Below are 55477 nucleotides of genomic sequence, written 5' to 3' on the forward strand. Positions count from 1 at the left end.
GCCGGCTCCGCCGGCAGATCACGATCTGCCGGCCCAACAAGGGCTACCACACCGCACCCCAAGTCAAGCCCCAATCGCGTTCCGTACGTGCCCACCAGACGCGCCCCACTCTGGGTGCGTGGTCGCCTCTTTGGCTGCCGGTGCCGTGCGTGGTTGCTTGGTTGGCTGCCGGGTTCCGTGCGTGGTCGCCAGCCTGGCTGCCGGGTTCCGTGCGTGGTCGCCTTCGGCTCGGTCGCCGGACCCGCAGATGCCCAAATCGGCTCGCGCTCCGCGCATCGCCCGGACCCGGCCCATCCGACCCGCGCGAGTCGTACGTTCCCGGCCCCCGAGTCGTACGCTCCCGCCCCAGAACCGCTGGCCCCGGAACTGTCGGTCCCCCTCACTAGCCTGAGATACGGGGGCAGCCCACACCCACGGCGCGCCGACATACCCCCAGCCGACCGTAGCGCCGAGGTCCGACAATCCCGGCCCACGCCAACCGCGAACCTGCCGCAGCTCAGAGCAGCACGGGCTCCACCACCGCAGTCCCATACCGCGTCCGATACGAGTGCGCGCGGACGCGAGCAGGAATGAACGTCGATCAACCCCAGTCCTGGGGCCAGGCCAGTCAGCTCACGGGCTCCACTAGCTGGGATCGGGCTTCCGGGGCGGCCGAGCGGACGGCGTCGGCCGCCTGGTCGTCGGGTTTCGTCTGCGACGCCCGCTCGGCGTCCACACGGGCGTTGTAGACCTCGACCTCGCGCTTGATCGCGTCGTCGTCCCAGCCGAGGATCGGCGCGACGAGACGTGCCACGGCCTCCGCCGAGTCGGCGCCTCGGTGCGGGTACTCGATCGAGATGCGGGTGCGCCGCGTCAGGACGTCCTCCAGGTGCATCGCGCCCTCGTGCGACGCCGCGTAGACGGCCTCGACCTGGAGGTAGTCCGGGGCGCCTGGGATCGGCTTCAGCAGGTCCGGAGTGCCCAGCGCCAGGACCTCGTGCACCAGCGAGCCGTAGCGGTCCAGCAGGTGCCGGACGCGGTACGGGTGCAGGCCGTGCCGGGCCGCCAGCTGGTCGGCCTGGTTGACCAGGGCGTGATAGCCGTCGGCACCTACCAGCGGCACCTTGTCGGTGATGGAGGGCTGGATGCGGCCCGGTACGTCGACCGATGCCGCGTCCACGGCATCGGCGCCCATGACGCGGTACGTCGTGTACTTGCCGCCCGCGATGGCGACCAGACCCGGTGCGACGCGCGCTACGGCGTGCTCGCGCGAGAGCTTCGACGTCGACTCCGACTCGCCGGCGAGCAGGGGCCGCAGGCCGGCGTAGACGCCCTCGATGTCGTCGTGCTTCAACGGCGTGGCCAGCACGGAGTTCACGTGCTCGAGCAGGTAGTCGATGTCCTTCTTCGTCGCGGCGGGGTGCGCCAGGTCGAGGTTCCAGTCCGTGTCCGTGGTGCCGACGATCCAGTGGTTGCGCCACGGGATCACGAACAGCACGGACTTCTCGGTGCGCAGGATCATCCCGGACTCGGCGACGATCCGGTCGCGCGGCACGACGATGTGCACGCCCTTCGACGCCCGCACGCGGAAGCGGCCGCGCGACCCGGAAAGCCGCTGCAGTTCGTCGGTCCACACGCCGGTCGCGTTGATCACCGCGTGCGCGCGCACCTCGGTCTCGCGGCCGTCCTCGACGTCGCGCACGCGGACGCCGGACACGCGGTCCGCCTCGCGCAGGAACTCGACGACCTGGGTCGAGGTCCGCACGACGGCGCCGTAGTGCGCGGCGGTGCGGCCGACCATCATCGTGTGCCGTGCGTCATCGGCTTGTGCGTCGTAGTAACGGATTCCGCCGATGAGCACGTCGGGTTTCAACGCGGGCACCAGCCGTAGCGCGCCCGCACGCGTGAGGTGCTTCTGCCCCGGAACGGAGCGCGCGCCACCCATCGTGTCGTACAGGAACAGGCCGGCCGCCGTGTACGGCCGCTCCCACACGCGGTGGCTCAGCGGGTACAGGAACGGCACCGGCTTCACGAGGTGCGGCGCGATGCGGTTGAGCATGAGTTCCCGCTCCCGCAACGCTTCTCGCACCAGACCGAACTCCAGCTGCTCCAGATAGCGCAGTCCACCGTGGAACAGCTTGCTGGACCGGCTGGACGTCCCGGACGCGAGGTCGCGCGCCTCGACGAGCGCCACCCGCAGGCCGCGGGTCGCCGCGTCGAGGGCGGCGCCCACACCGACCACACCACCGCCGACCACGACCAGGTCGAACGTCTCGGAACCGAGACGGGTCCACGACTCCTCGCGTTCGGCCGGACCCAGTCGACCGGTGACCGGGGGGCTCGCGGGGGTTTGCGGTGCTGCAGCTGCGTTCTTGCGCGTGGCCACGACAGACGCCTCCCTGTGCCGACTCGCGGCTCACGTTACCTGCAGCAACACGGGTTCGCCCACGGGTGAGGGCGCCAGGTCCCAATGGCCCAAAAACGACCCCTCCTCAGGTGGTTGGCATGGACAACTGATCAGCGGGAGAAGTAGCGTCCGAGCACATTGTGGGGTGGGCAGCGCGGCCGGACCCGGACAGTGCGCTCCTGCCTGACCAGGCAACAGGAGGTCGGCGAATGAGTTTGGGCGCGATCTTCGTTTGGGAGACGCTCGGTACGGCGTTCCTCATCCTGCTCGGCGCCGGCGTGGTGGCGAACGTGGTCCTCAAGGACACGCTCGGCAGCGCCGGAGGATGGCTCCTCATCAACTTCGGCTGGGGTTTCGCGGTCTTCGCGGGCGCCAGCGTGGCCGCCCCCAGTGGGGCACACATCAACCCCGCGGTGACGTTCAGCCTGGCGATCGCGGACAAGCTCGAGTGGAACAAGGTTCCCGTCTACTGGGCCGGACAGATGCTCGGCGCGTTCATCGGCGCGGTGCTCGCGTGGCTGGCCTACAAGGCGCAGTTCGACGCGCACGACGAGCCGCAGAACACCAGAGGCATCTTCTGCACCGGGCCCACGATCCCCAGCGTGCCGTGGAACCTCGTCACGGAGATCCTGGGCACCTTCGTGCTCATGCTGTGGATCCTCGTCAGCCCCGGCACGAAGATGGGCCCGGAAGGCATCCCGCAGTTCGGCAACTCGGCGCTGGGCTACGCGGCCGTGGCGTTCGTCGTCATCGGCATCGGCAACTCGCTCGGTGGTCCGACGGGTTATGCGATCAACCCGGCGCGTGACCTCGGTCCTCGCATCGCGTACGCGGTGCTTCCCATCAACGGCAAGGGTTCCGCTGAGTGGGGCTACTCCTGGATTCCGGTGGTGGGCCCGCTCATCGGTGGCGCTCTCGCCGCGTTGCTGTACCTGATTCTCCCGGTCTGAAAGGAAGTCGGTAATGCCCCAGTACGTGGCCGCCATCGACCAGGGCACGACGTCGACGCGCTGCATGATCTTCGACCACTCCGGCCGGGTGGTGTCGGTCGACCAGAAGGAACACGAGCAGATCTTCCCGAAAGCGGGCTGGGTCGAGCACGACCCGATGGAGGTCTGGACGAACACCCGCCAGGTCGCCGCGGGCGCGCTCGCCAAGGCCGACCTGTCGACCGGCGACATCGTGGCCGTCGGCATCACCAACCAGCGCGAGACGTCGGTGGTGTGGGACAAGAACACCGGCGAGCCCGTCTACAACGCGATCGTCTGGCAGGACACGCGCACCGACAAGATCGTGCAGGAGCTCGGTGCGCTCGGCGGCGGGCAGGAGCGCTACCGCTCGAAGGTCGGTCTGCCGCTCGCGACCTACTTCTCCGGCCCCAAGATCCGGTGGATCCTCGACAACGTCGAGGGCGCACGGGAGAAGGCCGAAGCGGGCGACCTGTTGTTCGGCAACATGGACACGTGGGTCCTGTGGAACATGACCGGCGGGACGGACGGTGGCGTGCACGTCACGGACCCGACCAACGCGTCGCGCACCATGTTGATGGACCTCGACACGTTGCAGTGGGACTCCGGCATCGCCGCGGACATGGGCATCCCGATGTCCATGCTCCCGGAGATCCGTTCGTCGTCGGAGATCTACGGCAACGTCCGGGAGAAGGGCGCCCTCGCGGGCGTGCCGATCTCGGGCATCCTCGGCGACCAGCAGGCCGCGACGTTCGGCCAGGCCTGCCTGTCGCCCGGTGAGGCCAAGAACACTTATGGCACCGGCAACTTCGTGCTGCTGAACACCGGCACCGAGAAGGTCATGTCGCAGAACGGTTTGCTCACCACGGTCTGCTACAAGATCGGCTCCGATGCCGCCGTGTACGCGCTGGAGGGTTCCATCGCGGTCACGGGTTCGTTGGTGCAGTGGCTGCGCGACAACCTCGGCATGATCACGACGGCGTCGGAGATCGAGGAGCACGCGCGGTCCGTCGAGGACAACGGCGGCGCGTACTTCGTGCCGGCGTTCTCCGGCCTTTTCGCGCCGTACTGGCGATCCGACGCGCGCGGCGCGATCGTCGGCCTGACCCGGTACGTCAACAAGGGCCACCTGGCGCGGGCCGTGCTGGAGGCGACTGCCTTCCAGACGCGCGAGGTGATCGACGCGATGAACGCGGACTCGGGTGTCGCGCTGACGTCGTTGAAGGTCGACGGCGGCATGGTCGTCAACGAGCTGCTCATGCAGTTCCAGGCGGACATCCTCGGCGTGCCCGTGATCCGTCCCGTCGTCGCGGAGACGACCGCTCTCGGTGCCGCCTATGCGGCCGGGCTCGCGGTCGACTTCTGGAAGGGCGAGGACGACATCCGCAACAACTGGGCCCAGGACAAGGAATGGGACCCGCAGATGGACGAGTCCACCCGCGAGTCCCAGTACGCCAACTGGAAGAAGGCTGTCACGAAGACCTTCGACTGGGTCGAGGACTGAGGTTCTAGGCCGTTCCGCCGCCACCGGTCTGGGGCGGGCCCACGGGCCTGACCTTGACCTGTGGCTGCGGTTTCGGCTGTGGCTTTGGTTGCGGTGTAGGGGGTTTCTTGGGCAGGACGGTGATCGAGCTCTTGATCTCGTTCGCTCTCGCGCACCTGCTCACGACTTCGTAGGTGCCGGGTGTGTCCACGATCGTCGCGGTGAACGTCCTGAACTCGATCTTCGCGTACCCGCCCACGAACGCGTCCGACCGCATCATGACGAGTGGCAGTTCGTTCTGGCCGCAGGCGATCGTGCCCGAGTAGGTGTCGCCCGCGTAGACCTCGTTTTGTGCGTAGGCGGTGCCGGACATCGCGAGCGAACCCGCGACGGCCAGTGCCAATGCCAGTTTCATCTCTTCCCCCTCAGCTGAGCGTCGCGTAGATGATGACGTTGTCGCGGTAGCTGCGCGCGGCGCGGTCGAAGCTCCCGCCGCAGGTGATCAACCGCAGTTCCGGCTCCGCGGTGTCCCCGTACACCGCGTCCGTCGGGAACTGGTCCTTCGGCACCTGGTTCACCTGCCGCACCAGGAATCTCTTGGTCTGTCCGTCTGTTGTGGACACTTCGATGACGTCTTGCGGCTTCAGCTCGCGCAGGCGGAAGAACACGCCGGCCTGCTGGTTGCCGTCGACGTGACCGAGCACGACGGCCGGGCCTGTCTCGCCCGGTTTGGGCCCGTTGCGGTACCAGCCCGCCTGCATGGGCGTCTCCACCGGCGGCACCTCCACCGTGCCGTCGGCGTTGAGTCCCAGCGGGACGAGCGACGAGCGCACGTCGATCTTCGGAATCCGGAGCTCGGCCGGTTCCGATTGCGCTTGTGGTTGCGGTTGTTGTTTGTCGGCACAGCCGCCGAAGAACAGCACGACGCTCAGTGCCGCGTGTAATGCGCGGCGCATGTGGACACCCCAAGACAGTGCAATACTGGACTAGTCCAGTATTGCACCTGGGGTCGATACTGGTCTAGTCCAGATCGTCGTGGCGCATGAGCTGGCGGCCGGCCTCGGTGATCGAGCCGGAGAGCGAGGGGTAGACCGAGAAGGTCGTGGCCAGGTGCTCGACCGTGAGCTGGTTCTGCACCGCGAGAGCGATCGGCAGGATCAGCTCGCTGGCGGTCGGCGCGACGACGACGCCACCGATGACCACGCCGGTCGCCGGGCGGCAGAACAGCTTTACGAAGCCGCGGCGCAGGCCCTCCATCTTGGCGCGCGGGTTCGTGGCCAGCGGCAGCATGATCGTGCGGGCCGGGACCTCGCCGGCGTCGATCGCCTGCTGGCTGATGCCGACGGTCGCGATCTCGGGGTTGGTGAAGACGTTCGCGGCGACGGTCTTGAGCTTGATCGGGCTGACGCCCTCGCCCAGGGCGTGCCACATGGCGATGCGGCCCTGCATCGCGGCTACCGATGCGAGGAGGAGCACGCCGGTGCAGTCACCTGCGGCGTAGACGCCGCTGACGTTGGTCCTGGACACCCGGTCGACCGGGATGTAGCCGCCACGCCCGAGCTCGATACCGATCTTGTCGAGGCCGATGTCGTTCGTGTTCGGGACGGAACCGACCGTCATGAGGGCGTGGCTGGCCTCGATGGTGCGGCCGTCCTCGAGGTGGATCAGGACGCCGTCGCCGGTGTTCTCGACGCGGTCGGCGCGGGCGTGCTTGACGACGGCCGTGCCGCGTTCGGCGAAGACGTCCTCGAGGACCGCGGCGGCGTCGGCGTCCTCGTGCGGCAGGACGCGGTCGCGGCTGGAGACCATCGTGACCTTGACGCCCATCTCGGTGTAGGCGCTGGCGAACTCCACACCGGTCACACCGGAGCCGATCACGGCGAGGTGCTCGGGGAGTTCGGGCAGGTCGTAGATCTGGCGCCAGGTGAGGATGCGCTTGCCGTCCGGCTCGGCGCCGTTGAGGACACGCGGGGTGGCGCCGGTGGCGACGAGGACGACGTCTGCGTTGAGGATCTCCTCGGTGCCGTCGTTCTTGATCGCCGTGACGCTGTGCTGGGCGAGGCCCTTGCTCGTGTCGCAGAACTTGGCGCGGCCGTTGATCAGGCGGACGCCTTCACGCTGGAGGCGCGCCCGGACGTCGGCCGACTGGGCGAGCGCGAGGCCCTTGACCCGTCCGTGGACGACCGGCAGGTTGACGGTCGCCGTGTCGTTGTTCGTCTGAATGCCCAGCTCACCGGCGTTGCGGAAGGCGGATCGCGCCCCCGCCGACGCGATGAAGGTCTTGCTCGGGACGCAGTCGTAGAGGACGCACGCGCCGCCGGCGCCGTCGTTCTCGACGACCGTCACGTCCGCGCCGTGTTGCGCGGCGACCAGAGCTGCCTCGTAACCTGCGGGTCCGCCGCCCATGATGACGATGCGGGTCACGATCAGTCCCCTCGTTAGGTGCCTTTTTCGCCGCGCTCACCGTACGCGGTCCGTGTCGCCCGGTCTTCCGGTACCCGATGCTGATCGTTGGGTCGCTACGCTGTCGGACGTGCCGCTCTATGCCGCGTACGGGTCGAACATGGATCCGAACCAGATGATGGAGCGAGCCCCGTACTCCCCCATGGCGGGGACCGGCTGGCTCGTCGGTTGGCGTCTGACGTTCGGTGGCGAGGACCTCGGCTGGGAGGGCGCGCTCGCCACCATCGTCGAGGACCCCGACGCGCAGACGTTCTGCGTGCTCTACGACGTCTCGCCGCGCGACGAGTCGCGCCTGGACCGCTGGGAGGGCGCGCTCGGTCTGTACCGCAAGATCCGCCTGCGAGTCCAAACGCTGGAGGGCTCGGTAGTCGCCTGGCTCTACGTCCTGGACGCCTACGAGGGCGGACTCCCCAGCGCCCGCTACATCGGAGTGGTAGCGGACGCCGCCGAATCCGCCGGCGCCCCAGACGATTACGTAGCCGACCTCCGAACCCGCCCCTGCCGAGGCATCGGCCCCTGAGTCCCACTTTCAGACAGGGCGAGTCCTACGTTCCGACACCCTGAGTTCTACCTTCAGGCGGCCAATGAGTCTGGTCGGGTCACGGAGGTCCGACACATCTGCGCGGATGACCTTCCAACCGCGCCTGCGCAGATCCTCATCGCGAGCGGCATCGTCGCGCCGCTTGTTCACGTGCGCTTCGTAGCCGTCGTATTCGAGCGCGACCCGTGCTTCGGGCCAGGCGAAGTCGAGGCGCCAGATTTCGCGACCGTTGAGATCGCGGATTGGGTGTTGGGGTTCGGGCAGGGGCAGGCCCGCATCTGCGAGTTTGAGCAACAACCAGCTCTCCGCCGGTGACTCTGGGAGTCCGGTGACCAGGTCGAGCAGGTAGTGCCCTTGGCGGCTGCCCCGTGGATCGTCCCGATGGTCGATCCGGTAGCCGATGCTCGCCTTGATCTCCGGGCGGTCGGCGATCGGTGCGAGGGCCATTGCCTGGTCCGCACACGCCAGTGCGGTCGACCGTTCACCGCGGCAGAGCATCTCGGCTATCGCCGCGTCCAGGATCAGACATCGCAAACCATCCACCTCCTCGACGTCGGCGTCGTCGAAGCGGCCGTAGTGGACGGTGATGTCGGAACGCGTGCGGATCTTGCGGTCGTACGGAAGCAGCAGATGAACTCGATCGGATCCCGCTGCGGTGCAGCCGTACAGGTAGATCGCGGTTTCGCGGCCGAGCACGGCGCCGCGTCCGGCTGAAAGCAACGCTGCGGCGCAGCGCGTTCGGAAGTCGAGCATGCGATCTCGGATGATCAGCACACTTCGGGAGAACGGCACCACCCGTCCCTCGGCCAACGCCGTTGCGAGACCTCCCCGACCGAGGTGATGCAACAGATCTTTCCGCATGTAGGCCCCGTGGAGCCCCTCAGGCAATATCAGCATGCGAGGGAGAGCGCCGACTGGCCGGATCAGGACCAACGTCACCCGAAAGAGTTGTGCGAACGCAGAACTCGGGGTGCGTGTAGGTGGGACTCGCGCTGCTGGAAGGTGGGACTCGCGGTTAGTGGGCGCCGGCCTCGGCTAGGAGTTCGGTTAGGTGGTGGTGTAGGCGGCGGGCGTCGATGGGGGACATCGTGCTCCACGGTTGCTGGCCTGGGGTGGACCGGCGTAGTTGCAGGTAGCGGCCCTTGGGCGTGTCGAAGAAGCTGATCACTCGGTCCGGGCGGACCCGTTTGCCCCATTTGTCCCGGGCTGCTGCGCCGTACTGGCCGCGGAACGTCACGTCTCGGACCATTTCGGACAGAGTGTGAGCGTCTTCCTGGCGGATGCCGCGGTTGCGGAGTGCGGCCTCTAGGGCCTCGGGCGACGTTGCTGTCGCGGCCGCGGCGTCCAGGTCGGACGACGGGAGGGTGATCGAGTGGCCCTCGCCCGCGGGCAACGTGGGCAACACCGACAGGGCTTCACGGGGAAGGCCCTCGTGGTCCACCGGACGCAGGGACAGCTGCGACCCCTCCAGCACGGCCAGAACGCCCGCCTGGCCCTTGGACGCGGCCAGCACGCGCACACTGCGCCCGAGCCACAGCCGCCCGTCCACCTCCTGCTGAGGCCGGTTCAGGACGTGCAGCAGGTCCTCGAGCATCGGATCCAACGAACGGGGACCGCCGAGGCCGCGCGCCTCCAGCGCCGTCCACACCTGGTCCTCCAGGGCACGGCGCTCCTCGCGCGTCTTGCCGGGCGACGGCACCTTCAGCACCAGCGGCATCGTCTCCAGCCGCAGGTGCTCCCAGAGCACGTCGAACTCGAGCGTCGAGACGCTCACGGGTTCACGCAGGTCAGAAGTTCCCAAATCCAGGCCGAACATGGTCATCAGTCGGTCGTGCTCTCCCCGATCACCGGCAACGTGTAGCTGCCGACACCGTAGATGTCGTCGGTCTCCCGAAGATAGTCGGCGGCCTTGTGCTCCGCGTCCTCTTCCTCATCGGCACCCGGCCGCGCACCCATGGCGCCGAACGGGTCGAACGACGGCCCGGCCGCCACGGTCCGCTTGTGCACCGCGTCACCGGCGGCCGCGGCGCCGATCGTGCCCGCCGCACCCACCATGCCAGTGGTGTTGTTCTGCATGACCGCGGCCTGCATTTGCGACGACGACACCGCGCCGACGGCTGACGAGGACTCGGTCGTGTCGGAAGGGGTCTTGCGACGCTGCTGACCCGGCACGGCCACACCCGAAGTGCCCGTTCCAGAAGACGAGGCACTAGCAGCCGACGCCGAGCTCACCGAGGTGGACGAACCACCGTGTACGGCCGCAGCTCCGGAAGTACGCGTCGAAGACCCAGGAGCGACCGGTGCCGAACCAGACCGGGCAGGCGGAACGGCCGCACCACGCCCTCCAGGAGCAGACGTACGACGCGGCACGACACCAGCACCACCCTGCGCCCCAACGGTCCCGAAGGGCATCGGACCGACCACGCCGGGCCCGTCGGCACGCGCCACCGAGGCAGAGCTGATCTGGAGCTGCGGCGGCTGGTGGAACTGCCCAAGCGTCGCCGTGTTCGCCGAAGTCGAAGAGGCGTAAGTCGTCATGACCTCACGAGCGCGGACCTCGGCCGCGTCGGCCGCGGCCTCCTGCTTCTCGTGGTCGGTCTGCCCGCCGAACAGGTGCGTCAACCCGCTGACCAGCGCGTTCGGCTGCTCCGAGGTCACCGGAACCGGCGGCGGCATGTCCGAGCGCGCCTTGCTGATGTGGTCTGCCTGCAGCTCGGCCGACAGCCGCATCACCTCGGACCCGGTGCGCGCGTCGTCGGCCCACGCCGCCAGCGGGTTCAGGCCCTTCCGCGCGATGTCCGCGGCGGCACCCTCCCAGGACGCCCCGGATCCGAGGATGCCCGCGTGCAGGTCGGCGTTGATCTCGGTCAACGCGGCGGACACGCCGGCCCACCGCTCCATCGACGCGTGCGACGCCCCAGGCCCAGGACCCGAGTTGATGGCCTCGTAGAGCTCTTCGTGGCTGTAACCCTGCCAGCGGTGTGTTGCCATCAGCAGCCGCCCTTGTTCATCAGCCCGGTGTTGTCACCTTCGATGACGCGGTACTGCCGCTCCACCACGTCGAGCGAGTCCATCGCCTGTTTGAGCTGCTTCTGGTAGTTCTGCAACGCCTCCAGCGCGGAGTCACCCGAGGACACTGACCGCTCGTTGAAGATCTCGGCCGCCTCGGCCGACACGGGATCGCCCGCCCAGGGCCGCACCCGGAACTCCGTCACCGCGAGCTCGATCTGCTTGTCCAGCTTCGTCAACGCGGTCGAGAACGCCTTGCGCAACGTCGGGATCGAACCGGGCTCGACGTTCAGCCGATGTGCGACGGGAGGCGTGGCATCCGCTCCGCTATTTCCCCCTGCTGGCGGCATGACGCGACCTCCGGCGGCTGTGTGCACGAACGTTTCGACACTCTAACCACAGTCCGTGACACTGTGGAGTGGTCAGGGTTACATCCATCCGTGTGGGTCAGCGCGTGTGCAACAAACCGGCGAGCGCGAACTCGGCCACTCGCATCGCACCCAGACAAAGATGATCTTGCTGGGTAGGCGGGGTATTTCCGCCATCACGGAACATGACGTCGAGGAACTGGCCCTCCGCAACATCAACTTCCACGTTGCAGACGTCGTCGAGGTCGGGTGTGCGGACAGTGATCGCCGCATAGCCGTTGATCGCGCTTATCTTCCGGTCCACCTGAGCGTTGTCGGACAGCCACACGTCCACACCCGACGCCGTCACCAACGCCAGCCGCGCGACGTTCGCCGACGTGTTGCTCCGGATGGTGCAGGCCTTCGCGTTGCCGAAACTCGGCTCCACGTAAGGACTCGGCGGGTTGTCCAGGTTGAGCTGCTTGCGCTGCGAGGCGTCGAGGATCTGGCACGGATCGAGCCGGTCCAGCGCGATGTCCTTCGGCCGCGGCGGCAGCTTCACCACGCTCGACGTCGTCGTCACGGGCGCGGGCGGCGGCGCCTCGTCGGCCCGGCGTTCCGGCGCGTCCGTGCACCCGGCCAGCACGAACACGAGCAGCAGCACGGTCTTCTTCACGACAGCACCCGCAACCCGGCGGCCTGCTCGGCCCACGGCAGCACCGCGGCCAAGGCCCGTTGACCCACTTCACGATCCAAGTACGTCCGGGGCGTCGCGGTCCCGGCGTCCACGATCAACTCGATGACCGCGAGCACCGACGCGGTGGTCGCGTCGCAGGCCGCCCACGAGTAGACGGTGTCGTCCGCCCACGCGGCCTCGCGTCCCCGGATGTACTCGCGCGCGGCCTCGACCGTCGGAAACTCGCCCGCCAGCGCGGGGGCGTCGTCGATCCGGTCGTCGGACCGCAGCGCGCGCAGGTACAGCTCGCCCGCGTTGATCTCAACTGGTTCCACGCCCCGCAGGCTAGTGGTCGCTCGTGAACCCGTCGTTGGCGTCCGCCAGCTCATCGAGGACGACGCGATGCGCACTCGCCGCGGACCCGTCCGGCGCGGTCGTCACCTCGACGACCCAGTCCACGTCCTCGGCGTCGTCCTCACCGGCCAGCATGTCGCGGTGTACCAGGCACGGCACCCATCCGTCCGCCAGCAACGAAGCGGCGATCCGCTCGGCGTCGTCGCGATCCGGCAACACCAGTAGAACCGTCGGGCTCAGCGGTACCGACCGCCGCCCTGGAACCGCCCGAACAGCAACGCCGCCGCCGGGATGATCAGCAGCAGCACCCACAGCTTCGTGAAGAACACGAGCGCGACGACCGCGAGCCCGACCGCGGGAACCACGGCACCGGCCCACTTCGGGACCGCCGGCGAAGACGAGACGGGCATCATCGGCGTCGGCACCAGGAAGGACGGCCGCGGATCCGGCAGGTCGGTGAAGAGCTCAAGGAGCTCACCGCGCGTCTTGGCCGTGGTGATCCGCGCGGACCGCTCGCCGTACTCGCCGACGTCGATGCGTCCGGCGCTCATGTGCTCACCGAGCACCTTCAGGGCCTGGTCTCGCTCGGCGTCGCCGATCCGGATGTCCCTCGGCGGGATCTCGCTCACGGTTCAAATCCTACGTGTTGCTATGGGGGGAGCTTTGCAAGCGCTCAGCGCTTGCAAAGCTCCCCCCATAGCACCGGTCAGTCCTTGATCTCACAGATGACGGTGCCCTGGGTGATCGGGTCACCCGGCGCGGCCGCCAGACCCGTGACGGTGCCCGACTTGTGGGCCGTCACCGGGTTCTCCATCTTCATGGCCTCCAGCACGACGACGAGGTCGCCCGCCTCGACCTGCTGACCGTCCTCGACGGCGACCTTCACGATCGTGCCCTGCATCGGCGCCGCCACCGCGTCACCGGACACCGCCGCGGCCGCCTTGCCGGCACGCTTGCTCTTCGGCTTGGCCTTGGCCGCTGGCTTGGAAGCCCCCACCGTGAGGTCACCCGGCAGCGACACCTCAAGGCGACGGCCACCGACCTCGACCACAACGGTCTGGCGCGGCGACTCCTCCTCAGCGGCATCGGCCCCACCCGTGAAGGGCTCGATCGTGTTGTCCCACTCGGTCTCGATCCACCGCGTGTGCACGGTGAACCCCTCTGGCTTCTCGGCGGTGAACGCCGCATCGCGCACGATCGCGCGGTGGAACGGCAGCACGGTCGCCATGCCCTCGACGATCATCTCGTCCAGCGCGCGGCGAGAACGCGCCAAGGCCTCTTCGCGGTTCTCGCCGGTCACGATCAGCTTGGCCAGCAACGAGTCGAACTGCCCGCCGATCACCGAGCCGCTCTCCACGCCGGCGTCGACCCGGACACCCGGCCCGGACGGCGCGACGAACGAGGTGACGGTGCCGGGCGCGGGCAGGAAGCCGCGGCCCGCGTCCTCGCCGTTGATGCGGAACTCGATCGAGTGCGCGCGAGGGGTCGGGTCCGAGAGGTGCTTGAGCTTCTCGCCCGCGGCGATGCGGAACATCTCCCGCACGAGGTCGATGCCGGTCGTCTCCTCCGACACCGGGTGCTCGACCTGCAGACGCGTGTTGACCTCGAGGAACGAGATGGTGCCGTCCAGCGCGACGAGGTACTCGACCGTGCCCGCGCCGTGGTAGCCCGCCTCGCGGCAGATCGCCTTGGCCGACGTGTGGATCGTCTCGCGCTGCTCGTCGCTGAGGAACGGCGCGGGCGCCTCCTCGACCAGCTTCTGGTGGCGGCGCTGCAACGAGCAGTCGCGCGTGCCGACGACGATCACGTTGCCGTGCTGGTCGGCGAGCACCTGCGCCTCGACGTGGCGCGGCTTGTCCAGGTAGCGCTCGACGAAGCACTCGCCGCGGCCGAACGCGGTGACCGCCTCGCGCACCGCGCTGTCGAACAGCTCGGGGATCTCCTCCAGCGTGCGGGCGACCTTCAGGCCGCGGCCGCCGCCACCGAACGCCGCCTTGATCGCGACCGGCAGACCGTGTTCCTCGGCGAACGCGATGATCTCGTCCGGCCCGGACACCGGGTCCTTGGTGCCGGGGACCAGCGGCGCGCCCGCGCGCATCGCGATGTGCCGCGCGGTGACCTTGTCACCGAGGTCGCGGATCGCCTGCGGCGTCGGCCCGATCCAGATCAGGCCCGCGTCGATGACCGCCTGGGCGAAGTCGGCGTTCTCGGAGAGGAAGCCGTAGCCGGGGTGCACCGAGTCCGCGCCGGAGCGCTTCGCGACGTCCAGGATCTTGTCGAACGACAGGTAGCTCTCACCGGGTGTGTTGCCGCCGAGTGCGAACGCCTCGTCGGCGAGCCGGACGAACGGCGCGTCGCGGTCGGGGTCCGCGTAGATCGCGACACTGGCGAGCCCGGCGTCCTTGCAGGCCCGGATGACCCGGACGGCGATCTCACCGCGGTTGGCGACGAGGACCTTGCGCAGCGACGACACGACGTCCTACCTCCTGAACTCGCGAGTAACTTGAGTTGGTCCCGAAGTTTACGACCGTCCGGGGCGCTCAGCGGGGAGAGCCAGCTCACGTCTGACGCACATCAGGAACAATCGCGGCGTGCGCACAACGAGGCCGGTGCTGGTGACCGCGTGTCTGGCGGCGGTCGTGACCGTGGCCGGGCTCGTCTACGCCTTCTTTCAACGGCCTTCGGGCCAGTCGTCGGACCAGGGCGCGGCCGATGCGAACCTGATCTGCGGCACGACGGTCTGCCAGTCCGTGATCGGTAAAGGTGTCGGTGGTGACAACGTCGAGCTGCTCACCGGGACCGGCGGCGGGCGGATTCGCGTGACGGGTGAGTCCGGCAACTTCATCTTCGAGATGACCATCGCGGCGGCCGGCGCCGAAGTCTCCGGCGACAAGGCCCTGGAGTGCGCGCCCGCGGCGGTCAGCGTGTGCCTGGTGCGCGGCACGCGCGGCAGCGAGGTGCTCGGCGAGGCGCTGGTCCGGCGCAACGGCGCGTGGGAACGACTACAGGCCACCTACCTCGCGAGCGGCGGATACCTGGGCCTGTTCGACGCGAACCGCGACGGCACCTCTGATGTCGTCGCGGTTCAGCTGGGCTGCGACGGGCGCTGTGACCAGGCCTTCGTGCAGGTCTTCGACCCGCTCGGCCCGGAGGTCAGGTGCACCGCGCCCGTCGCGTCCAAGGACGAGGCGAACGTCAGGCCGGAACTGGCACAGCTTCGGGCGTGCGCTCAGTCGTGACCTTGTCCTCCAGCAGGTTTTCGCCCAGCAGGTTTTCACTCCGGGCGACCAGAACCGGGACCGTGATCTGTCCGGCGACATTCGTCGCAGTCCGGACCATGTCCAGGATCGGGTCGATCGCGTAGACGACCGCGACACCGGTCGCGATCACCTGCGGCGGCATGCCGACCGCGCTCAGCGTCAGCGTCAGCATGGTGAACCAGCCGGTGGTGCCCGCGGTGGCGAGCGCGCCGAACACGGCGACGGCCACGATCGTCAGGTACTGCGCGACACCCAGGTGCACGCCGAACAGGTTCGCGATGAACACCGTCGCGATGGCCGGGTAGACCGCGGCGCAGCCGTCCATCTTCGTCGTGGTGGCCAGCGGCACCGCGAACGATGCGTAGTCACCGGGCACACCGAGGTCCGTGGCGGCCTTGCGGCTCAACGGCAGCGTCGCGCCGGACGAGCGGGACACGAACGCGAACTGGATGGCCGTCCACGCCTTGCGGAAGAACAGCGCCGGGCTGATCCGGCCGACGAAGCGCAGCAGGATCGGGTAGACGACGAACAGCACGAGCAGCGTGCCGCCGTAGACCGTCGCGATCAACGAGAACAGCGGCTTGACGAACGAGTTGCCGTACGTCGCGAAGGCGTTGCCGATCAGGCCGAACACACCGATCGGGGCGAGCAGGATGATCCAGCCGACGATCTTCTGGATCAGGTCGAACACCGACTGGTTCAGCTTCACGAACGCCTCGGCCCGCTCGCCGAGCGCGTAGGCGGCGAACCCGACGAGCACCGCGAGGAAGACGACCTGCAGCACCTCGCCCTCGGTGAACGCCGTGAAGATGTTGGTCGGGATCAGGTTGTCGAGCAGTGCGCTCCACGAGCCGGACGAGCGCTTGGCGAGCTTGTCGACGACGCCCTCACCCGGCGTGACCTCCACGCCGACGCCCGGCTTGAAGACCAGTGCGATGGCGAGGCCGATGAGCACGGCGATCAGCGAGGTGATGCCGAACCAGAGGAACGTCTTGCCGCCGAGGCGCGCGGCTGTTCGTCCGCCACCGAGTCTGCGCAGCGACGTGATGCCGACGATGATCGCGGTGAAGACCAGCGGGATGACGGTGAGCTGGAGCAGATCGGTGAACTTCTCGCCGATCCACGCCAGGACGTCGGCGATCCACGTCTTCTTGCCGAGCCAGCCGGCGATGGCGCCGAGGACGAGTGCGGCGAGGACGGCGGTGCCGAAGACCTTCGGCTTGCGGTAGGTGCTGACGAGCGACACGGGATGTTCTTTCAGGTAGAGCTGACAAGGGCCGGGGCGTTCAGCCCTGACAGCCCGTGCTCGTCCTGCGTCCGTGGTCGATGTGCCTGCGACGCGTCAGCATCTCGTTCATACCGCCGGGTGCAACGCACCGGCACGAACGAGGTCTTCCCAACTGTGACCAGCGTCTACCAGAGATCGGCGATGCTCACACCGATCTCGGCGAGCAGCCGCCTGGTGAGCGGGAGGCTGATGCCGATGACGCTCGTGTGGTCGCCGTCGAGCCCTTCGATGAACCAGCCGCCGAGCCCGTCGATGGTGAACCCGCCCGCGACGTTCAACGGTTCGCCGGACGCCAGGTAGGCCTCCAGTTCTTTGTCCGTCGGCGTGCCGAACCGCACCTTCGTCGGCTCGGCCGCGCTCGCCCGTTCGACGATCTGACCGTCGCGCACGCGCAGCACGGTGTGCCCGGTGATCAGCACGCCGGTGTTGCCCGCCATCCGCTGCCAGCGTTCGCGGGCGGCCTCGGCGCTGCCCGGCTTGCCGACGACCTCGCCGTCGAACTCCAGCATGGAGTCGCAGCCGATCACCACGGCGTCGTCTTCTTCGGCCGCGATCTTCTCCGCCTTGGCGGCCGAGAGGGCGATGACGAGCTCGGCCGAGGTCGCGTTCTCCAGGGCGGCCTGGATCGCGTCCTCGTCGACGCCGGAGACCCGCACCTCGGGGTCGATGCCGGCGGAGCGCAGGACGTTGAGTCGGGCGGGGGACTGGGAGGCGAGAACGACGCGCACGACGCGGAGTTTGGCAGACCACGTAGAACTACCGATGCGGGTCCGGTCGTTGCGCGGGCAATCTCGATGGAGTGAAGCGCTGGGTACTCGTATCGGCACGCACAGGTCGGCCCCGGCGGCTCCTCCCGGTGCTCGTCGTGGTCGCCGGTCTGGCCGGGGTGTTCGGTGTCGGGGCGGTGCTCGCCAGCGACCCGGTCGCCTACGGGGTGCCGTTCTGGCCGTTCGCGGACAGCGTCGATCTCGCCGAGCAACAGCTGATGACGTTCGTGGCCGACGCGGCGCGCAACGGGCTGCCGGTGGGCGGATCGGACGTCGAGGTCACCGCGCGGTCGGAGAGCCGCGGGAACACGTTCCTGACGCTGCGGTTGCGGGTGGACGGCGAGACGCGTTGCCGGGAGGCCATTCTCGGCGCTCCCGGCTTCAGCAGTCGACGCGTGAACTGTTAGCCGGGGAAACCCGACGCGCGCCACGCGCCTGGGCCGTGGGGCAGCGTCCGGCGCATCGAACGTGAACGGTCCGCCCACGCCGACCGCCGCTCCGGCTCCGGTTCCGGCACCGAAGCCGACGCGAGACCGGCCACGACGGCCGTGAGGGCCGCCAGTTCGTAGTCGTCGGGCGTGCCGCGCACCAACCGCAGCAGAGGCCGCTCGGAGCCGCTCACAGCGGGATGTTCCCGTGCTTCTTGGGCGGCAGCGTCTCGCGCTTCTCCCGCAGGATCGACAACGCCCGCGCCACGTAGCCGCGCGTGAAGGACGGCGGGATCACCGAGTCGACGTAGCCGCGCTCGGCCGCCACGTACGGGTTGCACAGCGCGTCCTCGTACTCCTGCTGCAACTCGGCCCGCAGCGCGTCGACCTCGGACGGGTCCGCGGCGGCGAGCTTCTTGCGGTGCACGATGTTCGCCGCACCCGAGGCGCCCATGACGGCGATCTGCGCGGTCGGCCAGGCGAGGTTGATGTCGGCGCCGAGGTGCTTGGAGCCCATGACGTCGTAAGCGCCGCCGTACGCCTTGCGCGTGATGACGGTGACCAGGGGGACGGTCGCCTCGGCGTAGGCGTAGATCAGCTTGGCGCCGCGGCGGATGATGCCGTTCCACTCCTGGTCCGTGCCGGGCAGGAAGCCGGGCACGTCGACGAACGTCAGCACCGGGATGTTGAACGCGTCGCAGGTGCGCACGAACCGCGCGGCCTTCTCGGAGGCGTCGATGTCCAGGCAGCCGGCGAACTGGGTCGGCTGGTTCGCCACGACACCGACCGAGTGCCCGTCCACGCGGCCGAAGCCGACGATGATGTTCGGCGCGAACAGCGGCTGCACCTCGAGGAACTCGCCGTCGTCGAGCACGCGCGAGATGACCTCGTGCATGTCGTACGGCTGGTTCGCCGAGTCCGGGATCAGCGTGTCCAGCTCGCGGTCCGTGTCGGTGATCGAGTCCGACACCGAACCGGACGTGAGGTCCTCCGACGGGAACACCGGGGCATCGGAGAGGTTGTTGGACGGCAGGTACGACAGCAGCTCCTTGACGTAGGAGATCGCGTCGTCCTCGTCGGCACCGAGGTAGTGCGCGTTGCCGGACTTGGTGTTGTGCGTCCGGCCGCCGCCGAGCTCCTCGAACGTCACGTCCTCGCCGGTGACGGTCTTGATGACGTCCGGGCCGGTGATGAACATGTGCGACGTCTGGTCGACCATCACCACGAAGTCGGTCAGCGCGGGCGAGTACACGTGCCCACCGGCGTTCGAGCCCATGATCAGCGAGATCTGCGGGACGACACCGGACGCGCGGACGTTGCGGGTGAAGATCTCGCCGTACAGGCCGAGCGAGACGACGCCCTCCTGGATGCGCGCGCCGCCGCCCTCGTTGATGCCGATGATCGGGCGGCCGGTCTTGATCGCCAGATCCATGATCTTGACGATCTTCTCGCCGTAGACCTCGCCGAGCGAGCCGCCGAAGACCGTGACGTCCTGGCTGAACACGCACACCGGGCGGCCGTCGACCGTGCCGTAGCCGGTCACCACGCCGTCGCCGTAGGGGCGGTTCTTCTCCTGCCCGAACATCGTGGACCGGTGCCGCGCGAGCTCGTCCAGCTCCACGAACGAACCGGGATCGAGCAACAGGTCGATGCGCTCGCGGGCGGTCTTCTTGCCCTTCGCGTGCTGCTTCTCGACCGCGCGTGCCGAGCCGGCGTGGACCGCCTCGTCATTGCGCCGGTAGAGGTCGACAAGCTTGCCGGCGGTGGTGTGGACGTCGGGCGCGTCGCTGGGAACGTGCCCGATCGGCTCGGTGGCACTGCTCATGGCGGTGCAGCCTAACGAGCCACACGAGTTCCGCACCGTCTCAGTTGCCCAGGTCACCCAGAGAAACAACGCGGAAACCCATAACCTGACCCGATGGCCACCCCACTCGACGCCCCCCTCGACGCTGCTGCCCTGCGCGCCCGGCTGGTCGAACCACACGGCGTGTACTCGGCGCTGGACGTCGTCGCGTCCACCCGGTCCACCAACGCGGACCTGGCCAAGGCCGCCGTCGCGGGTGCCGCCGACCGCACGGTGCTGCTCGCCGAGGAGCAGAGCGCGGGGCAGGGCAGGCGTGGCCGGTCGTGGTCGTCACCGCCCGGCGGGCTGTACCTGAGCGTGCTCTTCCGGCCGACGGACGTGCCCGCGCAACGACTCCCCTGGCTGAACCTGCTGGCCGGCGTGGCACTGGTGCGTGTCGCTCGTTCGGTTGGTGTCGAGGCGTCGTTGAAGTGGCCGAACGACCTGCTGCTCGGGCCGGACGGCCGCAAGGGCGCGGGAATCCTGTCGGAGATCACCGCCGGGGTCGCGCAGGCCGTGGTCGTGGGCATCGGGCTGAACGTCGGGAAGCTCCCGGACGACATCCAGCCCGCACCGGGTGGACTGGAGCCGACGTCGCTCGCAGACGAGGGCGCCGAGGCCGACCGGTTCGAGCTCGCGGTGAAGCTGCTGAGCGAGCTGGGGTCGTTGGAGAAGGCGTGGCGCGAGACCGGCGGCGACCCGTTCGCGTCCGGGCTGCACGAGGAGTACCAGCAGCATTCCGCGACGGTCGGCAGGCGCGTGCGCGTCGAGCTGGCGGGCGGCATGCAGCTGCAGGGCACCGCCCAGCGGATCGAGGCCGACGGCACGCTCGTCGTGCGCGGGCCGGACGGCGCCGACCACGGCGTGTCCGCTGGTGACGTGGTGCATTTGCGCCCTGCGTGATTAGGGTTGGCTCCATGGCCTACCCAGACGACCTGCTGAGCTCGGGCGAGCACGTCGTGATCCACAAGCACCCGCACTGGAAGATGCTGCTGCTGCCGGTGTTCTGGCTGCTGGTGGTCGTCGCGGCCGCGACATTCCTCGCGGGGCTGGTCGGCGACCAGTCGTGGGCCCAGATCGCGTGGATCGCGCTCGCCGCCGTCGGCGTGATCCTGGTGCTGTGGCTGACGATCACGCCGCTGCTGCGGTGGCGCACAACGCACTTCATCGTGACCTCGGACCGAGTGATGGCCCGCGAGGGCGTGTTCAAGCGGACCGGGCTGGACATCCCGTTGTCGCGGATCAACAGCGTCCGGTTCGAGCACAGCCTGCTCGACCGCGTGCTCGGCTGCGGCACGCTGATCATCGAGTCGGCCTCCGACGAGCCGCTCGAGTTCGACGACATCCCGAACGTCGAGCGCGTCCACTCGATGCTCTACCGCGAGGTCAACGACAACCCCGACGACGACTTCCACCCGAGGGCGCTCGATGGGCGCGCGTGAGGCGGGCCTGCCGGACGTCGTGTCCTCTTCGGACCTGCCGGCCGAGGTCACGATCTGGGAGGTCGGCGCGCGCGACGGCCTGCAGAACGAGTCGGCCGTAGTGCCGGTGGCGGTGAAGCTCGAGTTCCTCGACCGGCTCGCCGCGTCCGGACTGTCCGTTTTGGAGGCGACATCGTTCGTGCACCCCAAGTGGGTGCCGCAGCTCGCCGACGCCGCCGAGCTGCTCGACGGCCTGGAGCGGCGGCCCGGCGTGATCTACCCGGTGCTGGTGCCGAACGAGCGCGGCCTCGACCGTGCGCTGGAAGCCGGCGTCACGCACATCGCGATCTTCGCGTCGGCCACCGAGACCTTCGCCTCGCGCAACCTGAACCGCACGCTCGACTCGCAGTTCGAGATGTTCGAACCCGTGGTGTCACGGGCGCGCGCCGCCGGGCTGGACGTCCGCGGCTACGTGTCGATGTGCTTCGGCGACCCGTGGGAGGGCGCGGTGCCGCGCTCGCAGGTCGTCGCCGTCGGCCGGCGCCTGCTGGACCTGGGGTGCTCGCAGCTGTCACTGGGCGACACGATCGGCGTGGCGACGCCCGGTCAGGTCGAGGCCCTGCTGCACGACTTCGGTGACGTGTCCGCGCTCGCCGTGCACTTCCACGACACGTACGGCCAGGCGTTGTCCAACACGCTGGCCGCGCTGCGATGCGGCGTGACCACTGTGGACTCCTCGGCCGGCGGCCTCGGCGGGTGCCCGTACGCGGAGTCGGCGACCGGCAACCTCGCCACCGAGGACCTCGTCTGGATGCTCGACGGCCTCGGCGTCAAGCACGGCGTCGACCTCGACAAGCTGGTCGAGACGAGCGCGTGGATGGCCGGGCAGCTGGGCCGGCCCTCGCCGTCACGGGTCGTGCGCGCGCTGACCTGAGGGGCGTTCGGTTTCGGGATGGTTGGGCGTAGAAGCTCGCGCCGAGCGCTCGTTCAAGCCACCCTGTAACTGAATTTGCCGGGAACCGATCTACTGGCAACGACGTCCAACGGGCCAGCACAGGGCTATGCGTGTGTGAGGGGGACCGGTGCACGACCACCGAGCGCAGGTCGAAGAGCTGCTCGCCGACTACCGGCGCAGCAGGGAACAGCTCGCGACGGTGCAGCGCGAGCTGAAGGCGGTGACGGGATCGGCGTCCAGTCCCGACGGGACGGTCACCGCGACCGTCGGCCCCAAGGGCACGCTGACCGCGCTGGAGATCACCGAGCAGGCCTACCGCAGGCACCGGCCGGAGCAGCTGGCCGAGCTGATCGTGCGCACCACGAACGCCGCCGCCGCGAAGGCGAGCGAGAGCACGCACAAGGCGCTGAGCGCGATCCTGCCGTCGAGCACGGATCCCGGCGCCCTGGTGGAGGGCACGGCCGACCTGCGTCCCGACGAGATCGCGCCGCCGGAGGAACCCCCGACGGTGATGATCCGGCGCCGTCGTGACCACATCGAGGACGAAGAGGACTTCGAGCAGCGGGAGAGCTGGCTCGACTCCGAGCTGATCAACAGGAGGTCCCGGTGAACGGGGGTTACCAGGCCGATCTGGACCGGCTCACCAGTGGGGCCACCGAGTTCGGCGGTTTCGCGCAACAGGCGGGCGAGATCGCGTCCGGACTGCAGAACCTGCTGTCCGGCTTCGGCAGTTGCTGGGGCAACGACGCCGCGGGGCAGAGCTTCGCCGCGGGGCACGAGAAGCCGTCCGGCGACACGTTCGGCCTGCTCGGTTCGCTCGCCGAGCAGTTGGGGGACATCGGCGACAAGTTCACCGCGACGGCGGAGACGTACCGCCACGTCGAGGAGACCAACGCGTCGGCGATGAGAAGACTGGAAGGCTGACATGGGGATCGAGCTGCCCGTCGAACTCGCCGACGTCGCCGCGAAGGCTGGAGTCCAGTGGCCGCAGGCCGACGAGGACGCCATGCGCTCCAGCGCCACCGCGTGGCGCGAGGCCGGCGACAAGATCAAGACGTTGGGTACCGACACGGACGGCTCGGCGAGCCGCGCCATGGACTCGCTGACCGGCGCGACCGGTGACGCCGCCCGCAGCCACTGGTCCAAGATCGTCGGACCCGAGGGTTCGTTCAACCAGGCCGCCAAGGGCTGTCACGCCGCCGCCGACCGCCTCGACCACGCCGCCGAACAGGTCGGGCAGGCGAAGGTCGAGATGGTGCGCGAGCTCGTCACCCTCGCCAAGAACCAGGACGCCGCCAACTCGGCCGCCTCCGCCGGGCACCCGACCGCGCTGCTCGGCCTCGACACGGCCGTGCGTGGCACCGCGGCGAACGTCGCGAACCTGAACAACACGCTGTCCAGCGCGATCCGGCTGGACAGCGGCGTCGAGATGGGCCACGCCCAGCCGCCCGTCAACACCAGCCCCGGCGCGCACGGTCCCGGTGGCGGCGGTGGCGGTGGGCTGCTCGGCCCGGTCACCGACGTCGTCGCCCCCGTGGTGGAGACGGTCACCAAGCCGGTCGCGAGCGTGGTGGCTCCCGTTGTGCAGCCCGTCGCGGGTGTGGTGGCGCCGGTCGCGGAGGTTGTCGCACCGGTAGTGCAGCCGGTCGCCGACGCCGTTCCCGGGGCGAAGCCGCTGGTCGACGCGGTGCCCGGCATGTCGGACGACGGCAACGGTCGCGGACCCGACGGCGCCTCCGGTGGTCAGGGCACCCCCGCTCGCAATCAGAGCGGCGGCCTCCTGCCGCAGGTGCTGGACGGCGTGGGCAACGTCGTCGACGGCGTCACCGGTGGCGCGGACGGTTCGCACGGCCGCGGTCCGCGCGACGACGGCGGTGTGCTGCCGCAGGTCGCGGACCGGCTCGGCGATGTCGCCCGCCCGGTGGCCGACGCGGTGCCCGGACGTGGCGACCTGCCGAACCTGTCCGGCACGCTCCCGCCGCACGAGGGCACGACGGCCGCTTCGGCGGCGGCGCTGCTCGACCGTCCGCTGATGGGTGCGGAACACGGTCACGCCGGCCCGCAGGCCCCGGCCGGCCCGCAGGCTCCGGCCGGGCAGGGACCTGTCCAGGGAGCCGCGCAGCAGCTGGGCAACGCCCTGGGCAACGCGCCCGGACTCGGCGGTGGGCCCGCGGCTCCCGCGGGTCCGGTCGGCGGTGCGGCCGCCGCGGCGGCGTCGCAGGTGGGTGGTGTCGTTGGGCAGGCGCAGAACGCTGCGCAGTCCGGGCAGCAGGGGCCCGCGGGCCGTGCCGACGCGGCCAAGGGACAGGTCCAGCAGGGCGTGGCGGGTGCCAAGGGCGATGCCAAGTCCGCCGCACAGGCGGCGGCGCAGGTCGCCGGCGGGCCGGACTCGAAGGGCTTGGCGCCCAAGGCTGCGGCGCAGGCCGGCGCTCAGTTCGTGGGTGGCCAGGTCGGTGGGCAGGACCCGAAGTCCGGTGTCGCACAAGGGATCGGCCAGGACCCGAAGGGCAGCGACCCCAAGGGAGCCGACCCCAAGGCGGATCCGAAGGCAGGCCAGGACCCGCGGCACGCGGCGCAACACGCGGTGGTGGCGCAGGACTTCTCCGGCAGCCTGCCGCTCCAGGGCACACCGATGCCCGGCGAGCACGTGCACCACGAGTCGATCGCGGCGGCCCTGGCGGGCAACCCGGTCCAGCAGGTGCAGACGGCGAGCGCGTACGGCACATGGTTCCTCGCGCTCGTCTACCCGCTGGGCCAGTCGCCGCGCCTGAGCCGCAAGCCCGTCCGGCAGCTGCCGCCCCCGGCCGAAGAGGTGGACTTCGCGGCCGGGCAACGGTTCGAGCCGCAGGATCACCCGCGGTCGGACCTCGTCGACACGTCGTTCGCCGACCGTCCACAACAGACGGACGGGCTGCCGGCCGATCACCCGGACGTCCAGGCGCTGCTGGAGGGCTACGACCCCCTCGGTGGTGCGCACGAGCACGACTGGGAGCGCCGTTTCCTGGTCCGGGAGGAGCCGGTCGAGTACGCGTGGCCGCCCGCCGAGCTGTTCCCCGAGGGCGGCTACGAGGCGGGCCGGCCCGACGTCCTCGACGAGGGCGCGGAGCTCGATCGCTTCGGCTCGGCGGAGGGCCGGGTGCTGTCGCAGACGGGCACGCCGTTCGCACACCGCAGCCTGCCGCCGCACGCGTTGCACGAGGGCTACCACCGCTACCGGGTGCTGCGCGCATTGCCGGTGTGGCGCACGATCAGCGCCCCCTGGTTCGGCCAGCCGGGCGGTGGCGCGCGCTACCGCACCACCTACCCAGTCGCCGACCTGGTCGCGCTCGGCTACCTGATGGAGATCACCTCATGAACCCGGCAGAGCTCACCGGCTGGCTGACCAAGATCGGTGTGCCGGAGAACGTCGTGTCCGTGGGCGCCGAGGCCGACAACAGCTGGTGCGTCCTCGCCGACGACGAGGGTTTCGAGGTGTTCTGGCGCGAGCAGGGCAACCGCTACGACTGGGCGCGCTTCACCAGCGAGCACGTCGCATGCCACTACCTCTTCGGGCGCCTCGCGTGGGCCCAGGTCGCACGCGGCGCGCTCGCGCTGGAGGAGCCCGCGCCTCAGCCCTGAGGCGGGTAGTACTGCTGCTGCTGAGGCGGTTGTCCGTACCCGTACTGCTGCGGCGGCTGGGGATGTCCATACGGCTGCTGGTGCTGCATGTACTGCTGCTGCGCCCAATACTGCTGCTGTCGCAGCGCGTTTTCGCGACTCTTGCGACGCGCCGCGACGATGGCGATCACGACGATCCCCGGAATCAGGAGAAAGCCGATCAGCCTGCCGAGCGCGTAGGCCGGATCGGAACCGGCCGCCAGGATGTGGATCACCTTCGCACTATGGCAGCTTCAGCAGTTCCAGCGCCGCCGAATGGACAAGACCGTTCGAGGTCAAAGCGTTGCCCCGGTCGTAAGCGGCGACACCGGACAGGTCGGTGAACGTGCCGCCCGCCTCGGTGACCAGCACCTGGAACGGCGCCACGTCCCACGGGTTCACGATCGCCTCGGCGGCCAGGTCGATCGCGCCCTCGGCGACCAGGCAGTGCTGGTAGAAGTCGCCGAACGCGCGGTTCTCCCAGCACGCGTCGACGAGCCGCAGGTACGCCTCGCGTGAGTGGTACTCCACCCACGAGCCCAGGTGCGTGGTCGACAGGTAGGCGTCCTCCAGCGAACGCACCCCGGACACCGAGATGCGACGCTCGCCGGACCCGTCCGACATGAAGGCGCCCCCACCCGCCGACGCCCACCACCGCCGGCCCAGCGCGGGAGCGCTCACCACGCCGACCACCGGCGTGCCGTCGACGACGAGCGCGATCAACGTCGCCCAGACGGGAACACCCCGCAGGAAGTTCTTGGTGCCGTCGATCGGGTCGATCACCCACTGACGGGCACCTTCGGTGGCACCTCGTTCCTCACCCACGATGGCGTCGTCCGGACGTTCCGCCGCAAGCAAAGAACGCATGGCGTCCTCGACCGCGACGTCCGCGTCGGTCACCGGCGTGCGGTCCGGCTTGCGGTCGACGACGAGGTCGTGCGCGCGGAAGCGGGTGGACGTGATGGCGTCGGCGACCTCGGCGAGGCGGAGGGCGAGTTCGAGATCAGCACCGTGGGTTGACACGGGCGAGATCGTTGCACGCCTACGCTGAGTGTCGTGAGCGTGGTGTTGCTGGCCGAGGACGACCCGGCGATCGCGGAACCGCTCTCTCGCGCGTTGCAACGCGAGGGCTACGCGGTGCAGGTCGTCGCCGATGGGCCGGGTGCGCTGCAGGTCGCGGTCGCGGGCGGGATCGACCTGCTCGTGCTCGACCTCGGCTTGCCCGGCATGGACGGGCTGGAGGTGTGCCGCCGGCTGCGCGCGGGCGGTCGCGGCATCCCCGTGCTGATGCTGACCGCGCGGGCGGACGAGGTGGACTTCGTCGTCGGCCTCGACGCGGGCGCGGACGACTACGTGGCCAAACCGTTCCGGCTCGCCGAGCTGATGGCCCGCATCCGGGCCCTGCTGCGCCGCCGGGCGCCCGGCACCCTGGAGGTGAACGGCGTGCGGATGGACCTCGCCGCCCGCCGGGTCACCGTCGAAGGCCGTGAGGTGCAGCTCGCCAACAAGGAGTTCGAGCTGCTGCGGGTCCTGATCCAGCGCGCGGGCCAGGTGGTGAACCGCGACGAGATCCTGTCCGAGGTGTGGAACGACCCGGAGATGAAGGGCAGCAAGACGTTGGACATGCACATGTCCTGGCTGCGTCGCAAGCTCGGTGACGGCACCCCGAAGTCCGCGGAACGGCGCATCGCCACCGTCCGCGGCGTCGGCTTCCGCTTCAACTCGGACTGATGCGCCGCAAGATCCTGCGGGCCATCCTGCTCGCCGTCGCCGTCACCGGGTTCGCCCTGGGCATCCCGCTCGGGTACACCGCGCTGCAGCTCGTCGAGGACAGCGCGCGCGGTGACCTGACCAGCCGCGCCCAGCGGATCGCGACGTCGCTGGACGACCAGATCGCGAACGGTCAGCACGTCGACCTCGCCGCGGTGCGGATCGTCGTCCCAGAGGACGGCCGCCTGACCGTGCGCTCGAACGTCGGCACGGAGGTCATCGGCCCGGACCCCGGCGCGGACCCGCTCGTGGTGGACCTGCCGATCGCGCAGCAGGGCAACGTGCGGCTGGAGATCCCGTCCGCCCCGATGCGCACGACCCAGGCGCAGGTCGCGGTCGTGGTGCTCCTGCTGCTCGTGTTGTCCGTCGGCACCGGAACCGTCGTCGCGACCGTGACGGCCCAGAAGCTCTCCCGCCCGTTGCGCGACGTGGCCGCCCGCGCGGCCCGGCTCGGCGCGGGCGACTTCCGCGCGTCCGAGACCAGGCACGGCATCTCCGAGCTGGACCTGGTGCTGGAGGCGCTCGACACGTCCGGGACCGCACTGGCCCGCCTGGTGCAACGCGAACGCGAGCTCGTCGGCGACGTCTCCCACCAGCTGCGTTCGCGTCTCACGGCGTTGCAGCTGCGCCTGGAGGCTCTCGCCGATCACCCGGAACCGGACACCGCCGCCGAGGCCCGTGCCGCGCTGGAACAGGCCGAACGCCTCAACGCCGTGCTGGACGAACTACTGGCCGCGGCTCGGGCGGCTCGTGCCGTCGGCGCGGAACCGGTGGACCTGAGGTCGGCGTTGACCGCGATCGCCGAGGAGTGGCGCGAACAGCTGCGCGGCCAGGGCCGCGGCCTGCGGGTCCGGGTACCGGACGGGCTGTACGTCCGGGCCACGCCCGCGCGTCTGCGCGAGGCCATCGGGGTGCTGCTGGACAACGCCACGCGGCACGGCGAGGGTCAGGTGACCGTGTCCGCGCGCGGCGAGGAGGGCACCGTCGTCGTCGAGGTCAGCGACGCCGGCTCGGGTGTGCCGGACGAGCTGGCCGCGCACATCTTCGAACGCGGTGTCTCCGGCGGTGGGTCCACAGGTGTGGGGCTGGCGCTGGCCCGCGCGCTGGTGGACGCGGACGGCGGGCGGCTGGAGCTGTCCACGGCGCGGCCGGCGACGTTCGCCGTCTTCCTGCCCGTGCCGAAGGCGGAGGACGTGGTGGGCATCCCTTGGCGAGCCCAACCCACGCCCCGTTAGTGCCGTTATGGCCACCATCACGGACCTGAAGTCCGTGATGGTGGCCATAACGGCACACCGGATCAGGAGTGGCCGAGCATCTCCTCGTCCTCGGTGGAACGGCCACGGCGGGGCCGCGCGTCAGCCTCCGGGAACACCCACTTCTTGTAGCCGTACCAGCGGAAGGCCATCGCGACCAGCGTGCCGATGATCTGGGCGCTGGTGAAGTCCGCGATCTCCTGCACCGCGCGCGAGACGAACGGCTCCTCCAGGTCGAACACGTACCGCGAGACCCACAGCGGCATCGAGTTCAGGACGATGCCGATGCCGTTGACGAGAAAGAACAGCGCCGCCTCGTGGTGCCGCTCGCGACCGCCGCGGGTCTTGAACGACCACTCTCGGTTGAGCACGTACGACACGATCGTGGCCACGAGGGTGGCGATGATCTTCGCGGTGACCGGCTTCTCGAGCAGGACCGTCGTCTTCAGCACGACGAAGATCGCCGTGTCGATCACGAAGCAGGTGCCGCCTACCAGCGCGAACTTGACCAGTTCACGATGCTTCAGCGCGATCGACCTGATCGGCTCCGGAAACCGGGAGATCACTGTTTCGCCTAGGGACACCAGCGCAGTCTACGGAGATCGGGTGAATGCGCCGGTCAGGTCGGGCGTCCGCGTGCGGGAACACCCACTTCTTCATCGCCCAGAACTTGAACGCCGTCGCGAGCAGCATGCCGATGATCGAGCCGCTGACGAAGTCGGCGATCTCTTCCATGAAGACGCTGACGTGCGGTGACTGCAGCCCCAGCAGGTGCCTGGAGATCGTCAGCGGCACCAGGTTGATGCCGACGCCGATTCCGCTCACGAGGAAGAACAACGCGGCCTCGTGGTGTCGCTCACGTCCGCCCCGCGTGTGGAACGACCACTCCCGCGAGAGCACGTACGAGGCGATGATCGCGACCAGCACGCCGATCGCCTTCGCGGTGACCACCTTGTCGGTCAGCACGGTGAGCTTCAGCGCGTACCAGACGCCGTTGTCGACGAGGAACGTCGTGCCGCCGACCACGGCGAATCTGATGAGTTCGCGGTGCTTGTTGAGCAGGAACCGGACGGGTTCGGGAAACGCGCTCAGGGCACGGCGAACGACTGGCAGCACCTGGGCAGCTTACGGATCACCGCGGACGGCTTACTGAGGGGGTGGCGAGCACGGCCAGGGCAGCAGGTCAGGGATCAGCGGCGGCCGCCACGGTGGCAACGGCAGGCACGGCGTTGTCGTCGTCGGCTGTGAAGGCGGCGTCGACGGGGGCAGGACGGTCGTCGGCGTCCCCGGCGGGACCACAGGCGGTGCGGGCACGAGCGGGGGCGTCGTCGTCGTGGTCTTGCCGGGCGTCGTGGTCGTCGTGGTGGTCGTCGGCGGCGGTGTGGTGACCGTCGTCGAGGACCGCTGGTCGTCCGGGTCGGGCAGGTCCGGCGGCTCCCACGGGTGCGGCTTGATCGGCACCGTGACGGTCTTGGTCGCGTTGCCGAGCGTCGCGGTCACCGTGATCGTCCCGCCGTGGTGCGGCAGGCCGAACGCCCAGAACGACATCCGGAACCGGTCGCCGGGCTGCAGCTCGGACAGGCACTGGACGGAGTTCTTCCCGACGCGCGAGCACTCGCGGCACGGCGTGAAGATCACGATGTTCTCGGTCGACGTGACGTCGAGCTTCAACGTGCCTGCGCGCGGCCCGATGTTGCGAGCGGTCACGTCGACACGCGGGTCCCAGTGCACCTGGTGCCACGTCGACACGGTCAGCTCGATGTCGTCCTGGATCGGCTTGACCACCACCGGAACGGTGATCTTCACCGAGATCGCCGTGCCCGCGTCGACCGTGCCGGTGATCGTGCCGCCCTGAGCGTCATCGCTCGCGCGCAGCTTGAACACGAACGTCGTCGACCCGCCCGGCGGCAGTTCCGCGGTGTCCTTGCAGGTGACCGTGCCCGTGCCGGCCGGGCAGGTCATCGGCGCGAGCAGGCGCCGGGAGGCGAACGACGAGCCGCCGCCGGTCGACTCCACGCCCTGCGGCAGGACCAGCGTCACCGAGGGCGGCGGCGCGGCCGTCTGGCCGCTGTTGCGGACGGTGATCGGCAGGTCCATCGGCTGGCCGGGGGTCAGCGAGAACCCGCTCGGCACGGTCGGCACGAGCGTCGCCGGCGTCGGCTGGGGCTGGGGGGCCGGCTGCGGAGCCGGAGGGTTCGGCTGAGGCGTGGACGGCGTGGGTGAGGGCGGCGGAGGCGTGGGCGTCTGCGCGGGCGGCGGCTGGACCGGGGTCGGCGGCGGTTGCGTGCTCACGACCGGCGGCGGCGTCTGCGCCTGCACGGGCGGCACGCTCGGCGACGGACCACCCGAGGCCAGCGCGATCGCGACGGCCGCGGCGAGGGCGGCGGTCGACGCGCCGACACTCGCCAGCTGACGCGGCAGGGCGCTGGCCGCACCCGCGGCACCGGCACCGGCCGTGGCGACGCCGGCCACCGTGGTCGCGGTGCCGGCCAGCGCGATGTACCCGGTGGCACCCGCGCCGAGCACCAGGGGAGCGACGAAGGCCCGCAGCGCGCCGTTGACGTCCGCCAGTTCGGCGGCCAGCGCACGGCACTGCCCGCACTCGTCGAGGTGCGCCTCGACCTGCGTGGTCTCGCGTTTCGACAGGCCGCCGCGCGTCCACGCGCCGAGCCGGTCGACGGTCGCGCGGCACCGTTCGGCGGTGACCTCGGTGAGGTGCATCTGCAGGTACTGCTGCCGCAGGCCCTCACGGGCGCGGTAGGCGAGCGCGGACACGCCGTTCGCGGTCAGCCCGAGCAGCGGGGCGACCTCGGCTGGCGACTGCCCCTCGATCTCGGTGTGCCAGAGGACCATCTGCCAGCGTTCCGGCAAACGCGCGAACGCCCGCGCCGCCAGCGAGCGCTCCAGGCCCGCGACGGCCGTGTCGCTGAACTGGACCGGCGGCGCCACGTCCGAGACGTCCTCGGACAGCTCGACCTTCCGGTCGCGGCGGGTCTTGTCGTACGCGGTGTGCCGCAGCGCCGTGAGCAGGTACGCGCGGAACGCCGAGTCCGGGCCGCGCCCGGCCCGCAGCGTGTCCAGCACCTTGGCGAACGCCTCGGAGACCAGGTCATCGGCCTCGGCGGACGACCTGGAGAGCTGCCGGGCGAGGTTGTAAGCAGCGGCGACGTGCCGTTCGTACAACTGGCCGTATGCGTCGATGGTCCCGCCACGGACTGACTCGATCAGCTCCGCGTCGCTCGGGCCTTGTACGTCTGCCGGAACGGTCGCCATGTCCCTCCTCGCCGGGGCCAAGTGTGACGTACTTCGTCGCACACCGTCACGCCGAACCGCCCGGACGGATTGCCGTCATGGACCATGCGCCGTCACGTCTCCTAACTGGAAACCAGCCCGGAAGGAGACGGCTCGGGTGGTAGTTGCACAAGCGGAACGCCTGCTGAAGGCCAGATGGCGAACCGCCACCATGGCCGCTGGCTGGGCTTTTCCCGCCGACTGGCCGCTCGCCGAGGTCGACGAAGTCTGCGCGGCCGTGCTCAACGCGACCGATCCGGGTGACGCCCTCGTGCGCCTCGGCCGGGCCCGCGCCGAGGCCGGCGCCGGGCTCAGCGAGACGCTGCTCGACCTCGCCGCGCTGCACGCCGTGCTGACCGAAGGCTCCGCGATGATCGCGCCGAACGTCGACGCGCTACCCGCGCGAATGCTGCGGATGACCGCGCTCGGCTGGGCGGACGTCGTCAGCAAACAGGCGGGCAACTGTGCCTCCGAGGACCCGCTCACCGGTCTGGCCACACCCGCCTACCTGCGCACGCGGCTCGGCGAGGTGTACCGCGAGACGTCGCTCGACTACATGCTCGTCCTGCTGCGCATCGACGTCACGCAGGCCACCGGCTGGTCCCGCGTCGTCGCGATGACGCTGGTGTCCGACGCGATGCGCACCGTCTTCGACGGCGGCGAGACGCTCGCCTCGATCGGTCCCGGCACCGCGCTGGTGCTCACCCGCCGCGACGAGACCCTGGCCCGCCGCGTCTCCAACCTGCGCGTTCTGGCCGCCGACGCGCTGGCCGTCGACCCGCACGTGCGGCCGGTCGGGCCCGCGAAGGTGTGGCTGGAACGACTGCCCGACACGCACGTCGAGGCCTGCGCGCTCATCACCGCTCTCGGACGCTGAACCCCTGTCCAGGGTCCGAGCTTCCCTGCATCTGCCATGAAGGGTCCCCTCATAGCGCTGACCGCCATGAGGGGACCCTTCATGGCACTTCCCACCCCCACCTGAAAGTCACGCGGGAGCCCCGCGATGCATGACACGCAACGTGGGGCTCCCGCGTGACCGACAAAGTGTTCTATTGTCTTAGTCGACTAGAACAATCTGGGAGCGTGAGTGGTCGAGTTCCGCGTGGACCGCGCCAGCGGCCTGCCCGCCTACCTGCAGCTCGGCCGGCAGGTGCGGGAGGCCGTCCGGCTCGGCCGGTTGCGGCCGGGCGATCGGTTGCCGACCGTCCGGGACGTCGTGGCGACGAGCGGCGTCAACGCGAACACCGTGCTCAAGGCCTACCGCGAGCTCGAACTGGCCGGCCTCGTCGAGGCGCGCCAGGGATCCGGCACCTACGTGAAGGCGACTCTGGGGACCGCCGCCCCCGAGGTGCTCGAGGAGCTGCGCGGGAAGTTCGCCAAGTGGGTCATTGAGGCGAGGGCCGCCGGGTTGGAGGCGGAGGACATCGACGCGCTGGTGCGCGCTGTTCTGAGTGGGGGACCCGATGGGGCGTGAGTGGAACGGAGCGGCGGCGTGACCGTGCGCGTGGAGAACGTGTCGAAATGGGCGCTGCACCACTGCTCGTTCGAGCTGCCCGCGGGCAGCGTGACGGCATTGGTGGGCGCGAACGGCGCCGGCAAGACGACGCTGTTGAACATCCTCGCCGGGCACCTGCCCGCCGACTTCGGGCACGTGGCGGTCGCGGGACGCGTGGCGTTCGTCCCGCAGGACAAGCCGATGTACAAGGGCTTCACGCCGCTGGACGTGCTCAAGTTCGGCGGTCACATGAACAAGGTCTGGGACGAGTACCGCGCGCACAGCTGGCTGCACCGGTACCGCGTGCCGTTGAAGCTGCGCTGCGGCGACCTGTCCGGCGGGCAACGCGCGCACGTCGCGTTCGCGCTGGCGCTGGGGTCCCGGCCGGACGTGCTGCTGCTCGACGAACCGCTGGCCGAGCTGGATCCGCTGGCGCGCCGCAAGGTCGTACGCGATCTGCTCGCCGAGGTCGCGGACACCGGGATGACGTTGCTCTACTCCACGCACGTCGTGGCCGAGCTGGGCGGCGTCGCCGATCGGCTGCTGCTGTTGTCGGATGGGAAGTTGCTCGTCGACGGCGACACCGACGAGCTGCTCGGCGAGCACCTGGAGATCGTCGGGCCGGCCGCGGACGAGCCGCCGGTGGCCGGCGAGGTCGTGCTGGCGCGGCACCAGCAGCGGCAGTCGAGCTTTGTGGTGCGGTGCCCGGAAAGCGCGGTCGTCGAGGAACCGTGGACCGCGCGTCCCGTGACGCTGGAGGAGCTCGTCGTCGCGCACCTGGAGGCGGCTGCGTGAAGGCCATGGTGTGGCTGACCTGGCGGCAGCACCGCTGGGTCCTGTTATCGACCGCGGTGCTGGCGTTGATCGCGTCGTCGTTGCTGGTCGCCGTCGACCTGACCGAGTCGCCCGGACGATCGGTGCCGCTGCCCGCCTTCTACGCGGTGTTGTTGCAGACCGCGTTCGGCGCGGTGATCGGGATGTTCTGGGGTGCGCCGCTGGTGGCGCGGGAGTTCGAGGAACGGACGCACCTCGTGGCGTGGGGGCAGGACGTCACGCCGCAGCGGTGGCTCGCGGGCAAGGTGGGCGTTCTCGCCGTGTTCGCGTTGGTGCTGGCCGTGTTGATGGGGCAGGGCGACGGCTTCCGCGGTTACCAGGACGGCGCGTCGTGGGCGTTGTTCGAGGCGCATCCGTTGGTGCAGGCCGGATACGTGCTGCTCGGCCTGGCGCTCGGTGTGCTCTTCGGACTGCTCGCGCGGCACACGCTGACCGCGATGGCGTTCACGCTGGCCGCCTACGTCGGGGTGCGCATGCTGCTCGCACTCGGCTGGCGCGAGCACTACCTGCCGGCCGAGCGCGCGGTGGCGCCGGTCCGTGAGGCGGCCTCGGTGCCCAAGGGCGCCGAGATCGTCGCGAGCGGGTATCTCGGCGGGGACGGTGAACCCATGGCGGTGCCGGACATCTGTGCCCGGCTGTCGCGGCCCGCGGCCTGCATCGCCGCCAACGGCGGGACCGACAGCTACGTCGACTACCAGCCGGTCGAGCGGGTCTTCGGGTTCCAGGTGACCGAGTTCCTGGTCTGCTTCCTGCTGGCCCTGGGACTGTTCGTCCTTGCGCACGAACGGATCAGGCGTGGCTGGCGGCCGTCGCGAACGCACCGGAGGCTCGCGTGATCTGGCTGACCTGGCGGCAGCACCGTGCCGTGCTGGTGACCACGGCCGTGCTGGCCGCGGTGGCCGTTGTGCCCTGGGCGTCCGGGTGGCTCGACCTGATCCAGGAGGTGATCCGGTGGGCGTTCGCCGGGGTCGTCGCGGTGTTCTGGGGTGCGCCGCTGCTGGCCCGTGAGTTCGAGGAGCGCACGTACTTCCTGGCGTGGGGCCAGGACGTGTCGCCGCTCTCGTGGTTCCTCGGCAAGTCCCTCGTCCTGTGCGGTGCGTTCTCGTTGCTGACGTTGCTGATCGAACCGGGGCAGGTCGGCTACTCGCTGCTCGGCTTCGCAGTCGGTGTCCTCAGTGGACTGATCGTGCGGCGGACCGTCGCCGCGATGGCGGCGACGGCCCTCGTGTTCGTGGCCCTGCGGATCAACCTCGGGCCGGTCGCCAGTGCCGTGCTCGGCGCGGCTTTGTTCGTTGTAACGGTCACAATGCTCCGGCATGTAGCGCGGACCAGGCCGAGGGGAACCGCGGACGGAACCCCAGCTCCCGCTGGATTCGGTTGGTGGACACGATTCCGTGCCACGCGTCGGGTTCGGCTGAGCTGGTTCCGGGATGCCTGACGCCGTTGAGCTGGTGCAGCTCCACCGCGGTCATCGGGCTGTCGTCGGCGGCGTTGTAGATGCCGGGTTTTCCGTCCATGGCAAGGAACAACGCCTGCGCGACGTCGGCGTGGTGGATCATGTGCAGGCGGTGGTCGGCGGGCCAGGTGCTCGCCCAGCGCAGTGACTCGGCGAGGTGCGGATCGCCTTCGCCGTAGACGAAAGACAGCCGGACGATCGTCGCCTCCCTGGTGTCCAGCAGCACCTTTTCGGCCTGTGCCTTGGTTTTCGCGTACTCGCCGCCCCATGCCGGGTCGGTGCTGGTCGGGTCGTCTTCGGTGGCGGGCCTGCCGAGTCCCGACGGGTAGACGAGGTTCGTGCTCACGTAGACGAACTTGGCATTGGTGGCCTCGGCCAGCTTTCTCGTGCCATTGACGTTGACGTCCTCGAAGTTGGTGTCCGTGCGCAGCGCGGCGGCCACGTGCAGCACGACGTCCGCTCCGTCGACCAGTTCCTTGATGGCGCGCTCGTCGTTGATGTCGCCGACGATCGTGGTGGCGCCCTGGACGCGTTCGGGGTTCGCGCGGACGAGCGCGGTCACCTCGTCGCCGCGGGCGAGCAGCCGGGGGAGCAGCCTGCTGCCCACACGTCCCGTCGCTCCGGTCAATGCGATTCTCATACCTTCGAGGCTGCTCGCGTGGTGATCGAACAACCAGGGACGGTCAGTCCCCGGCTACGCTCGAGGGCGTGGATCGGCAGGAGATGGCGAGCTTCCTGCGCAGTCGCCGCGAGCGGCTGACGCCGGACCGGCCGTCGGCTCGCACGCCCGGCCTGCGGCGCGAGGAGGTCGCGGATCTGGCGGGCATTTCCACGGACTACTACACGCGCCTCGAACAGGCGCGTGGACCGCATCCTTCGGTGCCGGTGCTGACCGGACTCGCCCGCGCCCTGCGGCTCTCCGGGGACGAGCGCGACCACCTGTTCCGGCTGGCCGACGCACCCGTGCCGGTGCCGTCGGCGTCTGATCGGGTGCGTCCGAGCGTGCGGTTGCTGCTCGACCGGCTGAGCGACGACCTGGCGATGGTGATCACCGACACCGGCGACGTGCTGGCGTGGACCTCGCTCGCCGAGCTGGTGTTTCCCGAGATCGTGGGCGGCAACCTGTTCCGGCTGTTCTTCCGGTCCGGTGCGCCGAGCCGGATTCCCCCGGAAGATCGCGAGGACGTCGCACGGGCACACGTCGCCGACCTGCGCGCCACGCTCGCGCGGCGGCCGTCGGTGCGGGGGTTCGTCGACGAACTGCTGGAGAGCCCGGAGTTCGCCCGGTTGTGGGCCGCGCAGGACGTGGCCGTGCGGCGGTCCGACCGCAAGCGGATCCGGCATCCCGTGGGGCTGCTGGAGTTCGACTGCGAGGTGCTGCTGTCGCCCGAGCACGACCAGCGGCTCGTCCTGCACACCCCGGCCACCACCCGGACCGCGGCTCGGCTCGCTGAACTATCCGCAGGTAAAGTACGTTCCCCGTGGACTCCCGAACCCGTCTTCCCGTCGTCGGCATGATCGGCGGCGGCCAGCTCGCGCGTATGACGCACCAGGCCGCCATCCCGCTCGGCCAGTCGTTGCGCGTGCTCGCCGTGTCCGATTCGGACCCCGCGGCGCTGGTGGCGCGTGATGTCGTGCTCGGTACGCACACGGACCTGGACGCGTTGCGCGCGTTCGCGAAGGGCTGCGAGGTCGTCACGTTCGACCACGAGCACGTGCCCGGCGAACACCTGCGCACGCTGCAGGCCGAGGGCGTGAAGGTCTTCCCCGGTCCGGACGCGTTGCTGTACGCGCAGGACAAGTGGGAGATGCGGGAGAAGCTGTCCTCCCTGGGCCTGCCGGTGCCTCCGTACGCGGCCGTGTCGTCGGTGTCGGACGTGCTCAAGTTCGGTGCGGCCGAGGGCTGGCCGTGCGTGCTGAAGGCGGTGCGCGGCGGGTACGACGGCCGGGGCGTGTGGATGCTGAACACGCCGTCGAGCGCCGAACGCGTGGTGCCGGAGCTGCTGGCCGCGGGGACGCCGCTGATGGTCGAGCAGTGCGTGCCGATGCGCCGTGAGCTGTCCGCGCTGGTCGCGCGCTCGCCGTTCGGGCAGGGCGCGGCGTGGCCGGTGGTCGAGACCGTGCAGTCCGAGGGGATCTGCGTCGAGGTGCTGGCGCCCGCGCCTGACTTGGACGGTTCCGCCGCGCAGGACCTCGCGCTGCGGGTCGCGGACGCGCTGGGCGTGGTGGGCCTGCTGGCCGTGGAGCTGTTCGAGACCCCTTCGGGCGTGGTCGTGAACGAGCTCGCGATGCGCCCGCACAACTCGGGCCACTGGACGATCGAGGGCGCGCGGACGTCGCAGTTCGAGCAGCACCTGCGGGCCGTGCTGGACTACCCGCTGGGCGCGACAGACCTGTTGGCGCCGGCCGTGGTGATGGCGAACGTGCTGGGCGCCGTCGACGTGCCCACGATGGGCCCCGACGAGCGGCTGCACCACCTGTTCGCGCGGTTCCCGGACGCGCACGTGCACCTCTACGGCAAGGCCGAGCGGCCGGGCCGCAAGATCGGCCACGTGACGTTCCTGGGTTCGTCGATGCCTTCCGTGCGCGAGCGCGCCCGGTTGGCGGCGCACTGGCTTTCCGCGGGCGTGTGGCTCGACGGTTTCGATATTCATGGAGGCACGGAGTGACCGACGTCGGCGTGATCATGGGCAGCGATTCGGACTGGCCGGTGATGAAGGCCGCCACCGAGGCGCTGGCCGAGTTCGACGTGTCCTTCGAGGTCAGCGTCGTGTCCGCGCACCGCACCCCGCAGCGCATGCTCGACTACGCGGCTTCCGCCGCTTCTCGCGGTCTTCGCGTGATCATCGCTGGGGCCGGCGGTGCAGCACACCTACCCGGCATGGTGGCCTCCGCGACGGTCCTGCCGGTCATCGGCGTGCCCGTGCCGTTGAAGTACCTCGACGGCATGGACTCGCTCCTGTCGATCGTCCAGATGCCGGCCGGTGTGCCGGTCGCCACTGTGTCCGTAGCCGGCGCGCGCAACGCGGGTCTCCTCGCGGTCCGCATCTTGGCCGCTTCCTCCCCTGACCTGCAGGAACGCATGGCCGCGTTCCAGCGTTCGCTGGAGGAGCTGGTGCTGGAGAAGGACGCCGCGCTGCAGAAGTCGCTGTAGTGCTGTAAGGCACAAAGCCTCTCGCGTGAACGTTCGCTAACATTCCTCTCAGATCCGCCTACTGGGAGGTAACAAGGTGAACCCGAGCTTCGGCACCTACCAGCTCGCCGAGGAGCACGAGGCGCTGCGCGAGGCCGTCCGCTCGCTCGCCGAGAAGGAGATCAAGCCCTTCGCCGCGGACGTGGACGACCAGGAGCGCTTCCCCTCCGAGGCGCACAACGCGCTGGTCAAGTCGGGTTTCGCCGCTGTCCACGTGCCCGAGGCCTACGACGGCCAGGGCGCCGACTCGGTCGCCACGTGCATCGTCATCGAGGAAGTGGCCCGCGTCTGCGCCTCTTCGTCGCTGATCCCGGCCGTGAACAAGCTGGGCACCATGCCGATCCTCCTGTCGGCCTCGGAGTCGCTGAAGCAGCAGGTCCTGCCCACGATCGCCTCCGGCGAGGCCATGGCCTCCTACGCCCTGTCCGAGCGCGAGGCGGGCTCGGACACGGCGTCCATGCGCACGCGGGCCGTTCTGGACGGTGACCACTGGGTGCTCAACGGCACCAAGTGCTGGATCACCAACGCCGGCGAGTCCACCTGGTACACCGTCATGGCGGTGACGGACCCCAACGCCGAGAAGAAGTCCGCCGGCATCTCGGCGTTCGTCGTCCACCGCGACGACCCCGGCTTCTCGGTCGGCCCGAAGGAGCGCAAGCTCGGCATCAAGGGCTCGCCCACGCGTGAGATCTACTTCGAGAACTGCACCATTCCTCTTGATCGGATCATCGGCGAGCCCGGCACCGGCCTGAAGACCGCTCTGAAGACGTTGGACCACACCCGCCCGACCATCGGCGCCCAGGCCGTCGGCATCGCCCAGGGTGCGCTCGAGGCCGCGATCGACTACGTCAAGGACCGCAAGCAGTTCGGCCGTTCCATCGCGGACTTCCAGGGCGTGCAGTTCATGCTCGCCGACATGGCCATGAAGATCGAGGCCGCGCGGCACATGGTGTACGCCGCCGCCGCGAAGGCCGAGCGCGGTGAGCCCAACATCGGGTTCATCACCGCTGCCGCCAAGTGCTTCGCGTCCGATGTGGCCATGGAGGTCACCACCGAGGCCGTGCAGCTCTTCGGTGGGGCCGGGTACACGCGGGACTTCCCGGTGGAGCGGATGATGCGCGACGCCAAGATCACGCAGATCTACGAGGGCACCAACCAGGTGCAGCGGGTCGTCATGTCCCGCGCCCTGCTCAAGGGCTAGATCGTTTCTCTGGCCGGCTCGAACAGTTCGACGAGGTTCCCGGCGGGGTCGGCGATCAGGACCTGCCGCCCGCCGGGCCCGCTGACCACCTCACTGCGGAACGTCAGCCCGGCCCCGCGCAGCCGTTCAACCTCGGCGTCGAGGTCGTCGACCTCCAGGTGAATCCGGTTGCGCCCGGCCTTGTCCGCCTCCGCGGGAGTGGCGCGGGCGCCGGAACTTGCCGGGCCGGACAGCAGCAGCCGCAACGGGCCGCGGACGACGTCGGCGAACGCCGGCGCGGGGTGGCTGCGCACGGTGAAGCCGAGGTGGGTCGTGTAGAAGTCGACGGCCGCCTGCACGTCGTCGACGATGTACCGGACGCTTGCGAGTTCTTCGGTCATGGTCGTACCTCTGTCAGTACGGGTATCAGGTACCGGACGCGGGTGTCGATCTCCGCGATGACGCGGTCCACGGTGGCCTGGTCCGGTTCGGGAATGCTCCAGTGGATCACCGGCCGGTCGCGCAGCACTTCCCGCACCTTGTCGCACAAGGTGATCACGTGGTCGAACCGGTCGATGTCTTCGAGTGGCCGCGGCCGTCGGTCGGCGATGTCGATGCCGTAGTGCTCGCGCAGTGCTTTTGCCGCGTGCGGATCGATCTGTGGTTTGGGGTTGCTGCCCGCGCTCGTCACCTCGACCTGGCCACCGGTGTGGTGGCGCAGCAGCGCCTCGGCGACGGGTGACCTGGCGCTGTTTCCGGTGCACGCGAACAGCACGCGCCCGGTCACCGGGGTTGGCGTCGGCGGTCGGAGTGCCGGGTGGAGCGCGGCTCCCGTTTCCGCCAGCGCACCGGCGCAACGGTCGAGATCCAGGTGGTAGTAGGTGTCACGGCCGTCGAAGCTGCTGCGCCGGGCGGCTACCAGTCCGCCGTCGCGCAGCAGCCGCAGGTGGTACGAGATCAGGTTCTGTGGCTCACCGACCAGGTCCGTCAGTTCACGGACCCGGTAGTCGCTCGCGGCCAGTTCGGTCAGCAGCCGCCATCGCAGCGGGTGCGCGGCCAGCCGCAGGAAGGCGGGAACCACGCACCCGAATATACATCAACCCAGTTTGATGGACCGGTCAGGAAGGTGGCGGGAGACGGATGAAGGCCGTGGGGGGTTCGTCGGGCGGCAGGCCGCGAGTGATCCGGATGTAGACCTCGCCGCACGAGCTGTCGACGGCCCACAGGTCCCACTGGTCGAGCTCCAACTCGGCGTAGCGGTGCAACAGCCGGTTGAGCTCGTTCATCTCTTCGTCGGACATCCGCTCTCGGCCCATGAAGCGAGCGTAGGGGTGATCTCACGCCAGGGACGGCAGCAGCTTGGCCAGCCGGTCGAACGACGTGCCGGCGCCGTCGGCCATCCCCGTGGCGACGACGGCGTCCCGGACCTCCTGCGACACCAGCCGCATGGTCTGCGTCATGGTCGTCACCCCGTCGACCTCGGAGAACGTCGTGGTCACGACCGCGGGCGGGTTGTCCTCGAAGTGCTCGGTGTGCACGATCCGCGTGGGCGGCTCGAGCGACTCGTACGAGCCGTGCATCTCGAACGAGTGCGACCCGTCCTCAGCGCGCCAGCCGTAACGCCACTTGCCGCCGACCCGCAGGTCGATCTCGCAGATCGGCATCGTCCAGCCGTCGGGGCCGAGCAGCCAGCGGGAAACGAGGGAAGGCTCGGTAAAGGCGCGCCATACCAGTGAAACCGGCGCGTCGAAGGCTCGGGTCATGGTGATCTCGCACGGGGACGGCAGCGTTACCTCAGTCATCGGTCTGCTCCTTCAGCTCTTCCAGCAGTGCGTCGAGACGCGTGTACGACGCGTCCCAGAAGTGGCGGAAGTTGTCCGCCCACGCGGAGACCTCCTGCAACGGCCCCGCCGACAGCAGGCAGGGGCGCCACTGCGCCTCCCGTCCGCGCGTGATGAGGCCCGCTCGCTCCAGCACCCGCAGGTGCTTCGAGATGGCCGGACCGCTCATCTCGAACGGCTCCGAGAGCTCCTTCACCGTCGCCGAACCCTCGGCCAGTCGCGCGAGGATCGCGCGCCGGGTCGGGTCGGCGAGTGCCGCGAAGATCAAGCTCAACGAGTCCATGACGCCTAACCAATCAGTTAATTAACCATAAGGTTAAACACGACGGGCAGGAAGTCAACAGCGGGCCAGTAGTTGAAACCTGTACAATGAAGTTCAAATTCGAACAACAGTCGGGGAGCAAGAAAGTGCTGAAGGACGTGACCGCGCTCGTCGCGCGGATCGGGGTTGGGGTCGTCTTCCTGGCGCACGGCTGGCAGAAGTTCACCGAGTGGGGGCTCGACGGGACCGCCGCGGCCTTCGGGAAGATGGGGGTTCCGCTGCCGACGGTTTCCGCGTGGTTCGCGGCGACTGTGGAAGTAGCAGGCGGGCTCGCTCTGATCGCCGGCGTCGCGTTGCCGGTTGCCGGCATCCTGCTTGCGGTGGACATGGCCGGCGCACTCGTCATTGTGCACCTGCCCAACGGGCTGCTCGGCCAGGGCGGCTACGAGCTGGTGCTCGTGCTGGGCGTCGCGGCGCTCGCGCTCGGGTTCAACGGCGGGAGCTTCGCGCTCGACCGCCTGCTGTTCAAGAAGAAGACTCCAGTGAACGCGTGATCTTCTCGCTGTCCCGGCGCGCGGCCAACCGGTCCGCGTCGGGATTGCTCACGTGTACCAGCGAACCGCCGGCGGCGAGCACTGCCAAGAACGCGGACGGCCACGAAGACTCCACAGTGGACATGACTCGCGAAGAGGAATCGATGCCCCATGAGGAAGCCAAAGAGCGAGCCTCGGCAACGACAGACTCCACAGTGGACCCGTCCAGCGCCAGGGTGTCCGGAGAAACCGGCGACCACGGCGTGAAGTCGTCCCCGTGCAGCCGCACGTCGTCGTTGTAGTCGACGGCGGCGCCGGAGCCCAAACCCATGGGGTGCAACGAAGCCACGGCGACCACATCCGCGGAGGCCGTACCGCCGGGCGGCACGATGGCCACCGAGGCCGAACCTGAAGTCACCACGTGCGCCCCGCACCACCAGGCACCCAGGAGCACACCTGCGGTCTGCCAGTGCGCGGGCAGCAGCACGGCCACCGGGTCACCCGGCTCGATGTCGTGCTCGTCGCGCAACCAGTTGGCCGTCTTGGCCGCCCAGTTCGCCAGAGTGGCCCGCGACAGCTCGACCCGCGTGCCGAGCGCATCGTCGTAGTGCGTGATCAACGGACGACCGGGATCCGCCTTCAGCAGCGGTCCGAACAGGATCTCGGTCACGCTCACGCGAGAACTCCTAGTCGACGCAGGGAACACCGGTCTGCACAAACGAAGACGGATGAGTTCCGTCCAGCTCGACCAGCTTGCCACCACCGAAACGAGAAGTGGGAGCCGGGGCGGACTCGCCCACCAGCTGGGCGACGAACGCCTTCACGGCGTCGCGGTCTACGGTCACCACGCTCTGCCCGCGCTCGTTGCGGAAGTCGATGTTCGTCACCGGGATCGTGGCGAACTCCAGGTTGCCCGACGCCAGGCCCTGCGCCTGCTGCGCCAGGGTGGCGATGTCCAGCTTCTCGTCCACGACAACGGACTTCGACACGGCGTTGAGCAGCCCGTTCATCTTGGACCGGTCGGTGAACGTGCCCGCGGACAGCAGCTGCTTCACCGCCGACGACATGAACGCCTGCTGCCTGGCGATGCGGCCTAGGTCGCCGCCGGGCATGTTGCGCTGACGCACGAACGACAGCGCGTCGCCGCCCTGCACCAGCTGCTCGCCCGCCCGGAAGTTGGCGCCCGAGTTCGGGTCGGACGTCGGCGCCTTCAGGCACACCGGCACGCCGCCGATCACCTCGGTCAGCAGGTAGAACCCGTACAGGTTGATCTCGGCGTAGTGGTCGACCCGCAGGCCGGTGAGCTCCTGCACGGCCTGCACCAGCGACTTGCGGCCGGCCTCGTCGGACTTCTTCTCCCGCTCGGCGAGATCCGAGACTCCCTCGGCCTGCAACCGTTCCGCGGTCAGGAACTTCACCGCGCCGTACGCGGCGTTGATCTTGTCCTCACGGAAGCCCGCGATCGGCACGTAGGTGTCGCGCGGGATGGAGATCGCGTGCGCCTTGCCGCCGTTGTTCGGCACGCGGATCAGGATGATCGTGTCCGTGCTGACGCCGTCGGTGGCCTCGGTGCGCAGCTGCTGCAGCACGTTCGCGGGCAGCGGCCGCCCCTGCGCGTCCGTGCGGCTGTCGCTGCCGACGAGCAGGATGTCCGTCGCGCCGTCCTGCACCGGCGGCGAGTTCGGGATGTCGTCGAGCACGTTGAGGATGCCGGTCGTGTTGACGCTGTCCTGCACCTGCCGCAACGTCACCCAGCTGTAGCCGGACGCGGCGAGGGTCAGGACGGCGAGCAGCGCGAAGAACACCCTGCCGGTGATCAGCACGGCCTTCTTCACGAGTTCCTCCAACGAGCGGGCTGGTGTGCTCCAAGGCTAACGAGCGCGACGGCCCGGCCACGCCATTTTCGCGTCAGTTGACGCAGGCCACACCATCGGCGGTAATCGGTGGTGTTGACGAGGTCGGGGTGGTAGTGGAGCCCGGCGCGTTCTGCGGATCCACGTCCTCGGAGCTCGGCGCCTGGTAGTCCGTGCCGACGTAGACCTGCACCTGACCGCGCGGCACGTCGGTGTCCAGCTCGACCTCGACGTTCGGCCCGATGTCGGCGGCGACCTTCCGTGCTGCGCCTTCCTCACCCGAGGAGTACTTCACGACCGTGGTGTCCACAATGGCCACCGTGCGGGCCGCGCCACGCACGTAACCCTTGGCCACCAACGAGTTCAGCACCTGGGCGGCGAGGCCCTGGATGCCCGACGCGTTGTTCACCTGAACGGTGATCGTCGAATTGGGTGGCGCCGACGGGGTCGTGGTCGGGGTGGTCACGGACGAGCTCGCGGACTTGTCGGTGGCCAACTCGGAGATGAACTTGCGCACCTGTGACGGGTTCACCGGCAGCACGTTGCCGTCGTAGTAGGTGTCCGTCGGATCGCCGACCGGGATGGTGCGGAACTGGATGTTGCCACTCACCAACCCCTGCATCTGCTCGGCGAACGTGGTGATGTCCCAGCCCTGGCTCAGCACCACGGACTTCTTGATGGCGGACACCAGGTTCGACAGCTTGTCCGTGTCCGTCAGCGTGCCCGTCGACAGCACCTTCTTGGCCAGTGCGCCGATGAACACCTGCTGCCGCACGATCCGGTCGAGGTCGCCGCCCGGCAGGTTCTTGCGCTGCCGCACGAACGACAGCGCCGCCGCGCCCTCGACGGTCTGGCGGCCCGCCTTGAAGTTCGCGCCGGAGTCGCTGTCCTGCGTGTCCTCCTTCAGACACACCTCGACGCCGCCAATGGCCTTCGTCACCTCGTAGAACGACGCGAGGTTGACCTCGGCGTACCGGTCGATCTTCACGGACCCGCCGGTGAGGTTCTCGATGGTCTTGATCAACGTCTTGCGGCCGGCGGTGGTCGACTCGGTGCGCAGGCGGTTGTCGTCCGTCACGCCCTTGTTCCGCAGGTCCGTGTCCGTCTGGTTCTTCTGCCGCGCGAACGCCGAGTTGAGCTTGTGCTTGCCGAACCCGTCCGCGATCTCGACGTAGGAGTCGCGCGGGAACGAGATCGCGACCGCGCGCGTCCCGTCGACCGGGATGTGCACGAGGATCATGGTGTCGGTGTTCATCTCGCCGTCGGCGTAGCCGCCGTGGAGCATCGCGAGCACCTCGGGGGACAGCGGGTTGCCCTGGGCGTCGGTGCGGCTGTCCATGCCGACGAGGAGGATGTCGACGGCGCCGTCGAGCGGCTTGCGTCCCGGCCCGGCCCCGTCCTGGTTGCCGATCACGTCGGTCGTGACGAGGCCGTCGTTGAGGTCGCGGTTGAACGCCCAGCCCCACCATGTGACGGCCAGCACGAAAGCGGAGAGCAACGCCACAAAAGTGCGTCCCGTGACCAGAAAAGCGCGGAACGCAGTGGTTGAGCTCGTCCGTTCGATGCGGACGGGCTCACTCCTCTCGTCCACGCCTCGATCCTCCCCCATGCGACTCAGTTTAGTCCTGTCTCTTATACGACAGACGATGTGACGTCGCCGTGGGTTGCATCCACGATGGCGTGACAGACTGCGACCGGGATGTCGCCACAAGGGAGGACACGGGGATGCGCGTACTGGTGACGGGCGGTGCCGGGTTCATCGGCTCGCATTACGTCCGCGAAGTGCTGCGAGGCTCCTACGAGTCGATGAAAGAAGCCGAAGTGGTGGTGCTGGACAAGCTCACCTACGCGGGTACCGAGACGAACCTGGAGTCGGTCGCCGACAGCCCGCGCTACCGCTTCGTGAGGGGGGACATCTGCGACGGCGCGCTGGTCAGCGAGCTGATGCGCGGGGTGGACACGGTCGTGCACTTCGCCGCGGAGTCGCACGTGGACCGGTCCATCACCGGCTCCGCGGACTTCGTGCTGACGAACGTGCTCGGCACGCAGACCTTGTTGCAGGGCGCGCTCGACGCGGGCGTCTCGAAATTCGTCCACGTCTCGACCGACGAGGTGTACGGGTCGATCGAGGAGGGTTCGTGGACCGAGGAGCACATCCTCGAGCCGAACTCTCCGTACTCGGCGTCGAAGGCGTCGTCGGACCTCATCGCGCGGTCGTTCCACGTGACGCACGGGCTGCCGGTCAGCATCACGCGGTGCTCGAACAATTACGGACCGCATCAGTTCCCTGAAAAGGTCATCCCCTTGTTCGTCACCAATCTGATCGACGGCAAGAAGGTCCCTCTTTACGGTGACGGCCTCAACGTGCGCGACTGGCTGCACGTCGACGACCACTGCTGGGGCATCCAGCTCGTCGTGGACGGCGGGCGGCCCGGCGAGATCTACAACATCGGCGGCGGCACCGAGCTGACCAACCGCGAGCTCACCGAGAAGCTCCTCGAGGCGACCGGCCGCGACTGGTCGTCGGTCGAGCCGGTGACTGACCGCAAGGGCCACGACCGCCGCTACTCGGTGGACATCACGAAGATCACCCAGGAGCTCGGCTACCGGCCGCGCGTCGACTTCGCCGGAGGACTCGCCGCGACCGTCCAGTGGTACCGCGACAACCGCGCGTGGTGGGAGCCGTTGAAGGAACGCGCCGCCCTGGTCGGTGGCTGAGGTGATCGTTGTTCCAGGAGGCCGCGGCCAGCTCGGTTCGGACCTGGCGGCGGCCTCCCCGGAGGTTCGCGCGCTCTCGTCGGCCGAGCTGGACGTGACCGACCCGGCCGCGGTCGCCGAAGCGGTCGTCGCGGCCGACGCCGTGATCAACTGTGCCGCCTACACCGCGGTCGACGCGGCGGAGACCGACGAGGACCGCGCGTTCCAGGTGAACGCGGTCGGCCCCGGCCTGCTGGCAGCGGCGTGTGCCGAACGCGGCGTGCCGTTCGTCCACGTCTCCACGGACTACGTGTTCGCGGGCGACGCGAACCGGCCGTATGAGCCGACCGACCCGACCGGTCCGAAGACCGCCTACGGCCGGACGAAGCTCGCCGGCGAGGAGCGGGTGCTCGCGGCGGGCGGCTGGGTCGTGCGCACCGCGTGGGTCTACGGCGCCACCGGCAACAACTTCGTGAAGACCATGGCGCGCCTGGAATCCGAGCGCGACACGGTGTCCGTTGTGGACGATCAGCGCGGCTCGCCGACGTGGTCGGCGGACCTCGCGGCCGGACTGCTGCAGCTGCTGGAAATCCGGCCCGCGCAACGCCTGCTGCACGCCACCGGCGGCGGCGACACGACGTGGTTCGGGTTCACGCGGGCGATCTTCGAGGAACTGGGCGCGGATCCGGCGCGGGTGCTGCCGTGCACCACGGCGGACTTCCCGCGCCCGGCGCCCCGGCCCGCCTACTCGGTGCTGTCCGGCAAAGCGTGGGCGGACGCGGGGCTGACCCCGTTGCCGGCGTGGCGCGACGCGCTGGCCCGGTTCGCGCGCCTGCACTTGCGTTAGGCCCACACCTCGGCGATCTCACCGGCCACACTCGCCGCCTGCCTGCGGCCCGCCTCGGCGACCGCGGGCAGGTGCGCCGGGTCCATCGGGTTGACGTTCACCGCCTCGACGGACTCGTCGGCGACGACCATCGCGACCGCCGCCCCGGTTCGTTCCCGTATCTCATGAACCTGATCGGGCACCGCCCCGGCGGGGCTGAACCCCTGGGCCATCGGCGCCAGCACCACGATCCGCTGACATTTGTCTGCCAGATCCACGTTCGCCGGTGATCGAATAAAGCCGTCTATCCAGCGCCGATTGGCTACTTGTGCGGGTGGATAAACGAACGGTAAAGCGCAGCTTGCGATGATCGCATCGCGCAGTGAGACGCCGTATGACTTTTCCAGTGTTACGAACTCGCCATTGTCGGCGTCGACTGCCGATAAACGTAGCGCGCGCTCCGGCCACGTCTCGAATGGGCACAGTGCTGAGACGCCGGCGGGTAGTTCCGCTGAGTCGGCCAACGCCTTCGCCGTCAGTGCGGTCCGGCCGACCCGAGCCCGCGCCAGCTGCTGGTTCTGCCCCTCGGCGATCAGCGAGCCGAGCTCGGCCATCGCCTGGGCGGTGAGCAAACGTGCAGGTCCCCGGCTTGCGGTGGCGACGACGTGGTCGTACAGCTCCAGGGGGTCGGCGTTCCACGCGAGGTGGGCGCCGACGATCGCGCCGCAGGACGTGCCGACGACCAGCTCATTTCGCCGGAGGTCTACACCAATATCTGCCAGGCCGGCGATTATCCCGACGAGCCAGCCGACCCCGGTCAGGCCTCCGCCGCCCAGGACGAGAGCACGTTCATCATCCGTCATACGGGTGAAGCCTATCGATACGAAGCGAGAGATTTACCTAGTTTCCAGCACTAATTTACGCAACGTATCCTTCCTTCACGCCGCTGTATCCGCGTCGCAAATCGACCAAGGGAATGTCGCATGACATCAATTCTGCTCGGTTCCGACGAACTCACCGCGCCCTCCGCGGCCGCTTTCGCGCGCAGGCCGTCTGGTTTCACAATCAGAGTGGACGAGCGCGCGGAGCAGCGGATTCAGCGGTCGCGGGAGCTGATGCACGAGTTGATCGCGACCGCGCAGCCCATGTACGGCATCACGACCGGGTTCGGGGACAGCTGCGTGCGGCAGATCAGCCCGGACAAGGTCGTCGCGCTGCAGCGCAACCTGGTGCAGTACCACCTGAACGGCTTCGGTCCGATGGCAGAACGCGAGGTCGTCCGTGCGACCATGCTCATCCGGGCGAACTGCCTGGCGCGCGGCTACTCCGGCGTGCGGCCGGACGTGGTCAACCTCCTGGTCGACTGCCTCACCAACGACATCCTGCCGCTGATCCCCGAGCGCGGATCGGTCGGCGCGTCCGGCGACCTCGTGCCGTTGTGCTACCTGGCCAACGCGCTTACCGGCCAGGGCGACGTGCTGTTCCGCGGCAACACCGTGCCCGCCGCCGAGGCGATGCTGGAGTGCGGCCTCGAACCCGTTGTGCTGCAGGCGAAGGAAGGCCTCGGCCTGATCAACGGGACGTCGTTCATGTCCGCGTTCGCGCTGCTCGCGCTGACCGACGCCGCCGAGCTCGCCGCGGTCGCCGACGTGTGCACGGCACTCGCCATGGAGGCGCTGCTCGGCAACCGCGGGCACTTCGAGGCGTTCATCCACGAGCAGAAGCCGCACCCCGGTCAGCTGCGCAGCGCCGCCACGATCCACGGCATGCTCGACGGCTCCGAGCTGGCGCGTGAGTACTCGCAGGTGTTGTCCGCCAACGAAAAACTGGGCGACAACCGGTTCCTGGAGCTGGACCACCCGATCCAGAACCGCTACTCGCTGCGCTGCGCGCCGCACGTGACCGGCGTCCTCTACGACACCGTCGACTGGGCCAGGCGCTGGGTCGACGTCGAGATCAACTCGACGAACGACAACCCGCTGTTCGACGTGGACGCCGGCACCATCCGCAACGGCGGCAACTTCTACGGCGGCCACATCGTGCAGGCGATGGACTCGCTCAAGGCCGCGGTCGGCAGCGTCGGCGACCTGCTGGACCGCCAGCTGGCGCACCTCGTGGACGACAAGTTCAACATCGGGCTCACGCCGAACCTGATCCCGTTCATCAACGACGAGGAGCAGACCGGCCTGCACCACGGCTTCAAGGGCACGCAGCTCGCCGCGTCGGCGCTCGTCGCCGAGGCGCTCAAGCTCGGCATGCCGGCGTCGGCGTTCTCGCGGTCCACCGAGGCGCACAACCAGGACAAGGTCAGCATGGGCACGATCGGCGCCCGCGACGCCCGCACGGTCGTCGAGCTGGTCCAGCAGGTGGCCGCGATCTGCCTGGCCGCGACCTGTCAGGCGATCGACCTGCGCGGTGCGGACAAGCTCGGCCAGGGCACGCGCGCGGCGTACGAGCTGGTGCGGGACCGGATGGCGTTCCTCGACCACGACCGGCGGCTCGACCACGACCTCGCCGGCCTCGTCGACCTGATCAAGTCCGGCGCACTCGGCGCGGTGGCCGACAAGTTCGGCGGTGACCGGTGAAGTCCGCACTGGTCGGTGCGCCCGGCAAACCCTTCGAGCTCTCGGTGGGCGCTCCGTCGGCGCCCGGCGCGGGCCAGGTGGTGGTGCGGGTCGAGGCATGCGGCATCTGCCACACGGACGCGATGCTCACCGAAGGGCAGTTCCCCGACGCCCGGTTCCCGGTGGTCGGCGGGCACGAGGTCGCGGGCCGGGTCGAGGCGGTCGGGTTCGGGGTCCAGGGCTGGAAGCCGGGCGATCGGGTGGGTGTCGGCTACAGCGCGGGCTGGTGCGGCACGTGCACTCCCTGCCGCACCGGGGACTTCGTCTTCTGCGTGCGCCGTGAGGTCATCGGCATCACCTACCGCGGCGGGTTCGCCGAGACGATGGTCGTGCCCGCCACCGCGTTGGCCGTGATCCCGGAGGAACTGTCCGCGGTGGACGCGGCGCCGCTGATGTGCGCGGGCGTCACGACGTTCAACGCGTTGCGGCACAGCGACGCCAGGGGCGGCGACCTGGTCGCGGTGCTCGGCATCGGCGGCCTCGGCCACGTCGCGGTGCAGTTCGCCGCGAAGCTCGGGTTCGAGACCGTCGCGGTATCCCGGGGTCGCGACAAGGAGAAGCTCGCGCTCGAACTGGGCGCGGACCACTACATCGACAGCACCGAGACGGACGTCGCCGCCGCACTGAGTGATCTCGGTGGCGCACGGGTGATCCTCTCCACGGTCACACACGCACCCGCGGTGACCGCCGCGATCGGTGGACTCACGGCGCGCGGCGAGCTGATCGTCGCCGGCGCGACCGCGGACGCGTTGAAGATCGACAGCAACGCGTTGATCGCCGAGGGCAGGCGGGTTTCCGGGTGCCTCGTCGGCACACCGAAGGACATCGAGGAGACCCTCGCCTTCTGCGCACTGACCGGGGTCCGCCCGATGGTGGAGACGGCCCCGCTGGACGACATCGAGAGCGCGTTCGCGCGCATGCTGAACGGTTCGGCACGATTCCGGATGGTGGTACTGCCATGAGCACGTGGGTCGACGACTTCCTGCTGGCCGGTCCCGACGACGAGGTGTGCCTGCGGTTCGCCGGGCCAGTGCGGCGCAGCGAGCTGCGGCACGTGGTGAGCCAGCGGCAGAACCTGTTGCGGGACATGGGGATCGAGCCGATCCACTCCGTCGTGATGCAACAGCCGGCGTCGCTCGACCACGTCGCCACCGCGCTCGCGGTGTGGCGGCTCGGCGCGCAGCTCGTCACGGTCGACCATCGCGTGACACCCGCCGGCCTGCAGGACGTGGTGGAGCTGATGCGGCCGCGCGCGATCGTGACCCAGGACCGCGTCACACAGTGTCCGATGTGGACTCCGCGCTCGGACCACCTGCTGGTGCAGGTCACGTCCGGGTCGACCGGCACGCCCAAGGCCGTCGGCCGCCGCTTCGCCGACCTGATCGGCGAGGTGATCAAGACCGGCCGGCTGCCCGGCATGCCCGCCCGTGGCGAGAGCATGATGGTGCTCGCCGCGTTCGCCCACACCTACGGCCTCTTCGCCGGTCTGCTGCACGGTCTGCACTCGGGCGCCGAGGTCGTCGTGCCGGAACACGTGACGGCGCTCGGTCTTCGCGCGGCCGCCGCGGAGTGCACCGGACCGGTGTCGATCTTCGGTGTTCCGTTCCACGTGCGACTGCTCGCGGCGGGACAGCGTATCCCCGGTCTGCGGCGGATCGTGTCGTCCGGTGAGCGGCTCGACCAGGCGCTGCTCGACGCCGTGGACGAACGGCTGGGCGTGCCGGTCGGCCAGATCTACGGCATGACCGAGACCGGCATGATCGCGGGCGACCTCGACGGCAGGTGCTGTCCGGCGGTCGGCGTGCTCGCACCCGGCGTCGAGGCACACACCTCGGACAGTGAGCTGCTGATCGGCATGCGGACCTCGCCGTATCTGGGCCGCACCGAGCCGGCCCGCTGGCAGGCCGGTTGGTTCTGCACCGGGGACGCGGCGTCGCTCGGGCCGGGCGGCCTGGTCACGTTGCACGGCAGGCTGGACTCGCAGGCGACCATCGGCGGTCTGAAGGTCGACCTCGTCGCCGTGGAACAGATCATGACGAGGATGACCGGCGTCGAGGAGGCGGTCGTGGTCAACGACGGCGTCGTCAAGGCGTACGTGGTGCTGCGCGACGGCGGAAGTGTTGACACGGAAGAACTTCACCGCGTGCTGGCGCCGCACCAGCGGCCGCGCGTGATCCACACCGTGCCGTCGTTGCCGCGGACGCCTTCGGGCAAGGCCGTGCGCAACGTCGCCGTGCTCGAAGGAGCCCTGGTATGACCAGGGAGATCGCGGAATTCGTTGGCTCCCGGACCCCCTCGCTCGACCTCGCGTTGCAGGTCGAACGGCAGTTCCGGATCCGGTACACCGACGACCAGGTCGAGTCGCTGTCCTCGTTGTCCCGCACCGAGTTCGTCGAGCTGACCGCGGCCGTCATCGACCGCACGCGCGCCACCGAGCCGCCCTCGCGCACGGACGTGCTCGCGGTGCTCGCCGAGGTGCGCGGCGCCGGCGGCGAGGTGATCGAGGACATCGAGTCGATGGAGCTGTTGTGGCTGCTCAACTCCATGGAACAGCGCTACGGCGTGACGCTCGACATCGACGAGGCGAACCTGGCCCGCATGCGGACCGTCGACGGCGCCGTCGGCGTGCTCGGCTCGTGCGTGGCCTGACCGTCGCCGTCACCGGTGCCGGCCGCGGCTTCGGGAAGGCCGTCGCCGGGCACCTCACCGAGGCGGGCGCGACCGTGCTCGCGCTCGGCCGCGACGAACTGGATCTGACGCGGCCGGCGACGGTCGACCGGGCGCTCAGTGGCCGGATCGACGTGCTGGTCAACAACGCGGCCGTGCCGGGGCCGGCCGGTCCGGCGTGGGAGGTCGGCGAGGCCGACTGGTGGGAGACGATGGAGGTCAACCTGCGGGGCACGGTGCTCGCGTGCCGCGCGGTGCTGCCCGGCATGCTCGCCAGGGGCAGCGGCCGCGTGATCAACATCGTGAGCAGCGCGGGCCGGGACCGGTGGCCGTACGCCAGCGCGTACTCGGTGTCCAAGTCCGCGGTCACCAAGTACACCGAGAACCTCGCCGAGGAGCTGCGCAACCGGGGTGTCTCGGCGTTCGCCTACCACCCCGGCCTGCTCGACACCGGCATGACCGCGGACCGCCTCGCCATGCCGTCCGACGACCCGTGGCACAACCAGATCCGCATCTGGCTGCGCCTGCAACGCAACGCGGGCCGGTTCACGCCGCTGCATCGCGCGCTGGACAACCTGCTGCTGCTCGCGAACGGCACCGCCGACGCGCTGACCGGTGGCTATCTCACGGCCGACGACGACATCGACGTACTCGTGAAGGAGAAGTCATGACGCTCATCGAGCGGGCCCGCGACCTTCGGCCCCGGCTGCTGGAGCGCCAGGCGCTCGCCGAGCGGCTGACCCGAGTGCCGGACGAGACCCACCAGGAGTGCCTGGACGCCGGGTTCTACAAGATGCTCGTGCCGCGCGTGTTCGGCGGGTTCGAGGAGGACCTGCGCACGTTCGCCGAGGTGGTCATCGAGATCTCGCGCGGCTGTCCGTCGACGGGCTGGAACCTCTCGCTCGCGGCAGGCCACTCGCACACGGTCGCGGCGCTGTTCCCGTTGGAGGCGCAGAAGAAGATCTTCGGTGACGGCGACTTCCGCGCGGCCATGCCCGTCGCGCCCACCGGCACCGCCACCCGCGACGGCGACGGTTACGTGATCAACGGCCGGTGGGACTACGCGTCCGGAGTCACGGTGTCCACGCACGTGATCGTCGGCGTGATGATCGACGGGATGCCGGGCATCGCGTGCGTGCCGTCGTTCGAGATCCTCGACAACTGGCACGACCCGCTCGGTATGCGCGGCAGCGGTTCCAACAGCGTCGTCGTGTCGGACGTGCGCGTGCCGCTCGATTTCGTACTACCGGGGTTCGTGCTCGATTGGGAGGCGTCCTCCGAGCACGACAACCCGATGTACCACGGCCGGCTGATGACGTTCTTCCAGCTGGAGCTCACGCCCGTGGTCGTCGGCGCCGCGTTCGCCGCGCTGGACGAGTTCAAGCAGATCATCTCGTCGAAGCGGCTCGTGCAGCCGCCGCACCAGCCGCGCAGCGAGCACCCCGAGTACCAGCGCATCCTCGGCGTGGCGACCGGTCTCGCCGAGTCCGCGCGGCACACCGTGCTGGGTGCCGCGGCCGAGTACTCGTCTGGCATGTCACTGGCCGACGACTACCGGCTCGCGGTCGTCTGCAACCAGGCGGGGCGGATGGCGGTCGAGGCCGTCGAGATGCTCGCCGCCGCGTCCGGCACGGCCGCGGTGCTGTCCGGCCAGCGGATGCAGCGCTACCTGCGTGACGTGCAGATCTACCGCACGCACACGAACGCCCAGATCGGGAACTGGGCCGCGACCTACGGGCGGCTGGAGCTCGGCCTGCCGCTGAGTTTCTGACGTTGTGTGATCGGACTGCGCCGTTGGGGTGACCACTCTGGCACGGCCGTTTCGGATGCGAGAACCTGTTGCGCATGTTCGACAGCGGGCGCAACCCTGAGCGTCC

General features: G+C 69.5%; 63 protein-coding genes and 1 pseudogene. 32 read left to right on the forward strand and 32 right to left on the reverse strand.

The window, feature by feature from the left end:
• Positions 1-607 precede the first annotated feature (607 nt).
• Positions 608-2299, reverse strand: coding sequence for a glycerol-3-phosphate dehydrogenase/oxidase (locus QSK35_RS38805; protein ID WP_285753051.1), 1692 nt, complete (start codon positions 2297-2299; stop codon positions 608-610).
• 296 nt (positions 2300-2595) lie between these two features.
• Between QSK35_RS38805 and QSK35_RS38810 the strand changes: the two genes are divergently transcribed.
• On the forward strand, positions 2596-3336 hold the full coding sequence (locus QSK35_RS38810; RefSeq protein ID WP_285752904.1) for an MIP/aquaporin family protein: 741 nt from the start codon (positions 2596-2598) through the stop codon (positions 3334-3336).
• A 13-nt stretch (positions 3337-3349) separates the two neighbouring features.
• Entirely contained in the window at positions 3350-4858 is a 1509-nt protein-coding gene (glpK, locus tag QSK35_RS38815) for a glycerol kinase GlpK (protein ID WP_285752906.1), read from the forward strand.
• A gap of 4 nt (positions 4859-4862) precedes the next feature.
• Here the strand turns inward: glpK and QSK35_RS38820 are convergent, their stop codons facing one another.
• From QSK35_RS38820 to QSK35_RS38830, 3 genes are all read right to left on the reverse strand, one after another.
• Positions 4863-5252 (reverse strand): hypothetical protein, encoded by a 390-nt coding sequence (locus tag QSK35_RS38820; RefSeq protein WP_285752908.1) that lies wholly within the window; start codon positions 5250-5252, stop codon positions 4863-4865.
• A 10-nt stretch (positions 5253-5262) separates the two neighbouring features.
• Positions 5263-5793 carry a class F sortase gene (locus QSK35_RS38825; RefSeq protein WP_285752910.1) on the reverse strand — a complete coding sequence of 177 codons (531 nt, stop codon included), beginning with the start codon at positions 5791-5793 and terminating at the stop codon, positions 5263-5265.
• 64 nt (positions 5794-5857) lie between these two features.
• On the reverse strand, positions 5858-7261 hold the full coding sequence (locus tag QSK35_RS38830; protein ID WP_285752912.1) for an NAD(P)H-quinone dehydrogenase: 1404 nt from the start codon (positions 7259-7261) through the stop codon (positions 5858-5860).
• A gap of 109 nt (positions 7262-7370) precedes the next feature.
• Here QSK35_RS38830 and QSK35_RS38835 point away from each other — a divergent pair, with 109 nt between their 5' ends.
• Positions 7371-7820 carry a gamma-glutamylcyclotransferase family protein gene (locus tag QSK35_RS38835; RefSeq protein WP_285752914.1) on the forward strand — a complete coding sequence of 150 codons (450 nt, stop codon included), beginning with the start codon at positions 7371-7373 and terminating at the stop codon, positions 7818-7820.
• A 9-nt stretch (positions 7821-7829) separates the two neighbouring features.
• On the opposite strand, the gene QSK35_RS38840 is transcribed toward QSK35_RS38835, so the two are convergent.
• The 9 genes from QSK35_RS38840 to QSK35_RS38880 form a co-directional block, all read right to left on the reverse strand.
• Positions 7830-8702, reverse strand: a complete 873-nt coding sequence (locus tag QSK35_RS38840; RefSeq protein ID WP_285752916.1) for an endonuclease domain-containing protein — start codon at positions 8700-8702, stop codon at positions 7830-7832.
• A 154-nt stretch (positions 8703-8856) separates the two neighbouring features.
• Positions 8857-9663: an ESX secretion-associated protein EspG gene (locus QSK35_RS38845; protein ID WP_285752918.1), complete on the reverse strand. Its 807-nt coding sequence runs from the start codon at positions 9661-9663 to the stop codon at positions 8857-8859.
• Positions 9663-10832 carry a PPE domain-containing protein gene (locus tag QSK35_RS38850; RefSeq protein ID WP_285752920.1) on the reverse strand — a complete coding sequence of 390 codons (1170 nt, stop codon included), beginning with the start codon at positions 10830-10832 and terminating at the stop codon, positions 9663-9665. Before QSK35_RS38850 ends, QSK35_RS38845 begins: the two co-directional genes overlap by 1 nt.
• A complete protein-coding gene (locus QSK35_RS38855) occupies positions 10832-11200 on the reverse strand; it encodes a transcriptional regulator (RefSeq protein WP_285752922.1) in 369 nt (122 codons plus the stop codon). The genes QSK35_RS38850 and QSK35_RS38855 overlap by 1 nt, the downstream gene beginning before the upstream one ends.
• Positions 11201-11297: 97 nt before the next feature.
• A complete protein-coding gene (locus QSK35_RS38860; RefSeq protein ID WP_285752924.1) occupies positions 11298-11873 on the reverse strand; it encodes a DUF3558 domain-containing protein in 576 nt (191 codons plus the stop codon).
• Positions 11870-12208 (reverse strand): GNAT family N-acetyltransferase, encoded by a 339-nt coding sequence (locus QSK35_RS38865; protein WP_285752926.1) that lies wholly within the window; start codon positions 12206-12208, stop codon positions 11870-11872. Before QSK35_RS38865 ends, QSK35_RS38860 begins: the two co-directional genes overlap by 4 nt.
• A gap of 10 nt (positions 12209-12218) precedes the next feature.
• Positions 12219-12446 carry a hypothetical protein gene (locus QSK35_RS38870; RefSeq protein ID WP_285752928.1) on the reverse strand — a complete coding sequence of 76 codons (228 nt, stop codon included), beginning with the start codon at positions 12444-12446 and terminating at the stop codon, positions 12219-12221.
• Positions 12447-12463: 17 nt separating this feature from the next.
• Positions 12464-12856: a DUF1707 SHOCT-like domain-containing protein gene (locus QSK35_RS38875; RefSeq protein ID WP_285752929.1), complete on the reverse strand. Its 393-nt coding sequence runs from the start codon at positions 12854-12856 to the stop codon at positions 12464-12466.
• Between the two features lie 77 nt (positions 12857-12933).
• Positions 12934-14700 carry an acetyl/propionyl/methylcrotonyl-CoA carboxylase subunit alpha gene (locus tag QSK35_RS38880; RefSeq protein WP_285752931.1) on the reverse strand — a complete coding sequence of 589 codons (1767 nt, stop codon included), beginning with the start codon at positions 14698-14700 and terminating at the stop codon, positions 12934-12936.
• 118 nt (positions 14701-14818) lie between these two features.
• On the opposite strand from QSK35_RS38880, the gene QSK35_RS38885 reads away from it, so the two are divergent.
• Positions 14819-15466 (forward strand): hypothetical protein, encoded by a 648-nt coding sequence (locus tag QSK35_RS38885; protein ID WP_285752933.1) that lies wholly within the window; start codon positions 14819-14821, stop codon positions 15464-15466.
• Here the strand turns inward: QSK35_RS38885 and QSK35_RS38890 are convergent.
• Positions 15423-16733, reverse strand: a complete 1311-nt coding sequence (locus tag QSK35_RS38890) for a dicarboxylate/amino acid:cation symporter (RefSeq protein WP_285752935.1) — start codon at positions 16731-16733, stop codon at positions 15423-15425. The two genes, QSK35_RS38885 and QSK35_RS38890, sit on opposite strands and share 44 nt — an antisense overlap.
• A 167-nt stretch (positions 16734-16900) precedes the next feature.
• Positions 16901-17503: a Maf family protein gene (locus tag QSK35_RS38895; protein WP_285752937.1), complete on the reverse strand. Its 603-nt coding sequence runs from the start codon at positions 17501-17503 to the stop codon at positions 16901-16903.
• Between the two features lie 71 nt (positions 17504-17574).
• On the opposite strand from QSK35_RS38895, the gene QSK35_RS38900 reads away from it, so the two are divergent.
• Positions 17575-17949 (forward strand): hypothetical protein, encoded by a 375-nt coding sequence (locus QSK35_RS38900; RefSeq protein ID WP_285752939.1) that lies wholly within the window; start codon positions 17575-17577, stop codon positions 17947-17949.
• On the opposite strand, the gene QSK35_RS38905 is transcribed toward QSK35_RS38900, so the two are convergent.
• Positions 17946-18164 carry an acyl-CoA carboxylase subunit epsilon gene (locus QSK35_RS38905; RefSeq protein ID WP_285752941.1) on the reverse strand — a complete coding sequence of 73 codons (219 nt, stop codon included), beginning with the start codon at positions 18162-18164 and terminating at the stop codon, positions 17946-17948. The two genes, QSK35_RS38900 and QSK35_RS38905, sit on opposite strands and share 4 nt — an antisense overlap.
• Positions 18161-19795, reverse strand: a complete 1635-nt coding sequence (locus QSK35_RS38910; RefSeq protein ID WP_285752943.1) for an acyl-CoA carboxylase subunit beta — start codon at positions 19793-19795, stop codon at positions 18161-18163. The genes QSK35_RS38905 and QSK35_RS38910 overlap by 4 nt, the downstream gene beginning before the upstream one ends.
• 93 nt (positions 19796-19888) lie before the next feature.
• Between QSK35_RS38910 and QSK35_RS38915 the strand changes: the two genes are divergently transcribed.
• The 7 genes from QSK35_RS38915 (at position 19889) to QSK35_RS38945 (ending at position 25807) form a co-directional block, all read left to right on the forward strand.
• Positions 19889-20716, forward strand: coding sequence for a biotin--[acetyl-CoA-carboxylase] ligase (locus tag QSK35_RS38915; RefSeq protein WP_285752945.1), 828 nt, complete (start codon positions 19889-19891; stop codon positions 20714-20716).
• A 14-nt stretch (positions 20717-20730) separates the two neighbouring features.
• Positions 20731-21255, forward strand: a complete 525-nt coding sequence (locus QSK35_RS38920; protein ID WP_285752947.1) for a PH domain-containing protein — start codon at positions 20731-20733, stop codon at positions 21253-21255.
• On the forward strand, positions 21242-22168 hold the full coding sequence (locus tag QSK35_RS38925; protein ID WP_285752950.1) for a hydroxymethylglutaryl-CoA lyase: 927 nt from the start codon (positions 21242-21244) through the stop codon (positions 22166-22168). Before QSK35_RS38920 ends, QSK35_RS38925 begins: the two co-directional genes overlap by 14 nt.
• 148 nt (positions 22169-22316) lie before the next feature.
• A complete protein-coding gene (locus QSK35_RS38930; RefSeq protein WP_285752952.1) occupies positions 22317-22799 on the forward strand; it encodes a YbaB/EbfC family nucleoid-associated protein in 483 nt (160 codons plus the stop codon).
• On the forward strand, positions 22796-23113 hold the full coding sequence (locus QSK35_RS38935) for a WXG100 family type VII secretion target (protein ID WP_285752954.1): 318 nt from the start codon (positions 22796-22798) through the stop codon (positions 23111-23113). The genes QSK35_RS38930 and QSK35_RS38935 overlap by 4 nt, the downstream gene beginning before the upstream one ends.
• 1 nt (position 23114) lies before the next feature.
• A complete protein-coding gene (locus tag QSK35_RS38940) occupies positions 23115-25544 on the forward strand; it encodes a glycohydrolase toxin TNT-related protein (protein ID WP_285752955.1) in 2430 nt (809 codons plus the stop codon).
• The gene (locus tag QSK35_RS38945) at positions 25541-25807 is read left to right on the forward strand and encodes a hypothetical protein (protein ID WP_285752957.1); all 267 of its coding nucleotides are present in this window, start codon (positions 25541-25543) and stop codon (positions 25805-25807) included. The genes QSK35_RS38940 and QSK35_RS38945 overlap by 4 nt, the downstream gene beginning before the upstream one ends.
• On the opposite strand, the gene QSK35_RS38950 is transcribed toward QSK35_RS38945, so the two are convergent.
• Both QSK35_RS38950 and hisN read right to left on the reverse strand, forming a co-directional pair.
• Positions 25798-26061: a hypothetical protein gene (locus QSK35_RS38950; RefSeq protein ID WP_285752959.1), complete on the reverse strand. Its 264-nt coding sequence runs from the start codon at positions 26059-26061 to the stop codon at positions 25798-25800. The two genes, QSK35_RS38945 and QSK35_RS38950, sit on opposite strands and share 10 nt — an antisense overlap.
• A 7-nt stretch (positions 26062-26068) precedes the next feature.
• The gene (hisN, locus tag QSK35_RS38955; RefSeq protein ID WP_285752961.1) at positions 26069-26848 is read right to left on the reverse strand and encodes a histidinol-phosphatase; all 780 of its coding nucleotides are present in this window, start codon (positions 26846-26848) and stop codon (positions 26069-26071) included.
• A gap of 33 nt (positions 26849-26881) precedes the next feature.
• Between hisN and QSK35_RS38960 the strand changes: the two genes are divergently transcribed.
• Positions 26882-27556, forward strand: a complete 675-nt coding sequence (locus QSK35_RS38960) for a response regulator transcription factor (protein ID WP_285752963.1) — start codon at positions 26882-26884, stop codon at positions 27554-27556.
• The gene (locus QSK35_RS38965; protein WP_285752965.1) at positions 27556-28830 is read left to right on the forward strand and encodes an ATP-binding protein; all 1275 of its coding nucleotides are present in this window, start codon (positions 27556-27558) and stop codon (positions 28828-28830) included. Before QSK35_RS38960 ends, QSK35_RS38965 begins: the two co-directional genes overlap by 1 nt.
• 62 nt (positions 28831-28892) lie before the next feature.
• On the opposite strand, the gene QSK35_RS38970 is transcribed toward QSK35_RS38965, so the two are convergent.
• The 3 genes from QSK35_RS38970 to QSK35_RS38980 are packed head-to-tail and all read right to left on the reverse strand — an operon-like array spanning position 28893 to position 32121.
• Positions 28893-29432 carry a GtrA family protein gene (locus QSK35_RS38970; protein WP_285752967.1) on the reverse strand — a complete coding sequence of 180 codons (540 nt, stop codon included), beginning with the start codon at positions 29430-29432 and terminating at the stop codon, positions 28893-28895.
• Positions 29362-29961, reverse strand: a complete 600-nt coding sequence (locus QSK35_RS38975) for a GtrA family protein (protein WP_285753052.1) — start codon at positions 29959-29961, stop codon at positions 29362-29364. Before QSK35_RS38975 ends, QSK35_RS38970 begins: the two co-directional genes overlap by 71 nt.
• Before the next feature lie 33 nt (positions 29962-29994).
• Positions 29995-32121: a sigma-70 family RNA polymerase sigma factor gene (locus tag QSK35_RS38980; RefSeq protein WP_285752969.1), complete on the reverse strand. Its 2127-nt coding sequence runs from the start codon at positions 32119-32121 to the stop codon at positions 29995-29997.
• A 136-nt stretch (positions 32122-32257) separates the two neighbouring features.
• Between QSK35_RS38980 and QSK35_RS38985 the strand changes: the two genes are divergently transcribed.
• The 5 genes from QSK35_RS38985 (at position 32258) to QSK35_RS42900 (ending at position 35906) form a co-directional block, all read left to right on the forward strand.
• Positions 32258-33016 (forward strand): GGDEF domain-containing protein, encoded by a 759-nt coding sequence (locus QSK35_RS38985; RefSeq protein ID WP_285752971.1) that lies wholly within the window; start codon positions 32258-32260, stop codon positions 33014-33016.
• A gap of 210 nt (positions 33017-33226) precedes the next feature.
• On the forward strand, positions 33227-33613 hold the full coding sequence (locus tag QSK35_RS38990; RefSeq protein ID WP_285752973.1) for a GntR family transcriptional regulator: 387 nt from the start codon (positions 33227-33229) through the stop codon (positions 33611-33613).
• Between the two features lie 18 nt (positions 33614-33631).
• Positions 33632-34429, forward strand: a complete 798-nt coding sequence (locus QSK35_RS38995) for an ATP-binding cassette domain-containing protein (RefSeq protein WP_285752974.1) — start codon at positions 33632-33634, stop codon at positions 34427-34429.
• Positions 34430-34434: 5 nt separating this feature from the next.
• On the forward strand, positions 34435-35304 hold the full coding sequence (locus QSK35_RS39000; RefSeq protein WP_502881772.1) for an ABC-2 membrane transporter-related protein: 870 nt from the start codon (positions 34435-34437) through the stop codon (positions 35302-35304).
• Positions 35301-35906 (forward strand): ABC-2 membrane transporter-related protein, encoded by a 606-nt coding sequence (locus QSK35_RS42900; protein ID WP_502881771.1) that lies wholly within the window; start codon positions 35301-35303, stop codon positions 35904-35906. The genes QSK35_RS39000 and QSK35_RS42900 overlap by 4 nt, the downstream gene beginning before the upstream one ends.
• A 97-nt stretch (positions 35907-36003) precedes the next feature.
• On the opposite strand, the pseudogene QSK35_RS39005 reads toward QSK35_RS42900, so the two are convergent.
• Positions 36004-36564 (reverse strand): annotated as a pseudogene (locus QSK35_RS39005) (NAD-dependent epimerase/dehydratase family protein); the annotation flags it as partial.
• Between the two features lie 68 nt (positions 36565-36632).
• Between QSK35_RS39005 and QSK35_RS39010 the strand changes: the two are divergent.
• The 4 genes from QSK35_RS39010 to QSK35_RS39025 all read left to right on the forward strand — a co-directional run bounded on the left by QSK35_RS39010 (position 36633) and on the right by QSK35_RS39025 (position 40318).
• Positions 36633-37442, forward strand: coding sequence for a helix-turn-helix transcriptional regulator (locus QSK35_RS39010; protein WP_285752978.1), 810 nt, complete (start codon positions 36633-36635; stop codon positions 37440-37442).
• Positions 37406-38593, forward strand: a complete 1188-nt coding sequence (locus QSK35_RS39015; RefSeq protein ID WP_285752980.1) for a 5-(carboxyamino)imidazole ribonucleotide synthase — start codon at positions 37406-37408, stop codon at positions 38591-38593. The genes QSK35_RS39010 and QSK35_RS39015 overlap by 37 nt, the downstream gene beginning before the upstream one ends.
• Positions 38594-38610: 17 nt before the next feature.
• Positions 38611-39078 (forward strand): 5-(carboxyamino)imidazole ribonucleotide mutase, encoded by a 468-nt coding sequence (purE, locus tag QSK35_RS39020; protein WP_352244196.1) that lies wholly within the window; start codon positions 38611-38613, stop codon positions 39076-39078.
• A 76-nt stretch (positions 39079-39154) separates the two neighbouring features.
• Entirely contained in the window at positions 39155-40318 is a 1164-nt protein-coding gene (locus QSK35_RS39025) for an acyl-CoA dehydrogenase (RefSeq protein ID WP_285752983.1), read from the forward strand.
• Here the strand turns inward: QSK35_RS39025 and QSK35_RS39030 are convergent.
• Genes QSK35_RS39030 through QSK35_RS39050 form a run of 5 tightly spaced genes read right to left on the reverse strand, consistent with a single transcriptional unit; the run spans position 40315 to position 42421 of the window.
• Positions 40315-40698 (reverse strand): VOC family protein, encoded by a 384-nt coding sequence (locus QSK35_RS39030; protein WP_285752984.1) that lies wholly within the window; start codon positions 40696-40698, stop codon positions 40315-40317. The genes QSK35_RS39025 and QSK35_RS39030 overlap by 4 nt on opposite strands.
• Positions 40695-41378, reverse strand: a complete 684-nt coding sequence (locus tag QSK35_RS39035) for an arsenate reductase/protein-tyrosine-phosphatase family protein (RefSeq protein ID WP_285752985.1) — start codon at positions 41376-41378, stop codon at positions 40695-40697. The genes QSK35_RS39030 and QSK35_RS39035 overlap by 4 nt, the downstream gene beginning before the upstream one ends.
• Positions 41379-41415: 37 nt before the next feature.
• Positions 41416-41613, reverse strand: a complete 198-nt coding sequence (locus QSK35_RS39040; protein WP_285752987.1) for a hypothetical protein — start codon at positions 41611-41613, stop codon at positions 41416-41418.
• Positions 41614-41634: 21 nt separating this feature from the next.
• Positions 41635-42099 (reverse strand): SRPBCC family protein, encoded by a 465-nt coding sequence (locus QSK35_RS39045; RefSeq protein ID WP_285752989.1) that lies wholly within the window; start codon positions 42097-42099, stop codon positions 41635-41637.
• A complete protein-coding gene (locus QSK35_RS39050; RefSeq protein WP_285752991.1) occupies positions 42092-42421 on the reverse strand; it encodes an ArsR/SmtB family transcription factor in 330 nt (109 codons plus the stop codon). The genes QSK35_RS39045 and QSK35_RS39050 overlap by 8 nt, the downstream gene beginning before the upstream one ends.
• An 86-nt stretch (positions 42422-42507) precedes the next feature.
• On the opposite strand from QSK35_RS39050, the gene QSK35_RS39055 reads away from it, so the two are divergent.
• Positions 42508-42954, forward strand: coding sequence for a DoxX family protein (locus tag QSK35_RS39055; protein ID WP_285752992.1), 447 nt, complete (start codon positions 42508-42510; stop codon positions 42952-42954).
• Here the strand turns inward: QSK35_RS39055 and QSK35_RS39060 are convergent.
• The 3 genes from QSK35_RS39060 to QSK35_RS39070 form a co-directional block, all read right to left on the reverse strand.
• A complete protein-coding gene (locus QSK35_RS39060) occupies positions 42926-43609 on the reverse strand; it encodes a TIGR03089 family protein (RefSeq protein ID WP_285752994.1) in 684 nt (227 codons plus the stop codon). The two genes, QSK35_RS39055 and QSK35_RS39060, sit on opposite strands and share 29 nt — an antisense overlap.
• A 10-nt stretch (positions 43610-43619) precedes the next feature.
• On the reverse strand, positions 43620-44768 hold the full coding sequence (locus QSK35_RS39065; RefSeq protein ID WP_285752996.1) for an LCP family protein: 1149 nt from the start codon (positions 44766-44768) through the stop codon (positions 43620-43622).
• Between the two features lie 73 nt (positions 44769-44841).
• A complete protein-coding gene (locus QSK35_RS39070; protein ID WP_285752997.1) occupies positions 44842-46395 on the reverse strand; it encodes an LCP family protein in 1554 nt (517 codons plus the stop codon).
• 116 nt (positions 46396-46511) lie between these two features.
• Between QSK35_RS39070 and rfbB the strand changes: the two genes are divergently transcribed.
• Together rfbB and rfbD are read left to right on the forward strand one after the other, a co-directional pair.
• Entirely contained in the window at positions 46512-47504 is a 993-nt protein-coding gene (rfbB, locus tag QSK35_RS39075) for a dTDP-glucose 4,6-dehydratase (protein ID WP_285752999.1), read from the forward strand.
• A complete protein-coding gene (gene rfbD / locus QSK35_RS39080; protein ID WP_285753001.1) occupies positions 47497-48330 on the forward strand; it encodes a dTDP-4-dehydrorhamnose reductase in 834 nt (277 codons plus the stop codon). The genes rfbB and rfbD overlap by 8 nt, the downstream gene beginning before the upstream one ends.
• Here rfbD and QSK35_RS39085 read toward each other — a convergent pair.
• Entirely contained in the window at positions 48327-49172 is an 846-nt protein-coding gene (locus tag QSK35_RS39085; protein ID WP_285753002.1) for a patatin-like phospholipase family protein, read from the reverse strand. The genes rfbD and QSK35_RS39085 overlap by 4 nt on opposite strands.
• 120 nt (positions 49173-49292) lie before the next feature.
• Between QSK35_RS39085 and QSK35_RS39090 the strand changes: the two genes are divergently transcribed.
• The 6 genes from QSK35_RS39090 to QSK35_RS39115 are packed head-to-tail and all read left to right on the forward strand — an operon-like array spanning position 49293 to position 55371.
• Entirely contained in the window at positions 49293-50894 is a 1602-nt protein-coding gene (locus QSK35_RS39090; protein ID WP_285753003.1) for an HAL/PAL/TAL family ammonia-lyase, read from the forward strand.
• Positions 50891-51895, forward strand: a complete 1005-nt coding sequence (locus QSK35_RS39095) for an alcohol dehydrogenase catalytic domain-containing protein (protein WP_285753004.1) — start codon at positions 50891-50893, stop codon at positions 51893-51895. The genes QSK35_RS39090 and QSK35_RS39095 overlap by 4 nt, the downstream gene beginning before the upstream one ends.
• Positions 51892-53190, forward strand: a complete 1299-nt coding sequence (locus tag QSK35_RS39100) for a class I adenylate-forming enzyme family protein (RefSeq protein WP_285753005.1) — start codon at positions 51892-51894, stop codon at positions 53188-53190. The genes QSK35_RS39095 and QSK35_RS39100 overlap by 4 nt, the downstream gene beginning before the upstream one ends.
• Positions 53187-53582 carry a hypothetical protein gene (locus QSK35_RS39105; protein ID WP_285753006.1) on the forward strand — a complete coding sequence of 132 codons (396 nt, stop codon included), beginning with the start codon at positions 53187-53189 and terminating at the stop codon, positions 53580-53582. Before QSK35_RS39100 ends, QSK35_RS39105 begins: the two co-directional genes overlap by 4 nt.
• The gene (locus QSK35_RS39110; RefSeq protein ID WP_285753008.1) at positions 53570-54271 is read left to right on the forward strand and encodes an SDR family oxidoreductase; all 702 of its coding nucleotides are present in this window, start codon (positions 53570-53572) and stop codon (positions 54269-54271) included. Before QSK35_RS39105 ends, QSK35_RS39110 begins: the two co-directional genes overlap by 13 nt.
• Positions 54268-55371: an acyl-CoA dehydrogenase family protein gene (locus tag QSK35_RS39115; protein WP_285753010.1), complete on the forward strand. Its 1104-nt coding sequence runs from the start codon at positions 54268-54270 to the stop codon at positions 55369-55371. The genes QSK35_RS39110 and QSK35_RS39115 overlap by 4 nt, the downstream gene beginning before the upstream one ends.
• The last annotated feature ends 106 nt before the right edge of the window (positions 55372-55477 follow it).

This window comes from Lentzea sp. NBRC 105346, assembly GCF_030269605.1.
GTDB lineage: Bacteria > Actinomycetota > Actinomycetes > Mycobacteriales > Pseudonocardiaceae > Lentzea.

Coding starts and splice junctions, on each gene's coding strand:
- QSK35_RS38910 (WP_285752943.1), bottom strand. CDS start 19,795: ATGAGCAGTGCCACCGAGCCGATCGGGCACGTTCCCAGCGACGCGCCC.
- QSK35_RS39085 (WP_285753002.1), bottom strand. CDS start 49,172: ATGACGGATGATGAACGTGCTCTCGTCCTGGGCGGCGGAGGCCTGACC.
- QSK35_RS38940 (WP_285752955.1), top strand. CDS start 23,115: ATGGGGATCGAGCTGCCCGTCGAACTCGCCGACGTCGCCGCGAAGGCT.
- QSK35_RS39000 (WP_502881772.1), top strand. CDS start 34,435: ATGGTGTGGCTGACCTGGCGGCAGCACCGCTGGGTCCTGTTATCGACC.
- QSK35_RS39050 (WP_285752991.1), bottom strand. CDS start 42,421: ATGGACTCGTTGAGCTTGATCTTCGCGGCACTCGCCGACCCGACCCGG.
- QSK35_RS38915 (WP_285752945.1), top strand. CDS start 19,889: ATGGCCACCCCACTCGACGCCCCCCTCGACGCTGCTGCCCTGCGCGCC.
- QSK35_RS38825 (WP_285752910.1), bottom strand. CDS start 5,793: ATGCGCCGCGCATTACACGCGGCACTGAGCGTCGTGCTGTTCTTCGGC.
- QSK35_RS38810 (WP_285752904.1), top strand. CDS start 2,596: ATGAGTTTGGGCGCGATCTTCGTTTGGGAGACGCTCGGTACGGCGTTC.
- QSK35_RS38850 (WP_285752920.1), bottom strand. CDS start 10,832: ATGGCAACACACCGCTGGCAGGGTTACAGCCACGAAGAGCTCTACGAG.
- QSK35_RS38925 (WP_285752950.1), top strand. CDS start 21,242: ATGGGCGCGCGTGAGGCGGGCCTGCCGGACGTCGTGTCCTCTTCGGAC.
- QSK35_RS38945 (WP_285752957.1), top strand. CDS start 25,541: ATGAACCCGGCAGAGCTCACCGGCTGGCTGACCAAGATCGGTGTGCCG.
- QSK35_RS38845 (WP_285752918.1), bottom strand. CDS start 9,663: ATGACCATGTTCGGCCTGGATTTGGGAACTTCTGACCTGCGTGAACCC.
- QSK35_RS38980 (WP_285752969.1), bottom strand. CDS start 32,121: ATGGCGACCGTTCCGGCAGACGTACAAGGCCCGAGCGACGCGGAGCTG.
- QSK35_RS38820 (WP_285752908.1), bottom strand. CDS start 5,252: ATGAAACTGGCATTGGCACTGGCCGTCGCGGGTTCGCTCGCGATGTCC.
- purE (WP_352244196.1), top strand. CDS start 38,611: ATGGGCAGCGATTCGGACTGGCCGGTGATGAAGGCCGCCACCGAGGCG.
- QSK35_RS38920 (WP_285752947.1), top strand. CDS start 20,731: ATGGCCTACCCAGACGACCTGCTGAGCTCGGGCGAGCACGTCGTGATC.
- glpK (WP_285752906.1), top strand. CDS start 3,350: ATGCCCCAGTACGTGGCCGCCATCGACCAGGGCACGACGTCGACGCGC.
- QSK35_RS38965 (WP_285752965.1), top strand. CDS start 27,556: ATGCGCCGCAAGATCCTGCGGGCCATCCTGCTCGCCGTCGCCGTCACC.
- QSK35_RS39070 (WP_285752997.1), bottom strand. CDS start 46,395: ATGGGGGAGGATCGAGGCGTGGACGAGAGGAGTGAGCCCGTCCGCATC.
- QSK35_RS38840 (WP_285752916.1), bottom strand. CDS start 8,702: ATGCGGAAAGATCTGTTGCATCACCTCGGTCGGGGAGGTCTCGCAACG.
- QSK35_RS39105 (WP_285753006.1), top strand. CDS start 53,187: ATGACCAGGGAGATCGCGGAATTCGTTGGCTCCCGGACCCCCTCGCTC.
- QSK35_RS39055 (WP_285752992.1), top strand. CDS start 42,508: ATGAAGTTCAAATTCGAACAACAGTCGGGGAGCAAGAAAGTGCTGAAG.
- QSK35_RS39090 (WP_285753003.1), top strand. CDS start 49,293: ATGACATCAATTCTGCTCGGTTCCGACGAACTCACCGCGCCCTCCGCG.
- QSK35_RS39030 (WP_285752984.1), bottom strand. CDS start 40,698: ATGACCGAAGAACTCGCAAGCGTCCGGTACATCGTCGACGACGTGCAG.
- QSK35_RS38855 (WP_285752922.1), bottom strand. CDS start 11,200: ATGCCGCCAGCAGGGGGAAATAGCGGAGCGGATGCCACGCCTCCCGTC.
- QSK35_RS39100 (WP_285753005.1), top strand. CDS start 51,892: ATGAGCACGTGGGTCGACGACTTCCTGCTGGCCGGTCCCGACGACGAG.
- QSK35_RS39115 (WP_285753010.1), top strand. CDS start 54,268: ATGACGCTCATCGAGCGGGCCCGCGACCTTCGGCCCCGGCTGCTGGAG.
- QSK35_RS39040 (WP_285752987.1), bottom strand. CDS start 41,613: ATGGGCCGAGAGCGGATGTCCGACGAAGAGATGAACGAGCTCAACCGG.
- QSK35_RS39045 (WP_285752989.1), bottom strand. CDS start 42,099: ATGACTGAGGTAACGCTGCCGTCCCCGTGCGAGATCACCATGACCCGA.
- rfbB (WP_285752999.1), top strand. CDS start 46,512: ATGCGCGTACTGGTGACGGGCGGTGCCGGGTTCATCGGCTCGCATTAC.